General features: G+C 62.8%; 42 protein-coding genes and 1 pseudogene. 24 read left to right on the top strand and 19 right to left on the bottom strand.

The window, feature by feature from the left end:
• The 3 genes and pseudogenes from QAT43_RS01750 to QAT43_RS01740 form a co-directional block, all read right to left on the bottom strand.
• Positions 1 to 997 (bottom strand): annotated as a pseudogene (locus tag QAT43_RS01750) (hypothetical protein); the annotation flags it as partial.
• Between the two features lie 356 nt (positions 998 to 1,353).
• Positions 1,354 to 2,337 carry a serine/threonine protein kinase gene (locus tag QAT43_RS01745; protein WP_442900179.1) on the bottom strand — a complete coding sequence of 328 codons (984 nt, stop codon included), beginning with the start codon at positions 2,335 to 2,337 and terminating at the stop codon, positions 1,354 to 1,356.
• 175 nt (positions 2,338 to 2,512) lie between these two features.
• Complete coding sequence (locus QAT43_RS01740; protein ID WP_305041304.1) at positions 2,513 to 4,090, bottom strand: galactose-binding domain-containing protein; 1,578 nt, start codon at positions 4,088 to 4,090, stop codon at positions 2,513 to 2,515.
• A gap of 402 nt (positions 4,091 to 4,492) precedes the next feature.
• On the opposite strand from QAT43_RS01740, the gene QAT43_RS01735 reads away from it, so the two are divergent.
• The 3 genes from QAT43_RS01735 (at position 4,493) to QAT43_RS01725 (ending at position 8,207) form a co-directional block, all read left to right on the top strand.
• Positions 4,493 to 4,939, top strand: a complete 447-nt coding sequence (locus QAT43_RS01735) for a cache domain-containing protein (protein WP_305041303.1) — start codon at positions 4,493 to 4,495, stop codon at positions 4,937 to 4,939.
• Positions 4,940 to 5,229: 290 nt separating this feature from the next.
• On the top strand, positions 5,230 to 6,642 hold the full coding sequence (locus tag QAT43_RS01730) for a sensor histidine kinase (protein ID WP_305041302.1): 1,413 nt from the start codon (positions 5,230 to 5,232) through the stop codon (positions 6,640 to 6,642).
• A gap of 14 nt (positions 6,643 to 6,656) precedes the next feature.
• Positions 6,657 to 8,207 (top strand): response regulator, encoded by a 1,551-nt coding sequence (locus QAT43_RS01725; protein ID WP_305041301.1) that lies wholly within the window; start codon positions 6,657 to 6,659, stop codon positions 8,205 to 8,207.
• Between the two features lie 54 nt (positions 8,208 to 8,261).
• Here the strand turns inward: QAT43_RS01725 and QAT43_RS01720 are convergent, their stop codons facing one another.
• Positions 8,262 to 9,857, bottom strand: a complete 1,596-nt coding sequence (locus QAT43_RS01720) for an aspartate:alanine exchanger family transporter (protein WP_305041300.1) — start codon at positions 9,855 to 9,857, stop codon at positions 8,262 to 8,264.
• Between the two features lie 146 nt (positions 9,858 to 10,003).
• Between QAT43_RS01720 and miaB the strand changes: the two genes are divergently transcribed.
• The 17 genes from miaB (at position 10,004) to QAT43_RS01635 (ending at position 31,155) form a co-directional block, all read left to right on the top strand.
• Positions 10,004 to 11,347 carry a tRNA (N6-isopentenyl adenosine(37)-C2)-methylthiotransferase MiaB gene (miaB, locus tag QAT43_RS01715; protein ID WP_305041299.1) on the top strand — a complete coding sequence of 448 codons (1,344 nt, stop codon included), beginning with the start codon at positions 10,004 to 10,006 and terminating at the stop codon, positions 11,345 to 11,347.
• Between the two features lie 65 nt (positions 11,348 to 11,412).
• Entirely contained in the window at positions 11,413 to 13,299 is a 1,887-nt protein-coding gene (locus tag QAT43_RS01710) for a GGDEF domain-containing response regulator (RefSeq protein ID WP_305041298.1), read from the top strand.
• Between the two features lie 4 nt (positions 13,300 to 13,303).
• Positions 13,304 to 14,776, top strand: a complete 1,473-nt coding sequence (locus QAT43_RS01705) for a DUF4388 domain-containing protein (RefSeq protein WP_305041297.1) — start codon at positions 13,304 to 13,306, stop codon at positions 14,774 to 14,776.
• Positions 14,773 to 15,423 carry a histidinol phosphate phosphatase domain-containing protein gene (locus tag QAT43_RS01700; protein WP_305041296.1) on the top strand — a complete coding sequence of 217 codons (651 nt, stop codon included), beginning with the start codon at positions 14,773 to 14,775 and terminating at the stop codon, positions 15,421 to 15,423. Before QAT43_RS01705 ends, QAT43_RS01700 begins: the two co-directional genes overlap by 4 nt.
• 85 nt (positions 15,424 to 15,508) lie before the next feature.
• Positions 15,509 to 16,579 (top strand): M42 family metallopeptidase, encoded by a 1,071-nt coding sequence (locus QAT43_RS01695; RefSeq protein WP_305041295.1) that lies wholly within the window; start codon positions 15,509 to 15,511, stop codon positions 16,577 to 16,579.
• Positions 16,580 to 16,714: 135 nt separating this feature from the next.
• Entirely contained in the window at positions 16,715 to 18,190 is a 1,476-nt protein-coding gene (gene guaB / locus QAT43_RS01690) for an IMP dehydrogenase (protein WP_305041294.1), read from the top strand.
• Between the two features lie 84 nt (positions 18,191 to 18,274).
• On the top strand, positions 18,275 to 19,837 hold the full coding sequence (gene guaA / locus QAT43_RS01685; protein WP_305041293.1) for a glutamine-hydrolyzing GMP synthase: 1,563 nt from the start codon (positions 18,275 to 18,277) through the stop codon (positions 19,835 to 19,837).
• A gap of 50 nt (positions 19,838 to 19,887) precedes the next feature.
• Positions 19,888 to 20,610, top strand: a complete 723-nt coding sequence (locus QAT43_RS01680; RefSeq protein ID WP_305041292.1) for a phosphatase PAP2 family protein — start codon at positions 19,888 to 19,890, stop codon at positions 20,608 to 20,610.
• A 26-nt stretch (positions 20,611 to 20,636) separates the two neighbouring features.
• A complete protein-coding gene (gene galE / locus QAT43_RS01675; RefSeq protein ID WP_305041291.1) occupies positions 20,637 to 21,614 on the top strand; it encodes a UDP-glucose 4-epimerase GalE in 978 nt (325 codons plus the stop codon).
• Between the two features lie 103 nt (positions 21,615 to 21,717).
• A complete protein-coding gene (locus QAT43_RS01670; RefSeq protein ID WP_305041290.1) occupies positions 21,718 to 23,061 on the top strand; it encodes a UDP-glucose dehydrogenase family protein in 1,344 nt (447 codons plus the stop codon).
• A gap of 17 nt (positions 23,062 to 23,078) precedes the next feature.
• Entirely contained in the window at positions 23,079 to 23,468 is a 390-nt protein-coding gene (locus tag QAT43_RS01665) for a nucleotide pyrophosphohydrolase (protein ID WP_305041289.1), read from the top strand.
• A 2-nt stretch (positions 23,469 to 23,470) separates the two neighbouring features.
• A complete protein-coding gene (locus QAT43_RS01660; protein WP_305041288.1) occupies positions 23,471 to 24,463 on the top strand; it encodes a helix-turn-helix transcriptional regulator in 993 nt (330 codons plus the stop codon).
• Positions 24,464 to 24,532: 69 nt separating this feature from the next.
• Positions 24,533 to 24,952, top strand: coding sequence for a hypothetical protein (locus QAT43_RS01655; RefSeq protein ID WP_305041287.1), 420 nt, complete (start codon positions 24,533 to 24,535; stop codon positions 24,950 to 24,952).
• 109 nt (positions 24,953 to 25,061) lie between these two features.
• Positions 25,062 to 25,670 (top strand): Maf family protein, encoded by a 609-nt coding sequence (locus QAT43_RS01650; RefSeq protein ID WP_305041286.1) that lies wholly within the window; start codon positions 25,062 to 25,064, stop codon positions 25,668 to 25,670.
• A 186-nt stretch (positions 25,671 to 25,856) separates the two neighbouring features.
• A complete protein-coding gene (dnaE, locus tag QAT43_RS01645; protein WP_305041285.1) occupies positions 25,857 to 29,327 on the top strand; it encodes a DNA polymerase III subunit alpha in 3,471 nt (1,156 codons plus the stop codon).
• Positions 29,328 to 29,359: 32 nt separating this feature from the next.
• Complete coding sequence (accA, locus tag QAT43_RS01640; RefSeq protein ID WP_305041284.1) at positions 29,360 to 30,313, top strand: acetyl-CoA carboxylase carboxyl transferase subunit alpha; 954 nt, start codon at positions 29,360 to 29,362, stop codon at positions 30,311 to 30,313.
• Positions 30,314 to 30,318: 5 nt separating this feature from the next.
• Entirely contained in the window at positions 30,319 to 31,155 is an 837-nt protein-coding gene (locus tag QAT43_RS01635) for a septal ring lytic transglycosylase RlpA family protein (RefSeq protein ID WP_305041283.1), read from the top strand.
• A gap of 27 nt (positions 31,156 to 31,182) precedes the next feature.
• Here the strand turns inward: QAT43_RS01635 and tgt are convergent, their stop codons facing one another.
• Positions 31,183 to 32,304 (bottom strand): tRNA guanosine(34) transglycosylase Tgt, encoded by a 1,122-nt coding sequence (gene tgt, locus QAT43_RS01630; protein WP_305041282.1) that lies wholly within the window; start codon positions 32,302 to 32,304, stop codon positions 31,183 to 31,185.
• 118 nt (positions 32,305 to 32,422) lie between these two features.
• On the opposite strand from tgt, the gene cas6 reads away from it, so the two are divergent.
• From cas6 to ftsH, 4 genes are all read left to right on the top strand, one after another.
• Positions 32,423 to 33,352: a CRISPR system precrRNA processing endoribonuclease RAMP protein Cas6 gene (gene cas6 / locus QAT43_RS01625; RefSeq protein ID WP_305041307.1), complete on the top strand. Its 930-nt coding sequence runs from the start codon at positions 32,423 to 32,425 to the stop codon at positions 33,350 to 33,352.
• Positions 33,353 to 33,442: 90 nt separating this feature from the next.
• Positions 33,443 to 33,754, top strand: a complete 312-nt coding sequence (locus tag QAT43_RS01620) for a zf-TFIIB domain-containing protein (RefSeq protein ID WP_305041281.1) — start codon at positions 33,443 to 33,445, stop codon at positions 33,752 to 33,754.
• A 99-nt stretch (positions 33,755 to 33,853) separates the two neighbouring features.
• A complete protein-coding gene (locus QAT43_RS01615; RefSeq protein ID WP_305041280.1) occupies positions 33,854 to 35,179 on the top strand; it encodes a GGDEF domain-containing protein in 1,326 nt (441 codons plus the stop codon).
• 91 nt (positions 35,180 to 35,270) lie between these two features.
• Positions 35,271 to 37,151 (top strand): ATP-dependent zinc metalloprotease FtsH, encoded by a 1,881-nt coding sequence (ftsH, locus tag QAT43_RS01610; RefSeq protein WP_305041279.1) that lies wholly within the window; start codon positions 35,271 to 35,273, stop codon positions 37,149 to 37,151.
• On the opposite strand, the gene QAT43_RS01605 is transcribed toward ftsH, so the two are convergent.
• The 14 genes from QAT43_RS01605 to QAT43_RS01540 form a co-directional block, all read right to left on the bottom strand.
• Complete coding sequence (locus QAT43_RS01605) at positions 37,102 to 38,364, bottom strand: uracil-xanthine permease family protein (RefSeq protein ID WP_305041278.1); 1,263 nt, start codon at positions 38,362 to 38,364, stop codon at positions 37,102 to 37,104. The two genes, ftsH and QAT43_RS01605, sit on opposite strands and share 50 nt — an antisense overlap.
• A 24-nt stretch (positions 38,365 to 38,388) precedes the next feature.
• Positions 38,389 to 39,012: a uracil phosphoribosyltransferase gene (upp, locus tag QAT43_RS01600; RefSeq protein WP_305041277.1), complete on the bottom strand. Its 624-nt coding sequence runs from the start codon at positions 39,010 to 39,012 to the stop codon at positions 38,389 to 38,391.
• A 45-nt stretch (positions 39,013 to 39,057) separates the two neighbouring features.
• A complete protein-coding gene (locus tag QAT43_RS01595) occupies positions 39,058 to 39,507 on the bottom strand; it encodes a hypothetical protein (RefSeq protein ID WP_305041276.1) in 450 nt (149 codons plus the stop codon).
• A gap of 93 nt (positions 39,508 to 39,600) precedes the next feature.
• Entirely contained in the window at positions 39,601 to 40,761 is a 1,161-nt protein-coding gene (gene nspC, locus QAT43_RS01590; protein WP_442900178.1) for a carboxynorspermidine decarboxylase, read from the bottom strand.
• Between the two features lie 78 nt (positions 40,762 to 40,839).
• On the bottom strand, positions 40,840 to 42,033 hold the full coding sequence (locus QAT43_RS01585) for a saccharopine dehydrogenase family protein (protein ID WP_305041274.1): 1,194 nt from the start codon (positions 42,031 to 42,033) through the stop codon (positions 40,840 to 40,842).
• A 338-nt stretch (positions 42,034 to 42,371) separates the two neighbouring features.
• Positions 42,372 to 42,767, bottom strand: coding sequence for a hypothetical protein (locus QAT43_RS01580; RefSeq protein ID WP_305041273.1), 396 nt, complete (start codon positions 42,765 to 42,767; stop codon positions 42,372 to 42,374).
• Positions 42,768 to 42,835: 68 nt separating this feature from the next.
• Positions 42,836 to 43,819, bottom strand: coding sequence for a beta-ketoacyl-ACP synthase III (locus tag QAT43_RS01575; protein WP_305041272.1), 984 nt, complete (start codon positions 43,817 to 43,819; stop codon positions 42,836 to 42,838).
• A 73-nt stretch (positions 43,820 to 43,892) separates the two neighbouring features.
• Complete coding sequence (locus QAT43_RS01570; RefSeq protein ID WP_305041271.1) at positions 43,893 to 44,741, bottom strand: triphosphoribosyl-dephospho-CoA synthase; 849 nt, start codon at positions 44,739 to 44,741, stop codon at positions 43,893 to 43,895.
• Positions 44,701 to 45,216: a citrate lyase holo-[acyl-carrier protein] synthase gene (locus tag QAT43_RS01565; RefSeq protein ID WP_305041270.1), complete on the bottom strand. Its 516-nt coding sequence runs from the start codon at positions 45,214 to 45,216 to the stop codon at positions 44,701 to 44,703. The genes QAT43_RS01570 and QAT43_RS01565 overlap by 41 nt, the downstream gene beginning before the upstream one ends.
• Positions 45,191 to 46,729, bottom strand: a complete 1,539-nt coding sequence (gene citF / locus QAT43_RS01560; protein WP_305041269.1) for a citrate lyase subunit alpha — start codon at positions 46,727 to 46,729, stop codon at positions 45,191 to 45,193. The genes QAT43_RS01565 and citF overlap by 26 nt, the downstream gene beginning before the upstream one ends.
• Entirely contained in the window at positions 46,716 to 47,636 is a 921-nt protein-coding gene (locus QAT43_RS01555) for an HpcH/HpaI aldolase/citrate lyase family protein (protein WP_260746481.1), read from the bottom strand. The genes citF and QAT43_RS01555 overlap by 14 nt, the downstream gene beginning before the upstream one ends.
• On the bottom strand, positions 47,633 to 48,115 hold the full coding sequence (locus QAT43_RS01550) for a PPC domain-containing DNA-binding protein (protein ID WP_305041268.1): 483 nt from the start codon (positions 48,113 to 48,115) through the stop codon (positions 47,633 to 47,635). The genes QAT43_RS01555 and QAT43_RS01550 overlap by 4 nt, the downstream gene beginning before the upstream one ends.
• Positions 48,116 to 48,382: a citrate lyase acyl carrier protein gene (gene citD, locus QAT43_RS01545; RefSeq protein ID WP_305041267.1), complete on the bottom strand. Its 267-nt coding sequence runs from the start codon at positions 48,380 to 48,382 to the stop codon at positions 48,116 to 48,118.
• A partial coding sequence (locus QAT43_RS01540) for an adenylyltransferase/cytidyltransferase family protein (RefSeq protein ID WP_305041266.1) occupies positions 48,382 to 49,203 on the bottom strand: 822 nt, incomplete at its 5' end. The genes citD and QAT43_RS01540, both read right to left, overlap by 1 nt.

The raw sequence follows: 49,203 nt of genomic DNA, 5'->3' as shown, positions 1-49,203 counted from the left end.
TGGACGTCACCAACTTGCTGGTGCCGTCGGTCAGATTGGCCGTCAGATCCGGGTGGTTGGGGGCCACCCCGTCGAGATCGATGACGCCGATGGTGATGTCGGGCGACCCGCCGCGCAGGGCGACGGCCACGTTGTCCAACAGATCCCAGGCATCATCGGCGTTGATAAGGGGCAGATGGGGCACTTGTCCCCACAAGGGATCGTTGGGGGTGTACTGATCCGCTTCGACCGCGAAGGTCAGGTTGGGTTCGACGTAGATCACGCGACCGCTTCTTGCCAGGGCATCGGCCGCCTTGAGCAGATCGTAGGAAGGGTTTCCCTCGCGCGCCAGCACAAAGGCGTTTCCGGCATGGCGCAATTCGCGCAGGATTTTCAAGCCCACGCCCCCCGCCAGTCGTTCCGCTTCCGGTCGGCGCACCTCATCGACAAAACGCACGATCAATTCGTTGGTAAGGCCCAAGGCCGGTCGCTCGCCGTGCTCGATGGGCCGCGCGATCTCGGCGTCAAGCTTGGCGGCGCTCAGTTCCTTGGCCAGGGCTTGGGCTTTTTCCATGTCGCCCTCGACGTGCGCGAAAACCTCATCGGGGGAACTCGCCGCGCGCGAGGCGACCGGGCGCCATTTAAGCTTGTGCGCCTTGGCCAGTTTGGCAAACACCTCGGCCGCATTCTTACCCAGGGCGCGCAGCAGGAACGCATCGTCCCTCGGCATAAAAGCCAGGCGGTCAAGCCCCTGGCTGTAGGAGAGCTGCCCGGGATGACGCAGGCCGATCACCACCTGGGTCACCTCATCGCGCAATTCGACGGTGTGGTTCTCCGGTTCGAAGCCCTCCGCCGCGACCTCGATCCTCAGCCGCTCGCCGGGTCGGCCGCGGCCCACCCAGCGGTCTTCCTCGAACTGCAATTTGACCGGTCTCTGATCGGCTGTGATCGCCTGGACCCGGGCGTCCTTGATCAGCCGATAGTGGGCATCCACGATTCTGAGCCACAGGGTGTTCATGGTCATTCTCCTTCTGGAATCAACAGGCGGTTTCGAGGGTTCGGGTGCCCTGTGCTGGTCTTGGTTTTCGCAGCTCTTTGTGGGGCTTGCGAGAGGACCAGAGCTGGTGCACGCCGACGCGTTTTTTCATTAACAAAATGTCCTCTGCGGTAACTATGCCGCAGCGCCGCGCGTTGTCAAATCACCGGAAGGTACTGGAAAAATTAATTTTTTCAAGCCTGGCCGTGCTTGGTCCGTGCCTGGCGAGGCTCAATGCAAAGCTTTGGACTTCTTGAGGATTTGAGGTGAGGATTGGGGCGGGAGGCCGAAGGGCGAACCGCGCGAAAAGCCCTGGCCAAGGCTTCGGCGGACAGGACTTAGAGCAGTTGCAGGGGCATCTCTTGTAGGGCGGCGAGTTGCTCGCGCAGTTCGAGGATGTGTTCGCCCCAGTAGCGGGTGGTATTGAACCAAGGGAAGTTGACGGGGAAGGCGGGGTCTTCCCAGCGGCGCGCCAGCCAGGCGCAGTAGTGCAGGATGCGCAGGGAACGCAGGGCTTCGATGAGGCGCAACTCACGGGGCTGAAAATCGTAAAACTCCGCGTAGCCCTCGACGATTTCGCTCAATTGCGCGTTCTGCCGCGCCCGGTCGCCGGAGAGCATCATCCAGATATCCTGCACCGCCGGCGCCAGGCGCGCATCGTCGAGGTCGACCAGGTGCGGCGCGTCGTCGCGCCACAGGACGTTGCCGGCATGGCAGTCGCCGTGGATGCGGATGAGGCGGGGCGCAACCTCCTGAAAAAGCGCTTCGATGGTTTGCAGAAGGTCGCGGCTCAGGGCGTCGTAATTGGCCCTGTATTCGGGCGGGATGAATCGGTCGCTGATCAGCGCCACGCTCTCATGGCCGAAGCTCCGCACGTCGAGGACCGGGCGGTGGCGGAAGGGGCGGGTGGCGCCGATGCGGTGAAGGCGCCCAAGAAGGCGGCCCATGATCAGCAGGTTGTCGCCGTGATCAAATTCCGGGGCGTGGCCTCCCTGGCGCGGATATAGGGCAAAGCGCATGGCGTGATGATGAAACAGGGTCTCGCCCTCGGCGTTGCGCAACGGCGCCACCACCGGCAGTTCATGCTCGGCCAGCTCCAGGGCAAAGCCATGCTCCTCTTGGATCTGCGCATCCGTCCAGCGCCCCGGTCGGTAGAACTTGGCGACCAGCGGCGCCCCCTCCTCGATGCCCACCTGATAGACGCGATTTTCGTAGCTGTTGAGCGCCAGGGTGCGGCAGTCGCAGCGATAGCCCTGGCTCTCCACGGCATCCATGATGAAGTCGGGGGTGAGCTTGTGGAAAGGATGGGGCGAGACGGTCATGGGGGAAATATCTTTCATGGAGGGGCTTGGGATGCTTCGGCCGAGACGCAACCATAGCATCAACCCGCATCAAGGTTCAAACCTTGAACGATGTTGAGGCAGTGGTGAGCCGAGCCCGCTCCATGGACGGGTCTATTGACGGCATTTCCATTCAGGAGCAGCCCGCCCTCGACGATCATGGGTACACTTCCAACTCCTTGATGGAATAGCCGTTCTTGCTGTAGGGCTTGCGGCACTCGACGCGCACATAACGGGCGCTGCGTGAGGAGAAGGACATCTCCTCGCGACCGCCGCGGCCTTCCTTGACCTCCTTGACGGTGGTCCAGTCCTTGCCGTCGCGGGAGAGTTGCAGCCGGTATTCCTTGGCGTAATCGCTGTGCCAGTCGATCACCACCCGGCGTACATCGTGGCTGCCGCCGAGATCGACACTCAGCCAGTGCGTCGATTCGGACTTGGCCCACCAGCGGGTACTGGTGTTGCCGTCCACCGCCCTGGCGGCCTCGTAGCCCGCTTCTTGGCGCGAAGCCTGGGCGGGTTTACCCAGGGCCAGGTTGTCGAACATGGGCGGAGGATCGCCGCCTCCCGCGTTTTCGACCGTCAGGGGAATGACCTGGGTGGTCAACAGACCTTGGTTGTCCTCGGCCTGAATCGTCAAGGTGTGCGGTCCGTTGGGGTTGGCATAATTCTGACCGCGGAAGAGAATGAAACGGGTATCCCAGCGCGAGGTCCAGGTCCCGGAAGGCTTGTCGTCGGGACCGGTCATCGGGATCCGCGAAAAATCATCGATCCAATAGACCACGCGGTGCACCCGGATGTTGTCGCTGGCGGTGACGCGGATGTCGATGGTCCCCGAAACGGTGGCGTTGGCCATCGGCTGCAGCACCTGTACGAGGGGTGGGCCGGGCCCGCTGCTGGGCAAGCCGTCGAAACTCGGCACGCTGTAGAGCCGTCCGCCGCTGGCAATCTGTTTCAGGAAGAACTGCAACGTCGGATTTTTCCAGCGAAAGCCCCCTTCGTCGTTCATGTCCTCGCCGTTGGGTTTGATGTCCTCATAATTGTCCTCCATGAAATCCGCGTCACCGTTGCGGGTATACTGGCGCCAGAAGAGCGCAAAATTCCCCTTGCCGGCCCGATAGACCGGCCCGCCAGGACTGACCTGCCCTTTGGGAATGACGGTGTAACCCACCGCCTTCCCTGGGGCAGCATGAAAGGGTGGTGGGAAACCGGCGGTATTGGCAGTGTTCTGGTGACAGGACACGCAGGCGCCGAAGTCCTGGATCGGTCCTCCGTTGTCATGCATGGTGCGGCCGTGGCATTCGCGGCAGGCCGCCTGCTTGGGGCGATCCTGGGCAAAGGCCGGCACCTTGTGGCAATAGGTGCAATCTCCTGTTCCCGCCGCCATGCCGCGATGATGAGGCGTGCGGGTGGGGCCGGGCTTGAGGAAATGGCAGACCACGCAGTCGCGAAATTCGCTGAAATCATAGAAGGGGGTGTCGGGAGATCCGCTCAAGGCGTGGCAGGTAAAGCAATTGTAGATTTCTCCGGGCTGGGCGAACGGCGCGTCGCTCTGGGGGGGGATGGTCAAGCCGAGCAGTTTGTGATGACGGTCCGGCAGGTACTCGGGGCTGGCGATGGCCGGATTGTCATGACAGGTATTGCAATCGTTCAGGGTCTGGGTTGCGTAAGGCTTGGGGACGCCCTGGAACCCTCCGACCGGAGCGCCCAAGGCCGTGGCACCGAATAAGGGAAACATCGCCCATGAGATGGTCGCGAGCAACATCCGTCCAAATGATCTGCTTGCGCTGCGCATAAGGTTCCTCCCCGATTCAAGAATCCTCGCCCCCGATGAAAATAGATGAGCTGCAACATTTCGCGACTTTATATCCAGTTGTGCTGTTGTCAAGGCGTTGAAATAAAAAATACTGTAATTAAAAAGAGCAGATTAGAGAGGCATTAAAAAACAGGGTTTTATGTATTTGTTGAGAAGAACGGTACGGATAAGCGTTAAAAATTTGTATTTAAATATTCAAAATATTTATGAAGAATTTTTGTTGAAAAAAAATAGAATAGCGTTATATTCGATTTCGCTTGGTTGCCGGGTGGTCCGGCAAACCAATTGCTGTCGAGGGCCATTCAAGAATAATGGGAGGACGGAATGAACCGGATCAAGTTGTGGTGTGCTTTAGCGGTATTGACCCTGGCGCTGGTATCCACGGCGATTGCTGGTGAGTTCGGCACCGCCGAGGAAGCCAAGGCGATGCTCGAGAAGGCCGTCGCCGCGGTCAAGGCCAACAAGGCCGAGGCGCTGGCCAAATTCGCCAAGGGCGAGGATGGTTTCAAGGATCGCGATCTTTACCCCTTCTGCGGCGGGCCCGACGGCAATTTCACCGCCCACCCGAGCCTGACCGGCAAAAGCCTCAAGGATCTCAAGGACAAGGCCGGCAAGGCCCTGGGCGAGGAGATCTACGCCAAGGCGCAGGAAGGCGCCATCAGCGAAGTCTCCTACATGTGGCCGCGTCCGGGTTCCGATGTGCCGGTGGAGAAAGTCACGTTCGTGACCAAGGTCGACGACCAGGTCTGCTGCGTCGGCTACTACAAGTAAGTTTCCGTTGTCGTACCGAATATTACGAGGGCGCTTTCCGCGAGGGAGGCGCCCTCTTGTTATTGGCCCTCGCGGTTTGCCGGTTTCTTGGCAACCCCGTTCTTCTTGGTCAAGCCGGGGTGGGACAGGTGTGGTGCTTGGGAAAAAAACCAGGATTTGACATTAGCGAAAATTCATTGTACATAATCCATGCGCGTGCTGTGCTTTTTTTGTTCTGGGAAGGAGCCGACGACGGTGAATTTTTCAGGAAGGGATTGCCGGCCAAAATTACTTAAAACCGTGGAAGACGAATGACATACACGTGGAAAATAGGCTATCTTCGGGCAATTTTATTGGTTTCCTGCCTGCTTCTCGGCGCCATGCTGACCTACAACAGCCTGGTGGTCTATCCCTCCTTCACGCGCATGCTGACCCTGAATACCGAGGAAGAGGCCGTGCGGGTGGCCAGCTATCTGATGACCGAGGTTCTCGGCGAAGCCGACGACCTGCACGATGTTTCCGGAATCGCCGACAGAATTCAGGATGCCCGCGATCAGTTTCGGCTATGGAAAATAAAAATCTTCTCGGCCACCGGCGAGATTGTTTATTCGACGGAAGCCGCGGATATCGGTACGGTCAACAGCAGCCTGATTTTTACCAATGAACTGCCCGCTGGGCATATTCTTTCCAAGGTGGTCAGAAAGGACGGCAAGTCCACCGAGGGGCAGGTCGTGCCTCTCGATATCACCGAAACCTACGTGCCCATCCTCAAGGAAGGGACATTTCTCGGCGCCTTTGAAATCTACTATGACATCACCCAGCGCAAGGCTCGCCAGGACCAGAACCTGCGCAAGTCGACCCTGGTCTCGGCCGCCATTGCGGTGCTGTTTTTCGGCGCGCTGATTTTCATCCTGGAGCGCACCGGAAAAAGCATCGTCGAACGGCAAATCGCCGAGCAGAAACTCATCGAATATCAGAAACACCTGGTCGAATCGGAGAAAATGGCGTCCCTCGGTGGGCTGGTCGCCGGTGTCGCCCATGAAATCAACACCCCCGTCGGCGCCGCCGTGACCGTTGCCTCCTCCCTGGATGAGCGCACCCGGCAGTGCCGGGAACTTCTGCTGAACAACCAGATCAAGCGTTCCGACTTGCAGAAATATTTTGAGACCGCGACCAGTTCGGCCGCCGTCATTCTCAGCAGCCTGAGGCAGGCCGCCGAGCTGATCAAAAGCTTCAAACAGGTTGCGGTGGATCAGTCCTGCCAGGAAAAGCGGACCTTCAGGATACGCGAGTGTATCGAGGATGTGCTGCTCAGCCTGAAACCGAAATTTCGACAAGGAGCGCACCAGGTGGAGGTCATTTGTCCCGAGGACCTCGAAATCAACCAGTATCCCGGGGTGATGACCCAGATTTTCACCAATTTGGTGATGAATTCCTTGACTCACGGCTTCGCGCAAAGGGACCAGGGGCGCATTCGATTTGACGTGCAAACCACGGACAGCCTGCTGCGGATCCGCTATGAGGACGACGGCGTGGGCATGAGTGCGGAAACCTTGCAGCGCATCTTCGAGCCTTTTTTTACCACCCGGCGCGGGCAAGGCGGCTCGGGGCTCGGCATGCACATCACCTACAACCTGGTCTCCCAGACCCTGGGAGGAACCATTGCGTGTGACAGCTCTCCTGGACAGGGCGCGGTCTTCACCCTTTGCGTCCCCTTGAATTGAGCAGGCAGGCGAGCATGACACCGGAATTTGACGACGATGAAATTTTCTTTGCCGACGAGGACCCCGAGGGGGCGAGCACGCCGGAGCGCGGCACTTGGAAGCTGCTGGTCGTCGACGACGAAGAGCTGATTCACAATGCCACCCGCATCGCCTTGGAGGGCTACCGTTTCGAGGACCGCGGCCTGCTGCTGCTCAGTGCCTATAACGGACGGGAAGCGCGCGACCTGCTCGCCGCCCATCCCGACATCGCCATCGTGCTGCTCGATGTGGTGATGGAGTCCGATGACGCCGGGCTCAAGCTGGCGCGCTACATCCGCGAAACCCTCGACAATCAGCTGATGCAGATCGTCCTGCGGACCGGGCAACCGGGCGCCGCGCCGGAAAAGCAGGTCATCGCCCAGTACGACATCAACGACTACCGGGAAAAAACCGAACTCACCGAGTTGCGCCTGTTCACCACCATCACCACCGCCCTGCGGGCGCACCGCAATCTGCTGCGCATCGAGAAGAATCGCAAGGGGCTGGAGCTGATCATCGCTTCGACGGGCCAACTATTCGCCGATCAGCGCCTGCGCAATTTCACCGCCGGGGTGCTCACCCAACTCCAGTCGGTGCTCAATCTGGAAGAAGGATCGCTGCTTGCGCAGATCTCCGGATTCGCCGCCACCAGTGAGCGCGGCGGGCTCCAGGTTCTGGCGGGCACGGGTGATTTTCAGGCCTATGTCGGCCGGCCTCTGGAACAGGTGGTGTCCCCGGACATTCGTCGCAGCATCGACGAGGCCCTGCGGCTTCAGCGGAGCATATTTACCGAGAATGCCTATATCGGCTATTTTCTTACGGAAAATCGCTCCGTCAACCTGCTTTATCTCCACGGCTGCCGTGAGCTTGACTCTCTGGAAAAGGATCTGATCCGCACCTTTTCGTCCAATATCGCCATCGCCTTCGACAAAGTCTTCCTCACCCAGGAGATTTACGACACCCAGCGCGAGGTGATCGAAACCCTGGGTAGCATCGTGGAATCACGCTCCAACGAAACCGCCAATCATGTACGGCGCGTGGCGGAGTTTTCTAGCTTGCTGGCGCAAAAGGCAGGCATCGGCGAACGGCAGGTGAATTTGCTCAAGCAGGCCGCGTTCATGCACGACGTGGGCAAGATCGGCGTTCCCGACGGGGTGCTCAACAAACCGGGCAAACTCGACGACGAAGAATATGCCCAGGTGAAAAACCACACTTCCCTCGGGCATGCGATCCTCAAGAACTCCAAGCGGGACATTCTGCAAACCGCGGCCATCGTCGCGCAGCAGCATCATGAGCGCTGGGACGGCAACGGATATCCCTTGGGATTGGCGGGGGAGGATATTCACATTTACGGGCGCATCATCGCCCTGGCCGATGTCTTTGACGCCCTGATCAATGAACGGGTCTACCGCGCCGCCCTCCCTCTTCCGGAAGTCATCGCCATCCTGAGGGAAGGCAGGGGCACCCAGTTCGATCCCCACCTGACGGACATCTTCCTGAACCATATCGACGAATTCGTGGAACTCAACGAGATCTGGGCCGATTAGGGCAAGGGGCGGGGCCTCGAAGGCTCCATGCCGGAGATAAGCCTGCCGCGCCTTTCATAAAAGCAAAAACAGCACTTTCACCGCGATGATCTTGCTGATGAGCGCCACGGGATAGACGGTGGCGTAGGCGGACTGGGCGTAGGGCGTGGCGGAGAGGGAACCGGCGGCTTCGAGGCCCGAGGCGCTGGTCATGCCGCCGACCAGCACGCCGAGCAGGCGCAGCAGGCGGATGCGCAGCAGCCACAGGCCGACGGCGGCGCCGACGGCCACGGGCAGCAGGGTGACGAGGACGCCGGAAAAGAGCAGGGGCAGGCCGTAGCTTTGCAAGGTGGCGACGAAGGTGGTGCCGGCCGAGGTACCCACCGCCGCCATGAACAGGGCCAGGCCCAGGTCGCGGATCAGGCGGTTGCCGGTGGTGGGGATTTCCCAGATGAGCCGCCCGGTCTGGTAGCGCGCGCCGAGGAGCAGGCCGGCGAGCAGGGCGCCGCCGGTGGTGCCGAGGCTGAAGGAACCGATCACCGGCAGGGGCAGGGTGATCTGACCGAGCAGGATGCCGAGCAGCAGCCCGAGCAGGATGGGCAGCAGGCTGATGTCGTAGGTGGCCTTGAGGTCGTTGCCGACGATGCGCGCGATGTTGCGCAGGGAGCGCTCGTCGCCCACCGCGTGCAGCACGTCGCCCAGATGCATGCGGGTGTTGGCGTCGGCGGGCAGGTCCACGCCGTTGCGGGTGATGCGCGCCACCTGCACGTTGAACACCTCGCGAAAGTTGAAGAAGCCCAGGGTTGCCCCGGCGAACTCGCGCTTGGAGACGACGATGTCCTTCTTGACCAGGACCCGGTCGAAGGCGATTTCCCCTTCCACGGGACGGCCGATGTAGAGCTGCACCTTTTCCAGGTCGGCGGGGCGCCCCACCACGCGCAGCCGGTCGCCTTCCTCAAGCACCGTTTCGGCGCCGACCAGCACGGGCTCGGAGGCATCCTTGCGCAGCAGGCGGGTGATGGTCACCGGGGCGATGCTCTTGAGAAAGATATCCACCACGCGCTTGCCGAAGAGGTTGGGATTGCTCACTTCGATGTGCTGGAAGGTGATGGGCGGATTGATCTCGGCCAGTTCACGGGCCAGTTTTTCTTCTTCGCGGGCGATGTCGCGGCGCAGGATGGCGGGTAGCAGTCGGATGGCCAGGGCCACGCCGATGATGCCGAAGCCGTAGGTGACGCCATAGGCGGCGGGCGCCTGGTCGTGGCCGAGGAGCTCCACCGCCGCCGCCAGCGACGGCGTGCTGGTCATGGCGCCGGCGAGCAGGCCCGCGCCGATGCCCGCGTCGAAGCCGAACAGGCGGCAGCAGGCATAGGTCACGGCGATGCCCACGGCGGTCATGACGCACACCAGCAGGGCCATGACCAGGCCGTGATTGCGAAAGGAACTGAGAAAGCCGGGGCCGGCCTGCAGGCCCACGGCGTAGATGAACATGGCCAGGCCGATGGTCTGCACCTCGCCGGGCAGGGTGTGGCCGAAATGGCCGAAGGCCAGGGCGACGAAGATGATGGACGAGGAGCCCAGGGACAGGTTCCACAGGCGCGCCTTGCCCAGCAGTTCGCCGAGGACGATGACCAACAGGAGCAGGAAGATGGGATTGTGCAGCAGATTCATGGGGACTGCTTTAGCGCAAGCCTTGGGGAAAGTCCAGTGTAAACATCCGGCGGCGACTCGGAATGCCCGCCAATTCGTTTGACATCCTCGCGGACGATTGATTACCATGGCGGACTGAATTCCAGAAAAGGTGACAATCACGCGAGATGGCAAAGTTTTTTTATCTTGAAACCTTTGGTTGCCAGATGAACGTGGTCGATTCGGAGCAGATCGTCGATCTGCTCGGTCGGGTCGGCTACCAGCAGGTCGACACCCCCGAGGAAGCCGGCCTCATCCTGCTCAACACCTGCTCGGTGCGCGACAAGGCCGAGCGCAAGGTCTACGGCCATCTCGGCCGCTTCAAGCCCCTCAAGGACCAGCGTCCCGAGCTGATCATCGGCGTGGGCGGCTGCGTGGCCCAGCAGGAGGGCGAGAAGCTGCTGGAGAAGCTGCGCTATGTCGATCTGGTGTTCGGCACGCACAACATCCACCGCCTGCCCGAGATGCTGGCCGGCGTCGAGCAGGAAGGCCGGCGCCGCCTCGAAACCGAGTTTCTCGATGCCGACACGCGCCGCGCGCTGTTTCCCGAGCGCAGCGTCAGCGACGCGGTGACGCGTTTCGTGACCATCATGCAGGGCTGCGACAATTTCTGCTCGTATTGCATCGTGCCCCATGTGCGCGGCCGCGAGATCAGCCGGGCGAGCGGTGAAATCCTCGCCGAGATCCGCGATTTGACGGCGCGCGGGGTAAAGGAAGTGACCCTGCTCGGGCAAAACGTCAATTCCTACGGCCTGCGCGAGGCGGGGGAGATGTCCTTCGCGCAACTGCTTCACGCGGTGCACGAGATCGACGGCATCGAGCGCATCCGCTTCACCACCTCCCATCCCAAGGATCTCTCCGCTGAATTGATCGCGTGCTTCGGCGGCCTGCCCAAGCTGGCGAAACACCTGCATCTACCCGTGCAGTGCGGCGCCGACCCGGTGTTGGCGGCCATGAATCGCGGCTACACCCGCGCCCAGTATCTGGAGAAGGTGGCACAACTTAAGGAGGTGTGCCCCGAGATTCGCCTGACCTCGGATGTCATCGTCGGTTTTCCCGGCGAGACGGAGGCGGATTTCGGCGAGACTCTTGCATTGGTCGAGGCGGTGCGCTACGCCGACATCTATTCCTTTCTCTATTCGCCGCGCCAGGGCACGGCGGCGGCGGAGCTGGCCGAGACCCTCGACCCCAAGGACAAGCAGGCGCGTTTCGATCGCCTGCTGGAGGTGCAGCAGCGCATCAGCGGCGAAATCTGGCAGGGCGATGTCGGCCGCGTGCTGCCGGTGCTGGTCGAGGGCGCCAGCCGCCAAGGCGGCGCGCAACTTTTCGGCCGCACCACCTGGAACCGCATCGTCAATTTCGCCGGACCCGCCGAGCTGATCGGCCGGGTCGTGTCGGTGCGCATCACCACCGCGCTGAAGAACAGCCAGATCGGCGAGTTGGAGATGGACGAGGTGCGCGCGGCAAGCTGAGCAACTTTCCCCCCTTTGCTAAAGGGGGAATCGGTCAAACCCCCGATTCTCGAACCGGAATCCTCATGGCCAAAGGGCGCATTCTCGCCATCGACGATGAAAAATTCTTCCGCGAGCTCTACCGCGACATCCTTGCCGCCGAGGGTTATGTGGTGCGCACCGCGGAAAGCGGCGAGGAGGCCCTCGACATCCTGCGCCGCGAGGATTTCGACCTGGTCATCTCCGATCTCGGCCTGACGGGGATGGACGGCGTCGAAACCAGCCGTGCCATCAAGCGTTTCAATCCCGAGCAGGAAATCCTCGTCGTCAGCGCCATGACCGATGTGCCCACGGCGGTGGCCGCCATGAAGGCGGGGGTGGCCGATTACGTGTGCAAGCCCATCAACCCCGAGGAATTCCTGCTGCTGGTCAACAAGACCCTGTTCCGCCGCGCCCTGCACCTCGAACACCGCAAGCTTCTCGACGAAAACCTCGAATACGTCTCCATCGTTTCCACCTACCAGAAATGCCGCGAATTTCTTCACGTTCATGAACTCGACCGCCTCGGCGACCTGATTCTCGACACCCTCATGGAGCTGCTGCGTGCCGAGGGCGCGGTACTGTGGCTGGCCGGTTTCGACGGCAGCTACTTCCGCCGTCGCTGTCGCCGCGGTCTGGCGCAGGTCTTGCCCGACGAGGAAACCCTGCAGCCGGGTGACGAGGAGCGCGGCCTGCCCCAGGGCGAAGAGCCGTTGCTGGTGCCCGGCGGCGTCCGGTTGTGGGTGCCGCTGGCCCATAACCGTGAAACCCTGGCGTTGATTCGCGTCGAGGCGCCGGTGGGCCGCGGGCAATTCAATCGTCGCGACCTCAAGGTGGCGGCGGCGGCGGCGGAATTCGCCGGGAGCGCCCTGCACAATGTCATGCTCCAGCGCGCCCTTGAGCAACGCAGTCTGCGCATGCCCCGCGCCGAGGCCTATAACATGGCCTTTTTCCGCGATCACATGGAGAAAGAGCTGAGCAAGGTGCGGCGCTACGGCCGTCAGTTGTCCCTGATCCGGCTGCGCGTGGAGAACTACGCCGAGCTTCATCACCATTTCCGCAGCCGCGAGCTAGAGGCGGCCATGACCCGGGTCATCGAGGCGATTAACTCGATTTTGCGCGATGCCGACATCATGGCCATGGCCGCCGGGGACGATTTTTACATCCTGTTGCCCGAAACCGACTACTGGGGGTCGCTCATTACCCAGAAGCGCATCCGCAAGGCCCTGCGCGGCAAGCTCACGCTCTGCGACATGAAGAAAAGCTTTCCCTTGCAGGCGCGTATGCGCTCGGCCGCTTTTCCTCTTGACGGAACCAGCTTTGAACAGCTCAGCGCCACCGCCGAGGGGCGCCTGACGCGGCTCAGGAGCAGTTTGTTTCTCAAGGAGGACTGGGAGCGGACCTCCTTTTGGGGGGTTGTCGGACAACTCCTCGGCAAACCCGAGGACTATCGATTCACCGCCAACGACCTGGTGCTATCCGAGCGCTTGCAGCGTTATCAGGATGACAGCAAAAGTCGCTATCTGCGCCTGCCCGGCGCCCAGCTGCCCTTGATCCAAGGCGCTTTTTTTCGTGAGGTCGTCGAGTCGAGCCGGGTGCGCGGCGTGATCTTTCGCGGCTGCGGCAATTTCGAGGAGCTGCGCGGCGAAATGCCCGATCTCGAGGCGCTGGAAAAATCAGCGACCTCCCTGTTCCTGGTGGGCGGCAACGAGCGGGTGCAGTGGGATTATCAGCGCACCGTGCCGATTTTCATCGAGGGCGATGCGTTTCACAAGGTGCCCTTTCTGCTCTATCTCAACGAGGATTCGGCCTATGCCCTGTTTGCCCGCCGACGGGGCGAGGAACTGGTGGGTTTTCATACCTCGGATTTTTATTTCGTCGAGAACATGATCGCCAAGTTGCAGGAGCAGTATCAGCTTCAGGTGCAGATCTAAGCCCATGAGCGACGCCAATACCCGCAAAATCATTCTGGCCAGTGCCCGCGGCGATTTCGCCGAGGTGGCCGCTTCCCTCAAGCGGCGCGGTTTCGAGGTGCAGTCCTGCGCCGACGGCAGCAAGGCCCTGGAGCGCTCCCTGGCCCTGGTGCCCGACCTGATGGTGGTGGATACGGATCTGCCGCTTATCGAGGCGGCGCGTCTGGCGCAGATTCTTCGCGCCAACCCGCGCACCGACAAGCTGGCCTTCATCTTCGTCGGCGGGGAGGGCGAGGAAGTCGAGGGGTTCCGCCGCCATCGCGATCACTACCTGGTGCGGCCCTTCAACGCCGAGCAGATGCTCGCCGTGGTGCTCGGTCATCTGCTGCGCCAGGAGCGCACCGCCCAGGTGACGCGCCAGGGCAAGCAGGTGGAGGGCAATCTGGAGCAGGTCTCGCTCATCGACATGCTGCAGATCTTCGGTCACAGCCGCAAGGACGGCACCCTGGTCCTGGAGCGCGACCAGCAGCAGGGAGAGATTTTTCTCCTCGAGGGCAGCGTGATCAATGCCCGCTGCGGGCGAGCCGAGGGGGAAAAGGCGTTTTTTCGGTTGCTGGGCTGGGAGCGCGGCCGTTTTTCCTTTACCCCCGGCCTGCCCGAGGAAGAGGTGCGCATTACTCAGCCCCTGGAGCACCTGATCATGGAGGGACTGCGCCAGAGCGACGAGCTCAATGCCCTGGCCGACAAGCTGCCGCGCTCCGATTCCCTGCTGTTTCTCAAGGTGCCCCTGGATCGGTTGCCGCGCGGTCTGCGACCGACCACCCAGGAAATCCTGGTGCTGCTGGAATATTATCAGCGGGTGGAGGACATCCTCGATCACTGTCCGCGCAGCGATTACGACATCCTGCAAATCCTGCGCATCCTGTTGGACAAGGGCGTGGTTGAGGAGCGGCGCGAGGAAGCGCTGGTGGCCGAGGAGCGCGAGCCGCTGCTGCATTCCGATGAGATCATCCAGATCCGCGATCAACTGGGCGAGCGCGATGCCCTGCTGGAAGAGGCGACCGTTAAGCTTATCGTGCTGGCGGCGCGGGCCGAGGCGATGCATCAGCTGCTGCCGTATCTGCGCAGCTTTGCCGAATTTGAGCCCGACTCCAGATTGGCGGGCGGCTTCCAGGGGGTGGGGATTCGCGACCTCGGGCTGCTGCGCCTGGGGGAAACTTTCGCCCTGCGCCTTCTGTCCCTGCCCACCCTGGCCGAGGCCGCGCCCTTGTGGTCGCCCTTCTGCCGGCGCCTCTACGGGGTCTTGGCCTTGACGGACGGCGAACCTCCTTCCGCGGCTGAAAGCTATTTTGCCGATCGTGGCGACGTGCCCCTGGCACGGGTGAGTTTCGCCGTCGGCACGGAGCACGTTTTCTTTCTGGAAAAGGGGGACCGCGCAGGCTTGCGGCAGCTGCTCGTCTTTCTGTTGACCCGCCTCTCGCAAAAGGAAGCCTCATGATCGACCTGCATACCCATACCCTGTTCAGTGACGGGGAGTTGTTGCCCGCCGAACTCATCCGTCGCGCCGCGGTGGCCGGTTACACGGCCTTGGCGATTACGGACCATGTGGATCTGTCCAACCTGGATTTCATCGTGCCGCGCATCATCGAGAGTGCCCGGGTCTACGGCGCCGCCTGGGGCATCCAGGTGGTGCCGGGGGTCGAACTGACCCACATTCCCCCGGTGCAGATTGCCGCGGCAGCGCAGCGCGCGCGGCAACTCGGCGCGCGGATTCTGGTGTGCCACGGCGAAACCCTGGTCGAACCGGTGGCTCCCGGGACCAACGCCGCCGCCCTGGCCGCCGACATCGATATTCTCTCCCACCCCGGCCTCATCGGCGAGGACGAAGTGCGCCTTGCGGCCGCACGCGGCATCTGCCTGGAGATCACCACCCGCCGCGGCCATAGCCTGGCCAACGGCCATGTCGCGCAGTTGGCGCGTAAGCACGGCGCCAAGCTGGTGGTCAACAACGACGCCCATGGCCCCGGCGACCTGGTCTCCCCGGACCTGGCGCGCAAGGTGGCCAAGGGCGCGGGGCTGACCGACGAGGATTACGATCAGTGCCTGCGCAATAGCGCGGCGCTGGTGGAAAAGGCATTGAAGTAAATCGTCATTGGTCATTTGTCCTTTGTTGGAAAGCAAAAGCTCTGGATCAAATGACAAAGGACACAGGACAAAGGATAGCCTTTAAATGATTGAATCCAATTTTTCCTTTCTCAAGGAACTCGTCGAAGCACCCAGCCCCTCGGGCTTCGAGCAACCGGCGCAGCGGGTGATCCGGCGCCGGCTCGACGGGGTGGTGGATGAACTCAAGACCGATGTCATGGGCAATGTCATTGGCCTGGTGAAGGGGCGGGGCGAGAACCTGCCCCGGGTCATGCTTGCCGGGCACTGCGACGAAATCGGTTTCATGGTCAAGTACATCGACGAGCAGGGCTTCATCTACTTCGCCGCCATCGGCGGGGTCGATGCCCACCTGGTGCCCGGCCAGCGGGTTTATATCCATGGCCGGCAGCGTCCGGTGCTGGGCGTGGTGGGCAAGAAACCCATCCATCTCATGGAGCAGAAGGACCGCGAGACGGTGGTCAAGCTCAAGAGCCAGTTCATCGACATCGGCTGCCGCGGTCGCGAGGAAGTGCAGGCGCTGGTGGCGGTGGGCGATCCGGTAACCTTCGCCGTGGGTCTGGAGCGGCTGGAAAACGATCGGGTGATCTCGCGCGCCTTCGACGACAAGATGGGTGCCTTCATCGTCGCGCGGGTCTTGCAGGAGGTGCGCGCCCGGGGCCTGGCACCGGTGGATCTGTTCGGCGTTTCCACGGTGCAGGAGGAGATCGGCCTGCGCGGCGGCGCCACCAGCGTCTACGGCATCAATCCCGATGTGGGCATTGCCGTCGAGGTGGGTTTCGCCACGGACGTGCCGGAAATCGACAAAAAGGAAAACGGCGAGACCAAGGTCGGCGGCGGGCCGATCATTTCTCGTGGGCCCAACATCAATCCGGCGCTGTTCGAGCTGCTCATCGCCACCGCCCGCGACGAGAACATCCCCTGCCAGATCATCGGCCAGCCGCGCGCCACCGGCACCGACGCCAACGTCATGCAGTTGTCACGCGGCGGCGTGGCCACCGCTTTGGTCAGCGTGCCTCTGCGCTACATGCACACCCCGGTGGAGCTGTTGTCCCTGGAGGATCTGGAGAATACGGTGCGCCTGCTCTCCAGCCTGATCTACCGCATCGGCAACCGCGAGATGTTCATCCCCAATTGATGAAAACGCCATACGCCGTAAACAGTCGCAGCTTTAAATCTTGACCCTGGCGAAGATCCCGGGATAAATTTACCAATTATTTTTTTTCGCCGCCCTCTTTTTTTCTCGTCCCGCTTTTGCTTCGAGGAGTTTCTCATGCTGGATCGCGACCGTCTTCGCGAAGGTCTAACGTTCGACGATGTGCTGCTGGTTCCCGCCCACTCCACCGTTCTGCCCAAGGAAGTCGACCTCACCACCCAGCTCACCGCGCGTGTTCGCCTCAACATCCCGCTGCTGTCGGCCGCAATGGACACGGTGACCGAATCGCGCACCGCCATCTGCATGGCGCGCGAGGGCGGATTGGGGATCATCCACAAGAACATGAGTCCCGTCGCCCAGGCCACGGAGGTCGATCAGGTCAAGAAGTCGGAAAGCGGCATGATCGTCGATCCCATCACCATGGATCCCGACCAGAAAATCTACGAGGCGCTGGAATTGATGGAACGCTACCGCATCTCGGGGGTGCCCATCACCAAGGAAGGCAAGCTGGTGGGGATTCTCACCAACCGCGACCTGCGCTTCGAGACCAAGCTGGATCAGCCGATCCGCAACGTCATGACCAAGGACAAGCTCGTCACCGTGCCGCCGGGCACCACCCTGGAAGAGGCCAAGCACCATCTGCACCAGCACCGCATCGAAAAGCTCCTGGTGGTGGACGACAGGGGCGCCCTCAAGGGCCTGATCACCATCAAGGACATCGAGAAGGTGCGCAAATATCCCAACGCCTGCAAGGATGACCTGGGCCGCCTGCGCACCGGCGCCGCCATCGGCGTGGGCGCCGACCGCGAGGAGCGCCTGGAGTTGCTGGTGCGCGCCGGCGTCGATGTGGTGATCATCGATACCGCCCACGGCCATTCCCAGGGCGTGCTCGACGCGGTCATCGACACGCGTCGCCAGTATCCCGACCTGCAACTGGTGGCGGGCAATATCGCCACCGCCGCCGCCGCCGAGGCGCTGATCAAGGCCGGGGTGGATGCCGTCAAGGTCGGCATCGGCCCCGGCTCCATCTGCACCACGCGCGTCGTGGCCGGGGTCGGCGTGCCGCAGATCACCGCCATCGCCGATGTTGCCCAGATGACGCGCAAGGCGGGCATTCCGCTCATCGCCGACGGCGGCATCAAGTTTTCCGGCGATCTGCCCAAGGCCGTCGCCGCCGGCGCCGACATCATCATGATCGGTTCGTTGTTCGCCGGCACCGACGAAGCGCCCGGCGAAACCATCCTCTACCAGGGTCGCACCTACAAGTCCTATCGCGGCATGGGCAGCCTTGGCGCCATGAAACAGGGCAGCAAGGACCGCTACTTCCAGAGCGACGTGGAAAGCGACATCAAGCTGGTGCCCGAGGGTATCGAGGGGCGCGTGCCCTATCGCGGCAGCCTCTCGGCCAACATCCATCAGTTGATGGGCGGGCTGCGCTCGGGGATGGGCTACACGGGCTGTCGCACCATCAAGGAGCTGCAGGAGCGCGGCGAGTTCATGCGCATCACCAACGCCGGGCTGCGCGAATCCCACGTGCACGACGTCACCATCAGTCAGGAAGCGCCCAATTATCGGCTCGAACGCTTCAATTAAACGCTAACATTTCTCGGATATAAGGCACGCGAGGGGCGGGATTCTGGCATCCGCCCCTTGTTGTTTGGCCCACGGAGCATTTTCATGACCCAAGACATTCATCAGGAAAAAATCCTCATCCTCGATTTCGGTTCCCAGTACACCCAACTCATCGCGCGCCGGGTGCGCGAGGCCCACGTCTACTGCGAACTCCATCCCTACGACATGCCCCTGGCGGAGATCCGCGCCTTCGCGCCCAAGGGCATCATTCTCTCCGGCGGCCCCAAGTCGGTGTACGACGAGGGCGCGCCGGCGGTGGCCGAAGAGCTCTTCGAGCTGGGCGTGCCGGTGCTCGGCATCTGCTACGGCATGCAGCTCATGAGCAGGCATTTCGGCGGCGCGGTGGTGCCGGCCGGCAAGCGCGAATACGGCCACGCCGAACTTCTCGCCCAGGGGCGGCCGGGTCCGCTGTTCGACGGGTTCTTCGCCGAGGGCAGAAGTCCCGTGTGGATGAGCCACGGTGACCACGTGGAGAAAATCCCCCAAGGCTTCGAGGTGGTGGCGGGGACGGACAACGCGCCGGTGTGCGCCATCCAGGATGTGGCGAGAAACCTCTATGGCGTGCAGTTTCACCCGGAGGTCAACCACACGCCGCGTGGCGAGACGCTGCTCAACACCTTCGTGCGCCAGATCTGCGGCTGCCACGGGCGCTGGACGCCGGGGCAGATCATCGAGGACGCGGTGGCACGCATCCGCGCCCAGGTCGGTGCCGAGCGGGTCATTCTGGGGCTTTCCGGCGGGGTCGATTCCTCGGTGGCCGCGGCTCTCATCCATCGCGCCATCGGCGAACAGCTCACCTGCGTGTTCGTCGACAACGGCCTGCTGCGCCTCAACGAGGGCGATCAGGTGATGGCCACCTTCGCCGAGAACATGGGGGTGCGGGTGATCCGCGTCGATGCCGAGGCGCGGTTTCTCGACGCCCTGGCCGGGGTGAGCGATCCCGAGCGCAAGCGCAAGATCATCGGCAATCTCTTCGTCGAGATTTTCGAGGAAGAGGCCGCCAAGGTGAAAGATGCCCAGTGGCTCGCCCAGGGCACCATCTATCCCGATGTCATCGAATCGGCGGGCGCCAAGACCGGCAAGGCGCACAACATCAAGAGCCATCACAATGTGGGCGGGCTGCCCGAGCACATGAAGCTCAAGCTGCTCGAACCCCTGCGCGAGCTGTTCAAGGACGAGGTGCGCGCCATCGGCGAGGAACTCGGCTTGCCCCACGCCATGGTGTGGCGTCATCCCTTCCCCGGTCCGGGCCTGGGGGTGCGCATCCTCGGCGCGGTCAACAAGGAGTACGCCGACATCCTGCGCCGCGCCGACGCCATCTACATGGAAGAACTCTACAGCAGCGGCCACTACCACAAGATCAGCCAGGCCTTCGCCGTGTTCCTGCCGGTGAAGAGCGTCGGCGTCATGGGCGACGGCCGCACCTACGAGTATGTCATCGCCCTGCGCGCCGTGGAGACCCGCGATTTCATGACCGCCGGCTGGTATCCCATGCCCTACGCCGATCTGGCACGCATCAGCAACCGCATCATCAACGAGGTCAAGGGCGTCAATCGCGTGGTGTACGACATCTCGTCGAAACCCCCGGCGACCATTGAATGGGAATAATTTAATTCGGGGCTGTGATGAAGATTTTTTGGAGGGGAATTGCTGGGCTGGTGCTGGTGCTCCTGGTGCCGGCCCTGGTTTTGGGCGACCAGGCTCCTGATGCCGAAAAGCGGCTATGGACGCGCGCTGAAACGGCGCTTGCCTTGGGGCTGCTAGGCGGGGCCGGGGTGGTGTCGTTGTTTGACGAGGACATCCGGCGCGAGGTTCAGCGCCGCGAGCGCAACACCCTGGACGAAGCGGCTGACGGCTTGAATCTGCTGGGACATCCCGCCATGGGCTTGGGTCTGTCCGCGATTCTCTGGGGAGCGGGCGTCTGGCGCGAGGATCGTCCCCTTGCCGAGACCGGGCAGCTGGCCTTCGAAGCGGTCTTTCTTGGGCAACTGGCGACGGCGGCGCTTAAAGTTGGAGCAGGACGCAAGCGCCCTGATGAACGGGAAGATGCCTGGTCTTTTCGCCCCTTTTCCTTGGATAAGGATTACGACGCCCTGCCCTCGGGCCACACTGCCAATGCCTTTGCCCTTGCCGGGGTGCTGAGCCGCCGCGGTGAGCAGCCCTGGCTCCCCTGGGTCTGCTACGGGTTCGCCGGGCTGGTGGGCGCGGCCCGGCTCCAAGCCGATGATCATTGGGCGTCCGATGTGCTGGTTGGCGCATTGGCGGGCGAGATCGCCGCGCGTCTGGTGCTGCGCTTTCACGAGCGCCATCCCGAATATTTCCTGGGGATTGGCGCCATGGGCGATGGCGGTACCGGCGTTCAGTTCAGCTGGCGCTGGTAAAATATTCAAATTAGGGAGGGTGGGCGTTGAAAAAAATCTTCGTCACCGGCGGCGCCGGCTATATCGGCAGCCACGTGGTCAAGGCTTTGGGTGAGCGCGGTTTTGACGTGCTGACCTACGACAACCTTTCGACGGGCCACGCCGAGGCGGTGCTCCATGGGCAACTGGTGGTCGGCGATCTGTCCGATAGCGAATTGCTGCGCCGCACCCTGAACCACTATCGTCCCGATGGGGTGATTCATTTCGCCGCGCACATCGAGGTGGCGGAAAGCGTTGACAATCCCCTCAAGTACTACCGCAACAACACCCTCAATGCGCTGAACCTCTGGGAGATCCTGCGGGAACTGAATCTCTCCAACGTGATTTTTTCCTCGACGGCGGCGGTCTACGGCATTCCCGAGCACAATCCCGTCACCGAGGAGACGCCGCCGGCGCCCATCAACCCCTATGGCGCCTCGAAGATGATGAGCGAGCGGGTGCTGGCCGACCTGGCCGCCGCCACCCGGGACTTCAAATACGTGGCCCTGCGCTACTTCAACGTCGCCGGTGCCGATCCCCAAGGACGCATCGGGCAGAAATACCGCAACGCCACGCACCTCATCACTCGTGCTCTCAAGACCGCCAAGGGCGAATACGACGGATTGCAGGTGTTCGGCACCGATTATCCCACCCCCGACGGCACCTGCATCCGTGACTACATTCATGTGGATGATCTGGCCGCCGCCCACCTGGCCGCCCTCGATCATCTGGCGGCCGGTCATGGCAGCGGCGTCTTCAATTGCGGCTATGGCCACGGTTATTCGGTCAAGGAGGTGGTGGCCGTGGCGCGCCAGGTCACCGGCATCGACTTTCGCGTCGAGGAAGCGCCGCGCCGCGCCGGCGATCCGCCGGCCCTGGTGGCCGACAGCCGACGCCTGCGCCAGGCCACCGGCTGGCAGCCGCGCCACGATGACCTGGACTTCATCGTGCGCACCGCCTGGGAGTGGGAAAAACGGTTGGGGTAGATGCGACCCGCTGGGTCGCCCTGGGCGAGGCAGCGCCTCGCCCCTACGAAAGAATGGCAATTCAATATCGAGGGGTATTTCCCCCGCCAGGAGGTTGTGAATCATGAATCTGACCGTGATCGGCACCGGCTACGTGGGTCTCGTCACCGGCGCCTGTTTCGCCGAGATGGGCAATACCGTCTATTGCGTCGATATCGACGCCAACAAAATTGCCCGCCTCAAGGAAGGCGTCATCCCCATCCATGAGCCCGATCTGGAGCGCATCGTGCAGAGCAATGCCAAGGAGGGGCGGCTGCGCTTCACCACCTCCCTGCCGGAGGCCATGGCCGACAGCAGCGTGTATTTCATTGCCGTCGGCACTCCGCCCGGCGAGGACGGCTCCGCTGATTTGCAGCATGTGCTGGGAGTCGCGCGGGACATCGGCCAGAACCTCAAGGACTACGCGGTGGTGGTCAACAAGTCGACAGTCCCCGTCGGCACCGCCGATCGGGTTCGCGCGGCGATTGCCGAGGAATTGGCCAAGCGCGGCGCGGAGGTCTCCTTCGATGTGGTGAGCAATCCGGAATTTCTCAAGGAAGGGGCGGCGGTGGATGATTTCATGCGCCCCGACCGCATCATCATCGGCTCGTCCAGCGAGCGCGCCAGTGAAATCCTGCGCCTGCTCTACACCGATTTCTCGCGCAACCACGACAAGATCATGGTCATGGGCGAACGCGACGCGGAGATGACCAAATACGCCGCCAACGCCATGCTCGCCACCAAGATCTCCTTCATGAACGAGGTCGCCAATCTGTGCGACAAACTCGGTGTGGATGTGGAAAAGGTGCGCCTCGGCATCGGTTCCGACGCGCGCATCGGCTATTCCTTCATCTATCCGGGCTGCGGCTACGGCGGCTCCTGCTTCCCCAAGGACGTCAGCGCCCTGATCCACATGGCCGAGCAGAACTATCTTTTTCCCCTGGTGCTGCAATCGGTGCATCAGCGCAACATGTTCCAGAAGATGATCCTCGGCGAGAAGATCGTGGCGCGCTTCGGCCAGGATCTTTCCGGCAAGGTCCTGGCCCTCTGGGGCCTGGCCTTCAAGCCCGGTACCGACGATATGCGCGAGGCGCCCTCCATCATCCTGCTGCAACAGCTCATCAGTTGCGGCGCCCGCGTGCAGGCCTATGATCCCGTCGCCATGGACGCGGCGCGCCAGGTGCTGCCCAAGGCCTGGTTCGACAACGGCAGCCTGACCCTGGCCGAGCATCAGTACGATGCCCTCAAGGGGGCCGACGCCCTGGCCTTGGTCACCGAATGGAAGCCCTTCCGCCATCCCGATTTCGGCGCCATGAAGCGTCTGATGAACGCTCCGGTGGTGTTCGACGGGCGCAATCAGTACGACCCGGCGCGCATGGCCGCCGAAGGTTTCGAGTATTTCGGCATCGGTCGCGGCCGCAAACTCTAGCCCACGAGGAACGAATCATGAGTCAGCCGCCCGACGACCGGCACACCACCCTGCAGGAGCTCAAGGGGCGCGTCGCCGCCTTTGTCGCCGAGCGCGACTGGCAGCAGTTCCACACGCCCAAGAACCTGAGCATGTCCATCGCCATCGAGGCGGCGGAACTCATGGAGCATTTCCAGTGGCTGACCGTCGAGGCCTCGCGCAACCTCGCCCCCGAGGCGCTGGCGCAAATCGGCGAGGAACTGGCGGATATCGTTATTTATTCCCTGTCCCTCGCCAACACGCTCAACCTGGATCTCGCGCAAACGGTCCAGGCGAAAATGGCCAAGAACATCCGCAAGTACCCCGCCGAGAAGGTCAAGGGCAAGTCGCACAAGTACACCTGGTATGAAGGCAAGGAAGAAAGCTGAGGGTGGGCAAGCCGGCGAAGAAATACAGTCAGGCGGCGCGATTGCATGACGTGATCCGCATTCTGGAAGCGCGCTACGGGGCGACGGTGGACGAACTGGCCGAGGAATGCCAGGTGAACCGCCGCACCATTTACCGCGACCTGCGCGCCATCGCCGATGCCGGTTACCCGCTGACCCGCGAGGAGACCGCCGAGGGCACTCTCTACCGTTTCCTCACCGGCTTCAAGAACCTGCCGCCCATCACCTTTTCCCTCGAAGAGCTGATGACCCTCTATCTGTGCCGGGGGCAACTCGGCTTTTTGCAGGGCACGCCGTTTCAGGACGATCTCGACGCCATTTTCGGACGCATCCGCTCGTCCTTGCCGCCGCGCAGCGTCGCGCATCTGGAACGCATTGCCTCGGCGGCGGCGCCGCGCTTTCAAGGGGTGCGCGACTACCGCGACAAAAAGGAAATCCTTGCCGCCCTGCGCCGCGCGCTGCTCTATCAGTACCGCTGCCGTCTGCGCTATGCGCCGGCGCGCCGCGCGGCGGAAAGTTACGAGTTCGATCCCTACCTGCTGCTGTTCTACCAGGACTCCCTGTATCTCGGCGGCTACGCCCACAATCGCAAGAGCCTGCGCCTGTTTCTCATGGATCGCGTGCAAAAGGTCGAGGTGCTGGAGGATCGCTTCGAGGTGCCGGAGGATTTTCGCGCCGAGGCGCTCACCGGCCAGGCCTTTGGACTCATCGACGACGCGCCCCTGGATCTGGATCTGCGTTTCGGACCGGCGGTGGCCCATTTGATCCGTGAACGGTCGTGGCATCCTCGGCAATGCCTCGACGAGGAGAGCGATGGTTCCCTGCGCCTGCGTTTCACCGCCGCCGGGCGGGCCGAGATCCTCGCCTGGCTGTATTCCTTTCTTCCCCATGTCGAGGTTCTGGGCCCCGCCAGCCTGCGCGACGAATTCCTGGACGGACTGCGACAAACCCTGGAGCAGCACGAATCAACTCTTTGACATATTCTGTCGCATGAGTCGTTCAGTCTTGGGATATCGGCAACCCACCCCAGGACAAGGAGATGACCCATGGTACCCCTTCGCATCGACAGCGGCAGCGCGCAGAGTCTCTATCTCGACATCCATCACGTGCACTTCGCCCCGAGCTGCGGCACGGGCCATCTGGTGATTTCCGCAATCCTCGGCGATGGCTGCTACGAGGGGGAGATCGCGGTGGAACTGGGCTCCAGGATCGGCGTGACCTTTGCCGATCAGTATCTCGCCGAACGGCGTATCGCGGCGTTTTTCGCGCGCGTCGACCGCGACCGGTTGGAGGCGGCGATTCTTGACGCCGTCGGCACCCTGATCTTTTCCGTCGGCCGGCCGGGAACCCGGCAAAAAGTGCTTGCCTACCGCCACGGCACCCGCGTACTTTCCTTGCCCGGAGCCATTCGCCCTCGCAGGGTCGCGCCAAGGACAGGCTCCCGTCGCCAGGCCGTCAACGCCTGAGCGCGACCACCATCCAGGAACCTTTCAGGCAAGACCAGCGACTAGGGACAAAGGACAAAGGACAAGCGCCCACTTGCCCCTTGGCCACTTATGGAGTACAAATTACACCATGTCGAGCGACCCCACTCCCACCACGACCCGCGACCTCGTGCTCGCCTCCACCAGCCCCTACCGGCTGCAGCTGCTGCGGCAGCTCGGCCTGGCCTTTCACGTGGCGGCGCCCCAGGTCAACGAAACCATCGACCAGCAGGTGGCGCCGGAACTGCAGGTCAAGTATCTTGCCTCGCAAAAAGCCCTGAGCCTCGGCGCCAAGTATCCCGACGCGCTCATCATCGGCGCCGACCAGGTGTTTGTCGACGCGCGCGGCCGCATTCTCGGCAAGCCGGGTAATTTCGAGCGGGCCGAGGAACAGTTGCGGCTGATGGTCGGCAAGTCGCATGTTTTCTATACGGGGCTGTGTGTCTATGACAGCGCCGGCGGTCAGCTGCTCACGGATTACACCACTTTTCGCGTCACCCTGCGCACCCTGAGCCGCGAGCAGATTCATCGCTACGTGCGACGCGAGAATCCGGTGGACTGCGCCGGCTCCTTCAAGATCGAGGGGCTGGGCATCGCCCTCATGGAAAAAATGGAGGGCGAGGACTACACCGCCCTCATCGGCCTGCCCCTTATCCGCTTGACCGCCATGCTCGAGCATTTCGGGGTGCGGATCCTTTGAGTCGGGGCAAAAGTGCGTTGACCCCCCCGAAGCGCCTGTGCCATAATGCCCCCTTGGATTTTTACCCAAACTGTTGATTTTTTCTCCAACTGAAAAACCGTTTCGCCCCGATTGCTGAGTCCAAGCAGGCAATAACAGGCGCCTTTTCCGGTTTCGACTGTCTCTATCTCACCAGGCCGCAAGGACATGAGCGCAAGTCCCTTCGTCCATTTGCATCTGCATTCCCAATATTCCCTGCTCGATGGCGCCATCAAGATCGGCGATCTGGTCAAGCATGCCGCCGCCCAAGGCATGCCGGCCCTGGCCATCACCGACCACGGCAACATGTTCGGCGCCCTCGAATTCTATCTGGCGGCCAAGGGCGCGGGCATCAAGCCGATTCTGGGCTGCGAGGTGTACGTCGCCACCGGTTCGCGCTTCGACAAAGGCAACGCGCGCTCTTCTTCCGACGCGTCCCACCATCTGGTGCTGCTGGCGGAAAACCTCGAGGGTTACCGCAACCTGTGTCGCCTGGTGTCCGCGGCCTACCGCGAGGGTTTTTACTACAAGCCGCGGGTCGACTGGGAGCTGCTCCGCCAGTGCAACCAGGGGCTGATCGCCTTGACCGCCTGCCTGGGCGGGGAAATCCCCACCCTCATCGAACTGGGCAAGATGGACGAGGCCCGGCGCCGTAGCCGCGAGATGGCGCAAATTTTCGACAACGAGCGCTTCTATCTCGAACTCCAGGAAAATTTCATTCCCGAGCAGACCCGCGTCAATCGCGGCCTCAAGGAGATCGCCCGGGATCTGGGCCTGCCCCTGGTGGCGACCAATGACTGCCATTACCTGACTCGCGAGCAGGCACAGGCCCACGAGGTGCTGCTGTGCATTCAGACCGGCAAGAACCTCGATGATCCGTCGCGCATGCGTTTTCCCAACGACGAGTTCTACGTCAAGACGCCCGAGGAAATGGCGGCGCTGTTTCAGGATGTCCCCGAGGCCATCGGAAACACGGTGCGCATCGCCGAACGCTGTCAGGTGGACCTCGATCTCAAGACCTACCACTTTCCCCAGTACGAAAAGCCCGCCGAAAAATCCCTGGAGGAAGTGCTGCGGGAAGATGCCCGCGCGGGCCTTGAGGAGCGCCTGGCGGATATCCGCAAGGTGCGCAGCCTGCCCCCCGAGGAGGAGCAGCAGTACCGGGTGCGCCTCGAGCGCGAGCTCGACTGCATCAACTCCATGGGCTTTCCCGGCTATTTTCTCATCGTCGCCGACTTCATCAACTGGGCCAAGGATCACCATATTCCCGTGGGACCCGGGCGCGGCTCGGCCGCCGGGTCGCTGGTCGCCTACGCCATCCGCATCACCGACATCGATCCCATTCCCTACCATCTGCTGTTCGAGCGCTTCCTCAATCCCGAGCGCGTGTCCATGCCCGATATCGATGTGGATTTCTGCATCAACGGGCGCGAGGCGGTGATTGATTATGTGCGGCAAAAATACGGCGCCGCCAACGTGGCGCAGATCATCACCTTCGGCACCATGGCGGCCAAGGGGGTGATCCGCGATGTGGGCCGGGCCATGGGCCTGCCCTACGGCGAGGTGGACAAGATCGCCAAGCTGGTGCCGGGGGTGCTCAACATCACCCTCGACGAGGCCCTCAAGCAGGAACCCAAGCTGCGCGAGCTGCTCGACAAGGACGCCAAGGTCAAGCAGCTGTTCAACACCGCCCTGGCCCTGGAAGGGCTGACTCGCCACGCCTCCACCCATGCCGCCGGGGTGGTGGTGACGCCCCGGGATCTGACCGAATACCTGCCCCTCTACGTTGATCCCAAATCCGGCGGCCAGGTCACGCAGTTTTCCATGAGCTACGTGGAAAAGATCGGCCTGGTGAAATTCGATTTCCTGGGGTTGAAAACCCTCACCGTCATCGACAATGCCGTGCGCCTGGTGCGCGAGGGGCAAAAGGCCGACTTCGACCTGCGGCTGATCGGCGACGACGACCAGGCCACCTACGAGCTGCTGAGCCGCGGCGAGACCACCGGCGTGTTCCAGCTCGAATCCTCGGGCATGAAGGAGTTGCTGGTCAAACTCAAGCCCTCCTGCTTCGAGGACATCATCGCGGTGTGCGCCCTCTATCGTCCCGGCCCCCTGGGCTCCGGGATGGTCGACGACTTCATCCAGCGCAAGCACGGCAAGAAGAAAATCACCTACGATTTTCCCCAGCTCGAGCCCATCCTCAAGGACACCTACGGCGTCATCGTCTACCAAGAGCAGGTGATGCTCATCGCCCAGGTGCTGGCCAACTACAGCCTGGGCGGCGCCGACCTGCTGCGCCGCGCCATGGGCAAGAAAAAGCCCGAGGAGATGGCCAAGGAACGCGAGAAATTTCTCAAGGGGGCGGCGCAAAACCAGCTCGACGCGAAAAAGGCCGGGGCGGTTTTCGACCTCATGGAAAAGTTCGCCGCCTACGGCTTCAACAAGTCGCACTCGGCGGCCTACGCCCTGGTGGCTTACCACACCGCCTACCTCAAGGCCCACTATCCGGTGGAATTCATGGCGGCGCTGCTCACCGAGGACATGGAGAATACCGACAAGGTGGTGAAGAACATCGCCGAGGTGCGCTCCATGGGCATCGAGGTGCTGCCGCCCGACATCAACGCCTCGGATCGCAGCTTCACGGTGCACGCCAACGCCATCCGCTTCGGCCTGGGGGCCGTCAAGGGCGTGGGGGCCGCTGCTCTTGAGGTGATCATCGAGGTGCGCCGCGAGGCGTCTTTTACCTCCCTGCACGACTTCTGCGAGCGCCTCAATCTGCAGAAAGTCAACAAGAAGGTCATCGAGGCGCTCGTCAAATGCGGGGCCTTCGATTCCCTGGGCGGACGGCGGGCTCAGTACCTGGCGGTATTGGAAGAGGCGATGGAGGCGGGCCAGCGCCTGCAGCGCGAGCGCGCCATGGGGCAGGAATCCCTGTTCGGCATGGACGAGGTGGTCAGCGTCGCGGGCAACGGTCACGGCAAGCTGCCCGAGGTGGAGGAGTGGCCGGAGAAGCTGCTGCTCAGTTATGAAAAGGAAGCCTTGGGTTTTTTCATCACCGGGCATCCTCTGGCGCGCTACCGAGACACGATCAAGCGCTTCGCCACCTGCGACGCCGCAACGCTCAGCGAGCGCGCCGACAAGGAAGAGGTGCGGGTGTGCGGCATCGTTTCGGCGGTCAAGGAACTTACCACCAAAAAAGGCGACCGCATGGCCTTCGCCACCCTCGAGGACTTGAGCGGACTGGTGGAGATGGTGCTCTTTCCCGAGGTCTATCAGGCCGGCGCCGAGTTGATCAAGGGCGAGGAGCCGATTCTGGTGAGCGGCACGCTTGACGTCGGCGAGGAAACCTGCAAGCTGATGGTGAGCGAGGTTACCGCCCTGCGCGACATGCAGGAGCGCCAGACGAAAAAGGTGCATTTCCGCCTGAGCTCACCCGGACTCGACGAGGAGCACCTGCGCGGCCTGAAAAACATCATGCGCCAGTATCCCGGGCGCTGCGAGTCCTTGATTCATGTGGTGATACCCAGCCAGTGCGAAGCGGTGGTCGGCCTGCCCGATACGCTCAGCGTGGCGGCCAGCGATGAGCTGATGGACGCGACGGAGAAACTCTTCGGTTACCAGGTCGTGACCTTCGAGTAAGGCAAACGATTTCTTCCTCATGGAGATAGACCATGCAATTTCACCTCGATTTTGAAAAACCGATCATCGATCTGGAACGCAAGATTCGCGAACTGCGTGATTTTTCCACCGAGAACGTGGATTTCACCAGCGACATCAAAAAGCTGGAGAAAAAGGCCGCCAAGCTGCGCGAGGACATTTTCTCCAATCTGAACCGCTGGCAGCGCACCCAACTGGCGCGCCACATGAACCGTCCCTACACCCTGGACTATGTCAACCACATCTTCACCGACTGGTTCGAGGTGCACGGCGACCGCAATTTCCGCGATGATCCGGCCCTGGTGTGCGGCTTTGCCCGCCTTGACGGCGAGCCCTGCGCGGTGATCGGTCACCAAAAAGGGCGCGACACCAAGGAAAAGGTATACCGCAACTTCGGCATGCCCAATCCCGAAGGCTACCGCAAGGCGCTGCGCGTCATGCAGATGGCTGAGCAGTTCGGTCTGCCGATTTTCTGCTTCGTCGATACCCCCGGCGCCTTCCCCGGCATCGGCGCCGAGGAGCGCGGCCAGGCCGAGGCCATTGCCCGCAACCTGCGCGAGATGGCGGCCCTGAGCGTGCCGGTGATCGTCACCGTGACCGGCGAGGGCGGTTCCGGTGGCGCCCTGGCGATTGCCGTGGGCAATCGGGTGCTGATGATGGAGTATTCGGTCTACGCGGTCATCTCTCCCGAGGGCTGCGCCGCCATCTTGTGGAGCGACGGCACCAAGGGGCCCATCGCCGCTGAGGCCCTCAAGCTGACCGCCGCGGACATCGACGCGCTGGGCTGCGTCATCGACGAGGTAATTCCCGAACCCCTCGGCGGCGCGCACAATGATCCCGCCGCCGCCGCGGCCCAGGTCAAAAAGGTTCTGAAGAAGCATCTGGCCGAATTGCAGGAACTCTCCGGCGAGGAACTGGTGGAGCAGCGTTACCAAAAATTCCGCGCCATGACCATGGTGGCCGAGTAGCCGCGATGTCCCAACCGGCTGTCGTTGCCCTGGCTCGTCTGGGCGGGATGCTGCTCATCGCGTTGCTGACCGCCTGCGCCGCACCCGCTCCGCCGCCGTCTCGTCCGGCGCCCCCGCCGGCGCCGCCATCCGTGTCGACGCCGGCCGCGCCGCAACCGGGCGTTCCCGCCGCACCCGCGCCCCAGCCGAAACTGCGGGGTTGGGAGCGGCCCTACGAGGTGTTCGGCGAGCGCTATCATCCCTTGCAGGACCATGAGGGTTTCGTCGAGGAGGGCGTGGCAAGCTGGTACGGCCCGGATTTTCACGGCAAGAAGACCAGCAACGGCGAGATTTATGACATGCATGCCATGACCGCGGCGCACCGGATCCTGCCCCTGGGAATCCACGTCAAGGTCACCAACCTGCGCAACGGCCGCGAAGTCGTTTTGCGCCTCAATGACCGCGGACCCTTCGCCAAGGGGCGTATCATCGATTTGTCCTACGCGGCGGCCAGGGAACTCGAAGTCGTGGGGCCGGGCACGGCGCCGGTGCGGGTCGAGGCCTTGGGCTATCGGCAGACCGATGCGGCGGGACGGGTCAGCTATCAGGCGCCGCGCACCTGGGAAGTCGAAAACTACTCGGTGCAGATCGGCGCCTTTACCGTGCTGGAAAATGCCCAGCGGCTGGCCGACCAGATGCGCCGCCAGGAAGGCTATTCGGTGATTCAGCAGGGCTACGTGGGAGGGCAGCTCTTTTATCGGGTGCGCGCCGGCAAGTTTTCCAGCCTCGCCGCGGCCGATGCCGCCACCCTGAGATTTGAGTCCCAGGGCTTTGGCGGCAGCTTCGTGGTGGCGATGGATTGATCTTTGGGATCGGGGAGGTCGGGCGCCTTACTCGTCGCCCTTGCCCTGGCTCTGGTAGCGGCCGAGAAAATCCTTTTTGAAGGCGATAAAATCGCCCTGCTCGATGGCCTGACGGGCGGCGGCGGTGAGATTCAGATAGAACTGCACGTTGTGAATCGCCGCCAGGGTGGCCGAGAGAATCTCGTTGGCGTTGTATAGATGGTGCAGATAGGCGCGGCTGAAGTTCTTGCAGCAATAGCAGTCGCAGGCCGGATCGACGGGAAAGAAATCGCGGCGATAGCGGCGGTGGGTGAGGCGCAGGCGGCCGTGGCTGGTGAACAGGGTGGCGCTGCGGGCGTAGCGGGTCGGGATCACGCAGTCGAACATGTCCATGCCCCGCTCGATGCTCTCCAGGATGTCCTCGGGCAACCCCACCCCCATGAGATAGCGCGGCTTGTGTTCCGGAAGAAAGGGCGCCGTATATTCCACCACCTTCTTGAGCAGCTCCAGACCCTCGCCGACACTCACCCCTCCCACTGCATAGCCGGGAAAATCCATCGCCACCAGCGCCTTGGCGCAGTCGCGGCGCAGATCCTCATAGGTGCTGCCCTGGACGATGGCGAATAGGGCCTGATCGGGGCGCGCGTGGGCTTTTTGGCAGAGTTCGGCCCAACGCAGGGTTTTTTTTACCGATTGGGCGGCATAGGCATGGGTCGACGGGTAGGGGATGCACTCGTCGAAGGCCATGATGATGTCGGCGCCCAGGGCGTTCTGGATGAGGGTGGCTTCCCGCGGGCCAAGGAAGATTTCGCTGCCCGTGACCTCGTGGCGGAAAAACACGCCGTCGTCGGTGATTTTTTTCTTGGGCAGGGAAAAGACCTGAAAACCGCCGCTGTCCGTGAGGATGGGCTTGTTCCAGTTCATGAAGCGGTGCAGGCCGCCGGCTTTCTCCACCAGCCCCTCGCCGGGCCGCAGGTGCAGATGGTAGGTGTTGCTGAGAATGATCTGCGCGCCGGTCTCCTCGACCTGGGCGGTGGTCATGGCCTTCAGGGCGCCGTGGGTGCCTACCGGCATGAAAATCGGTGTTTCGATGACCCCGTGCGGGGTGGTCAGGCGGCCGCGCCGGGCCTTGCTGGCGGGATCGACGGCTAGTAGTTCAAAGGGAAACATGGGTCGGTTCAACTCCGAGCAGGGCTGGGCGTCCTCGGGCTAGGCCGGACGGCCACGGGGGTTTCTTACGGCCCGGTACCATAACAGAAAGCCGCGTTAAAGGCAATTTCACTTGGACATGACCCTTGCGGCGCCCCGCGCCCTGGCCGATGTGGATTTCGTGCTGGTCGATTTCACCCTGGAATTCCAGGAGGCCTTCGATTTCGACCTGCCGCGCCTGTTGCGCGTGCGGCGCGATCTGCGTGCGGCGGGGCTTCTCACCCTGGGAGACGGCGAGGCCTTCGCGGCGCTCTTCGATCCGCCCCTGAGCACCGACCCCGCTGCGGTAAAGCGTTTTCAGCGGCCCGGCCCGTCCTTCGTCATCCATCCCGATCTTGCCTTGTGCGATGCTTATGAGGAAGGCGACCAGATGTCCCTGAGTGTCCTGTTCTGGGGGCGGGGCATTCAGTTTCTCGGTGCTTTTGCCGAAACCCTCAGGGCCCTGGGCGGCAGCGGCCTCAATCGCGGCGAGGGGCGCTTCGAGTTGACGGCCATGGCCGCGCGCAAACCCGGTGGGGATCAACAATGGCTCTGGAAACGCGGCCGCTCCGCCGGTCCCCTGGTGCCGCCCATCCTCTCCGCCGCCTGGTGGCTTGAGTCCCTGCCCGTCCTCGGCGAGCAGGCCTGCCTGGAATTCGTCACCCCGGCGCGGCTTCTGTCCCAAGGCCGTCCCCTGTTTCGTCCGACCTTCGCGAGCCTCTTTCCCTTCATCCTGCGCCGGGTCACCTCCATGATCCATGCGCACTGCGGCCTGGAGATCATTGCCGATCCTCGCCCCTGGCAGAGGGCCGCTGGTGAGGTGCTGATCCTGGGCAATGAGTTGCACTGGCAGGACTGGCGCACCCTCGACGGCCAGGCCGGCCCCCAGGAACTCGGCGGCCTTGTCGGGCGCCTGAGGGTGGAGGGCGAGTCCCTGCCCTGCCTGGGCTGGTTGTTGCATCTGGGATCCCTGTTGCAATTGGGCAAGGGCGCTTCCTTCGGCGCCGGTTGCTACCGGGTGGATGCCTGACCCTCGCACCAGGAGCGCGGCGGCCTTGCCAGAGTTTCCGGATCCGCTATAATTAGAAATAAAATCAACCCCTTGCCTTGGGTGATGCTTATGACCGATCTCTGGGAAGAAAGAAAAAAAGCGCTGGAAAATCAATATTTCCGCAAGCTGGAAGCGGAAAAAATCGCCCGCTTGCGCGAGGACTCCAAGGAACGACTGATCCGGGAATGCTGCCAGGACCGCTGTCCCAAGTGTGGCGAACCCCTGGAAAAGATGGTGTTTCGCGAGGTGCCTCTCGACAAGTGCCCGGATTGCGGCGGCGTGTGGCTTGGTCCTAAAGATTTGCAGATCCTTGCCGAAAAGGATCATCGGACCTGGTTCCAGCGCTGGTTCCAGGCGGAGGAAGATCGCAAGGCCGGTTAGGGCCACTTCCAGCTTGTTCCCGGCGCTGTCCGAGCCCCTGCGGGCCTCCCGTCGCCCGGCAGGGGCTTTGGATTCTCCTCAGGCAAGGAATCGTCGTCGGTGCGTTTGTCCATCTCGCTGAAAATCCTCTCCGGCTACCTAATTCTCGCCGTCTTTCTGGTGGGGGCATCCTGGCACGCCCTGCTCTACCTGCACCGGGTATCCGAAACGTCGCAGCTCATCCTCAACCAGTCCGTCCAGGCAACCACCGCCATCCGCGGCCTGCAGACCGCCATGAGTTCCCTGGAGCAATGCGCCGAGATCTATCCTGAATCGCCCTCGCCGGGGGTTCTCAACCTGTTTCAGTACTATCGGCGTCAGTTCGACCAGGGGTTGCTGCGTGCCTCCGTGCATCTGCCGGGTTCCACGCGCTTGGACGAACTGCGGTCCGGCTACGCTCTCTACCTCGACCAGTTCGAGCAGCAGATCGAACTGGTCGCCGGCGGCCGGGCCGGGGAGGCGAAAAAGCGCGCCGCGACGGTGCTGGGGCCCCAGGCCGGACACCTTCATGGGCTGCTCGATACCTTGCACCTGGCGGCGCAGCGCACCCTGGACGCCGAGCTCATTTCCCTGCGCGGTTTTTCCTCAGGAGTATCGACGGCGGTGTTCTTCACCTCACTCTTCGGCGTGCTCTGCGGTCTGGTGGCGGTGATTCTCACCGCGCTGCAACTCAACGGGGGCATCCGCAAACTCAAGGAAGCCACCTTCATGGTCGGCAAGGGCAATTTCGATCTCAATCTCGGGCTGCGCACCGGCGACGCCCTGGAAGATCTGGCCAAAAGCTTTGAAGCCATGGCGCAGAAACTCAAAATGTCCGAGCAGCTCTGCCTCGACGCCAGTCCCCTGACTTATCTGCCGGGCAATATCGCCATCGAACGGGCGCTCACCGACCGCATCAAACGCGATGTGCGTTTTGCCCTGTGCTACATCGACCTGGATGATTTCAAGGCCTTCAACGATCACTATGGCTATGCCCGCGGCAGCGAGGTGATCAAGGCGGTGGCCGATCTGCTGGCCGCCGTGCGGGGCGAGGTCGGTGGAGAAAACGATTTCATCGGCCACATCGGCGGTGACGATTTTGTGTTCATCACCGAAGACGAGCGGGCCGAAGCCATCTGCCGGCATGTCATCCAGCGCTTCGACGCAATGATCCCGGAGTTTTACAGCGAGGAGGACCGCCGGCAGGGTTTTATTACCGGCATCGATCGTTATGGCCAGACGCGCCAGTTTCCTCTGATGACCATCTCCATCGCCGTGGTCAGCGACGCGCGCCGCGATATCCATTCACCCGCCGAGATCGCGCGGGTCGCCGCGGAAATCAAGGACTTCGTCAAGACCCGCCCGGGCAGCAATTATCACCTCGACCGGCGCGAGCGCGCCCGCTGAAAATGCCCCGCCGAATTTGACAATCCGCCCCGCCGCTTCCATCCTTTAGGTAAATCATCCATCAACTTCGCTGTCCCTTCAGGAAGACGTGATGAACAAAGGGCCCTGGAAACAGCTCACTATTCTTTTTCTGCTGCTGATCGCCTTCAATCTGCTTTACGTCGCAACCGTTCCTCCCCCGTCGGCACCCTTGGAAATCAGCTACAGCCAGTTCAAGCAGGAACTGCGCGCGGGTAATGTGGCGGAGGTGTGGATGCAGGGCGCGGCGGTCAGTGGTCGCTTCCGCGCCGCCCTGACCACCACCGATGCCGCGTCCCCGGGCCCGGACGCTAAACCGGTGCTCTCCGAGGAGTTTCGCACCACCTTGCCGCCTTTCCAGGATCCGCGACTGATGGAGGAACTGGAAGAGGGCGGCGTGGTGGTGCACGTCAAGCCCGAGGCCAGTCCGTCGCCCTGGTCCACGGCCTTTCTTTACCTGCTGCCCTGGCTGCTGATTTTCGGGGTTTGGTGGTTCGTCCTGCGCAGCATGCGCGGCAAGGGCGGGCCGGGCGGATTCATGAGCAGTTTCTCCAAGTCGGGAGCCAAACTCTACACCCAGGAAACCTCCAAGGTGACCTTCGACAACGTGGCCGGCCTGGTCGAAGCCAAGCAGGAACTCAAGGAAGTGGTGGATTTTCTGCGCGAGCCCGCAAAATTCAAGCGCATCGGCGGCAAGGTGCCGCGCGGGGTGTTGCTGGTGGGACCGCCCGGCACCGGAAAAACGCTGCTGGCCCGGGCCGTGGCCGGCGAGGCGGGGGTGCCGTTTTTTTCCATTTCCGCCTCGCAATTCATCGAAATGTTCGTCGGGGTGGGCGCCAGCCGGGTGCGCGACCTGTTCACCAGCGCCAAGAAAAACGCGCCGAGCATCATCTTCATCGACGAACTCGATGCCGTCGGCCGTTCCCGCGGCACCGGCCTGGGCGGGGGCAGCGACGAACGCGAACAGACCCTCAATCAGTTGCTCTCGGAACTCGACGGCTTCGAGCCCCATTCCGAGGTGATCGTCATGGCCGCCACCAACCGCCCCGATGTTCTTGATACAGCCCTCCTGCGTCCGGGGCGTTTCGATCGTCAGGTGGTGGTGGATCGGCCCGACTGGCGGGCGCGCGAGGAAATCCTCAAGGTCCACAGCCGCCATGTGCCCCTGGCGGCGGATGTGGATCTGCGGGTGCTGGCGCGCGGCACGCCGGGCATGTGCGGCGCCGACCTGGAAAGCCTGATCAACGAGGCGGCGCTGATCGCCGCTCGCGAGAATGCTTCGGAAGTGAGCATGCGCCACCTGGAAAAGGCCAAGGACCGCATCCTCATGGGTGCCGAGCGCAAGCTGATGTTGACCGAGAAGGAAAAGCGCATCACCGCCTATCATGAAGCGGGACATGCCCTGGTGGCCAAATTCACCTCCGGCGCGGACCCCGTGCACAAGGTGTCCATCATCCCGCGCGGGCAGGCCCTGGGTGTGACCCAGCAATTGCCGCAGGATGATCGCTACCACTATCCGCGCTCCTATCTGGAAGCGCGCATCGCGGTTTGCCTGGGCGGCAGGGCGGCGGAGAAGGCTGAGTTCGGCGAAGTGTCCACCGGCGCGCAGAACGATCTCAAGCAGGCGACGGAACTGGCGGAGAAGATGGTTTGCCAATGGGGCATGAGTGAGCGAATCGGGCCGGTGGCCTTGAGTCGCGGTGAGGAGCACCCCTTCCTCGGGCGAAAACTGGCGACGGAAAAGACCTTCAGCGAAGAGATGGCGTGGCGGATCGATCAGGAAATCGAGAATTTTCTCAAGGCCGGCGAGACGGCCGCCGAAGGGATCATCGCGGAGAAAGCCGATCTGCTGAACAAGCTGGCCAAGGCCCTGCTCGAGGAAGAAACCCTTGACGGCGAGAGGGTCAACGAGCTTCTCGGGCTGAGCGGGAAGGGCGCGGCAGCAGCAGGTTGAGCAGCACGCCGAGCAAGCCGGCCAGGCCGATGCCCTCGATGACGAACTGACCGGCGGAGAAGGTCATGCCGCCCACCCCGAACACCACGATCAGGGAAATGATGGCCAGGTTGCGCGGCTCCATCAGATCCTCGCCGCAGCGCGCCAGGGAGCTGAGCCCCACCACCAGGATTGCACCGAAGAGCAGCAGCATGATGCCGCCCATGACCGGGGTGGGGATGGTGCGCAGCAGGGCGCCCAGCTTGTCGACGAACGAGAGGCAGATGGCCGAGAGCGCCGCCCAGGTCATGATGGCCGGATTGGTCAGCCGCGTGAGGGCCACGGCGCCGGTGACCTCCGAGTAGGTGGTGTTGGGCGGCCCGCCCAGGGATGAGGCAAGGATCGTGGCCAGGCCGTCGCCCATGAGGGTGCGGTGGACACCGGGGTTCTTCAGGTAGTTGCGCTCGGTCACGGAACTGATGGCGAGGATGTCGCCGAAATGCTCGATGGCCGGGGCGATGGCGACGGGAACGATGAACAGCACCGCGCGCCAGTTCCACTCCGGCAAAACGAAGGCCGGCAGGGCCAACCAGGCCGCGTCCCGTACCCCGGAAAAATCCACCAGGCCAAAGGGCAGGGCCAGCACATACCCCACCCCGATCCCCAGCAAAATCGGCACCAGCCGCACGAATCCGCGTCCCAGCAGCGAGGCCAGTACCACGGTTGTCAGCGCGCCCATGGAGACCAGCAGGGCCGGGCCGCGCGCGACCAGTTCAACGGCACCGTCGCCGCTGCGGCCCAAGGCCAGATTGACGGCCACCGGCGCCAACACCAGGCCGATGACCATGATCACCGGGCCGGTCACCACCGGCGGCAGCAGGCGCTGCAAGGTGCCGACGCCGCGCCAGCGAATGAACAAGCTGAGAATTACATAGAAAAATCCCGCCGCGACCAGTCCGCACAGGGTGGCGGGAACGCCCCAAGTCTGTACGCCGTAGAGAATGGGCGCGATGAAGGCGAAGGATGAAGCGAGAAATACCGGCACCATGCGCCGGGTCAGAACCTGAAAAACCAGGGTGCCGGCGCCGGCGGTGAACAGCGCGACGTTGGCGTCGAGTCCGGTGAGCAGGGGCACGAGCACCAGGGCGCCGAAGGCGACGAAGAGCATCTGCGCGCCGATCAGGCTATCGCGCAGGCGGAACTGGTAATCGCTGGGCGAGGGGTCTTGAAGCATGGCGGGTTTCTCGCGGATATCGGTTTACTTGGTGCCGAAGATCTTGTCGCCGGCGTCGCCGAGGCCGGGCAAAATATAGCCCTGCTCGTTGAGCCGCTCATCGACGGCGGCGATGTAGATATCCACGTCGGGGTGAGCGCTGGTGATGCGGGCGATGCCCTCGGGCGCGGCGACCAGGAACAATCCCATGATTCTGCGGCAGCCGGCGGCCTTGAGCAGGTCAACGGTGGCCACCAGGGTGCCCCCGGTGGCGAGCATGGGATCAAGAATCAGGGCCATGCGTTCCTCGACGCAACTGGTCATTTTTTCAAAGTAGCGCACCGGCTCCAGGGTGTGCTCATCGCGATAAAGGCCGACGACGCTGACCTTCGCGCTGGGAATCAGGCTCAGCACGCCCTCCATCATCCCCAGACCGGCGCGCAGGATCGGCACCACGGTGATCTTCTTGCCCTTGATGCGCCGCACCTCCACGGGGCCGGCCCAGCCCTCCTCGACGACGGTCTCCATTTCCAGGCCCTTGGTCGCTTCGTAGGTGAGCAGCATGGCAACCTCGGCGGCCAGTTCGCGAAAGGCTTTGGTGCTGATGTCCTGGCGGCGCATCAGGCCAAGCTTGTGCTGGACCAGCGGGTGGCTGATTTCATGAACCACGTTGGAACTCCTCAAGAAAGCATGTCGGCTGGCGCGAAAATGGAATCAGGAAATGCCGGGTCGCGATTCCTCGGCCAGGCCGGCCGGGGCTGTGAAGCTGTAGCGGTTGTAATGGCCCGCGACCTGATCGTTGATGTCGCGGGTTTCGCGGATCTGGCGCACCAACTCCTGAAAGGCGTAATTCTCCCAGTCGGGGCGGGCATCCAGATTGAGATACTGGGGATATTTGCGCGTGGCGAGGGCGCGGTTGGGGCCTTCGAGACGCAACAGCAGCCAGGCGTCGGCCACATCCTGCTCGACAATGCGCTCGGGGTCGATCAGGGCCGATTCGGCCATCAGCAGCTGCGCGGAAAAACGCGCCGTCAGCCGCTCGATGGCTTCGCCATGTTCGCGCAGCAGGCGGGCCGCTTTCTTGCCGTCGCTCACATCCACGAAGATGAGGACGCGAGCCGTGCGAAACCTGCGGTAATCCACCAGCATCCGAGACTTGAGCATGAGCGCCTCCCTGAGCGGCTGAAAACGGGTCCAAGGCAAAATCTTACCCGCCCATTTGTATCCGGCAAGCGCGCGTGGCGAAAAAAAAAGAACTCAGGACAAGCGATTCTTGAAATCCTCGTAGCCGAATTCCCGCACCAGTTCCACCGTCCCATCCCAGCGCCCGTAATAAATGGACGGCAGCTTCATGCCGTTGAAGGTGTTGGTCTTGACCATGGAGTAGATGGCCATGTCGAGGAACATCAGGCGATCGCCGACGTTGAGGGGTTGATCGAAGGAATAGTCGCCGATGACGTCGCCGGCCAGGCAGGACAGCCCGCCCAACCGATAGGTATGGGCCTTTTCGCCCGGCAGGCCGGCGCCGATGATGTGCGGGCGGTAGGGCATCTCCAGCACGTCGGGCATGTGGCAGGTGGCCGAGGTGTCGAGAATGGCGTTGGCGACCTCGTGATTGCGGGTGAGGTCGAGGACCGAGGCCACCAGGATGCCGGCATTGAGAGCCACGGCTTCGCCGGGTTCGAGATAGACCTCGAGGTGGGGATGGCGCGCTTTGAAATCCTTGAGAAGGCCGATGAGGTGATCGACATTGTAGTCGGCGCGGCTTATGTGGTGCCCGCCGCCGAAATTGACCCAGCGGATCCGCGGGAAAAATTCGCCGAACTTCGCCTCGAAGGCGGCCAGGGTGCGCTCCAGGGCGTCGGCGCCCATCTGGCACAGGGTATGGAAATGCAGGCCGCTGATCCCCTCCAGGGCGCTCGCGTCGAACTCCGCGCGGATGATGCCCAGCCGTGAACCGGGACCGCAGGGGTCGTAGATGGCCACTTCCGTTTCAATGTGCTCGGGATTGCAGCGCAGACCGAACTCGAGGTTGGGGTTGAGTTCCCGCGCCAACTTGCCGAAACGGCGCCACTGGGCGATGGAATTAAACACCAGATGGTCGCACAGTGGGGCGATCTCGCGGATGTCGGCCTCGCTGAAGGCTGCGGCGAAGCCGTGCACCTCGCCGCCGAACAGTTCGCGGCCGAGGCGCGCTTCGTGCGGGCCGCTGGCGCAGGTGCCCTTGAGGGTGCGGCGCAGCAGGGGAAAACAGTGGTGCATGGCGAAGCCCTTGAGGGCGAGCAGGATACGCACGCCGCTCTGGTCCATGACCCGTTGCAGGATCGCCAGGTTATGCTCCAGGGCTTCCTCGAAGACGACAAAGGCCGGGGTCTTGATCCCGCTCAGGTCGGTTTTCCGGGCACAGATCTGGTCCATCATCAACTTATTTTCCTGGCGAATGAAGGCGGCACAGCCCGGATCGGTCGCTTCCGGGCTGTGCCGTGCAGTGGCGAATCAGTCTTCCAGGCCCCGGTCGAAGACTTCCTTCCAGGGCAGGCCGAAGCGATTGAGGTCGGCCATGAAGGGATCGGGATCGAACTGCTCGATATTGAACACGCCCTGGCCGCGCCAGGCGCCGGTGAGCATGAGCTTGGCGCCGATCATGGCCGGTACGCCCGTGGTGTAGGAGATGGCCTGGGACTTGACCTCGGCGTAGCAGGCCTGGTGGTCGCAGATATTGTAGATGTAATACTTGCGCCGCTTGCCGTCCTTGATGCCGTCGACCATCACGCCGATGCAGGTGTAGCCCTTGGTCAGGGGGCCGAGGGAGGCCGGGTCGGGCAATAGCGCCTTGAGAAATTGCAGGGGGATGATCTGCTGGCCCTGGAATTCGACGGGCTCGATGCCCGTCATTCCGACATTCTGCAGAACTTCCAGGTGCTTGAGGTAGTTGTCGGAAAAGCTCATCCAGAAGCGGGCACGCTTGAGCCCAGGAACGAACTTGGCGAGGGATTCAAGCTCCTCGTGGTACATCAGATAGATGTTGAGGGTGCCCAGTCCCTCTGGCATTTCGAAGGGCCGCTTGACCGAAAGCGGATCGGTTTCGATCCATTGGCCGTTTTCATAAAAGCGCCCCTTGGCCGTGACCTCGCGGATGTTGATTTCCGGATTGAAGTTGGTGGCGAAGGGCATGCCGTGGCTGCCGGCGTTGCAGTCGATGATGTCGAGGGTATGGATCTCGTCGAAATGGTGCTTGAGGGCGTGCATGGTCATGACGCTGGTCACGCCGGGATCAAAACCGCTGCCGAGCAGCGCCATGATGCCCTTGTCCTTGAAACGGTCATGGTAGGCCCACTGCCAGCTATACTCGAACTTGGCCGTGTCCGGCGGTTCGTAATTGGCGGTGTCGAGGTAGTCGACGCCCGTCGCCAGGCAGGCATCCATGATGGCGAGATCCTGGTAGGGCAGCGCCAGGTTGACCACCAGATCGGGTTGGAAGTCCTTGATCAGGGCGATGGTTTCTTCAGGGTTGTCAGCGTCGAGCTGCGCGGTTCGGATGGGGCGCGGCAGCATGGCGGCAATCTTGTCGCATTTGGACTTGGTGCGGCTGGCAAGGCAGATTTCCTCGAAAACCTCAGGCAGCATGGCACACTTCCAGGTCGTCACCTGGCTGACGCCGCCGGCGCCGATAATCAGTACTTTTCCCATGGGTCAACCTCCCGGAGTTGAAAAATCCCAACAATTTAACCAATTCTCTCCCGGAGTGCAAACAGCAAAAAAATCTTGGAAAAATTTTAGGCCTTGACAGGGAGCGAGCTTATATATAACATCGTTATAAAACAGAGGGAGGTAGGCTCATGGAAAATCAAAAACATTCGGGTTATTTTCTTGTTCAGATTGTCCTCGTTGCCCTAAGTTGCGCAGTTTTTGGCGCTGCCCTGGTCCACTTCCTGGGCTGAGGTCGGCGGCAAAAAAAAGAAACAACGTTCCTCTCTTCCTGGTATTGGCCCGCTTCGCGGGCCTTTTTTTTGCGTCTCGCACAGAGGTCAGTTGTTCATCTCAAGCAGGGAATAGTCCTGCAGGATGCCGTTCTGGTCGAAAAACAGGCGCAGGGTGGTGTGTTGGTGAGAGACGGGGCGTGGGTCGAGGGCATAGGCGTTGGCGATGCGGCGGCTGCTGTAGGTCCAGACTTCGGCATCGGGGAATAGCGGGTGGCGGCCGGCGTCGGGCAGCAAAAACGAGCGCGAGCTCTCGCCGGGCCGGATGATGGACTGAGGGGGGCCGAGCAGGTTGTAGGCCTCCTGGCGGGTGGTTTGACCGTGGACCAGATTGTCGCCGAGGGTGGTGGCATTGAGGTTGCGCGCGCCCGATTCGAGGGAAGGGCTGCAGGCCGAGAGAAGAACGAGAGTCGCAAGGATCAGCAACCAGCGGTGAAGACGCATAAGCCAGGCTCCTGGGGATCTTGAATTTTGTTTCTTATCGGCGCGCGGCCCGCGAAAATTTATCCTTTTCAGAAGCGTATCAGCCCCGCGGCCCAGGTGAAGCCGGCGCCGAAGGTGACCGCCGCCACCAGATGGCCCGGCGCGATGCGGCCCGAGCGGCGCGCCTCGTCGATGGCCATGGGAATCGAGGCGGCGGAGGTGTTGCCGAAACGATCCACGTTGACGTAGACCCGGTCCTCGGGCATCCCCACCTTTTTGCCCACTGCCTGAATGATGCGCAGATTGGCCTGGTGAGGAATAAGCAGGTCGATATCCTCCAGTCGCAGTCCCGTTTTCCCAAGAACCCGGTCCAGACCATCGCTCATGGCGGCCACCGCATGGCGAAACACTTCGCGCCCCTCCATGCGGATGGCGTGCAGATGCAGGTTGTCGGGACGCGGCGGATTGGCGCTGCCGCAGCCGGGATTGATGAGTAAGCCGGCGTGGCGGCCGTCGCTTTGCAGATGCAGGGCGAGGATGCCGCTCTCGTCCTGGCTGGGACCGATGATCGCCGCGCCGGCGCCGTCGCCGAACAGGGTGCAGGTGTTGCGGTCGCTCCAGTCGACCTGGGAGCTCAACACCTCGCCGCCGATAATCAGTGCGCGCCGGAAATCGCCGGAGCGCAAGAGGCTTTCGCCGAGGCGCAGGCTGTAGAGAAAACCCGAGCAGGCGGCCGAGACATCAAATGCCGCGGCCTGCTCGATGCCGAGCTGCTGCTGCACCAGGCAGGCGGTGGCGGGAAATTTATAATCGCCGCTCACCGTGCCGACGATGATCAGATCGATGTCCTGGGGCCCGAGCCCGGCGTCGTCCAGGGCGTTGCGGGCGGCCGCCGCGGCCAACTGCGCCACGCCGGTGCCGGGTTCGGCGATGTGACGGGTACGGATGCCCGTGCGCTCGATGATCCACTGGTCCGAGGTGTCGACCATTTTCTCCAGATCGGCGTTGCTCAGGATTTTTTCGGGAACGGCACGGCCGGTTCCGAGAATTTTTGCATGAGGCTTGGCTTGCATGCTTAGGTAACCTCCCTGGGGGCGATTTTTCAGGCGAGGGGAAAAAATATCACAGGGGGGCCAAAAAAGAAAATCAGGCGTGCAGGGGTACAACATTCAGGGTGGCGAAGGTCAAGGACGGGGCAAATTCGCTCAGCCCAAAAGCCATCGCCAGCAGATCGGCAACGCCGCCCATGGTCAGACGCATGGCGATATACTCGCGGTTGGCGGCAAGCAGAAACGGCCAAGGATCGACACCTTGTGTCAGCAGCCATTCAAGCTGGGCGCCATCGCGGCGCAGGCGCTCCAGCCCCATCGGCCCGCAACGATGCAGGGCCGTGGTGTCCTCGACGTGCTGCATCAGGGCCGCCAAGGCGGCAAGACCCTCTCGGGTTTCATTCCCGCCGGCGGTGCGTGTCGCGGCGATGGCCGGCAAAGCCGCTTCAAAAAGTGCCGGCAGGCCGCGGCGGGCTTCGTCAAGGATTCCACCGGACTTCCGCGCCAGACGCAGACGCGCGCCGTGCGTCTCGCCGGTGTCATGAGCGGGCAGCATTTGCGCCGCGACGGCCATGACGGCTGGTCGCAGATCCTCACACCGGCCCGCGCAGCCCGACAGGGCACAGAGCAGCAAGCCACCCAGGAAAATCGCGCCCTTGTGGGTGTTGGTGGCGAACCGCTCGAACATAAGAGCTTCATATCGGCGGCCGATGGGAACCAGATCCGCGGCGCTGCCGCCCTGGGCAAGGACCTCGGCAAAGGTGCGGTAGCCTTGCCCGACCAGGCCGATGGAGTCCATCATCAGGGGCAGGGACAGATCGGGATGGGCGCCGGAATCGAGAAGATCCACCAGGCCGGGCTTGGGCGTGAGGAAGAGTTCTCGGCGCAGGCCTTCGGTCAGGCAGTCAGCCAGGCGATGCAGGGCTAAAGCAAGCGATGAGTGCATGGGCGGCTCGCATGATGGTTTCAGGTTCATGGCGTTTCAAGCGAATGCAGGTGCGCGCCGGCCGCCGGCACAGCAGGCAAGGCCGCTCTTCCAAGCCCAGGGAGGCGCGGCCGAGGGGCTCGCCGGCAGCGAGATAGACATCCACATCCAGCAGGCGCGCGGCGGGATGAAGGTTTTCCACGGCAACGCCGGCGCGTTTGGCGCTCACCGGATCCTCGGAGCCGTCCAGAACCAACCAGGGACCCAGGGCATCGTCCCAGGCCGCCAGGAGGGTAAAACCGGGGATTTCTCCCTGCAAGCGGGCGCGCCCCCAGGAAAACAGCGCGTCAGCGCCGGGCGGGTTTTTATCCGCCCCGGGCAGCGCCAGGCTCAGGCAGGCGACCCAGGGCCGACCAGCGGCCAGGGCCTGATCGATGCTGCCTTGGCGCGTCTCGCGTGCCTCCAGCAGGCTAGTCCGCAATGCGGCGCACGACATCGATGATGCTCCCGTCCCGGTATTCGATGAGCCCCACCACATCGTCGGAAAATTCCAAGGGTCGGGGTCGCCCGGTGATCCGGGTGATCTCCGCCTGAATCTGGCCGATGTCCTTGACCGGCAGGTTGCAGCGCAGCAGTTCGCGCTTGAGATCGGCGTGGCGCTCGTTGACGGCGATGCCGCGCTCGGTGACCACCACGTCCACGGTGTCGCCGGGGGTGGTGATGGTGGTCAGTTCGTCGCGGATGATGGGCAGGCGCCCGCGCATGGAGGGAGCGACGATGATTGCCAGCTTGGCCCCGGCGGCGGTGTCGCTGTGGCCGCCGGTGTTGTGCAGCAGGTAGCCGTTGGATTCGGTGTTGACGTTGACGTTGAAGCGCGTGTCGATTTCCGTGGCGCCGAGAATCACCGCGTCGAGACGGTTGACCACGGCACCGGCATTGAAGGGGTTGGCGTACATGTCGGCGCTGATTTCCACGTGATTCAGATTGCGGCCGATGGATTCCACCGCCTTGAGATCAAAGCACTGCACGTCGAAGAGCGTCTGGAACAGGCCTTCTTCAAGCATGTCGACGAAATAGCCGGTGATGCCGCCGCAGCCGAAGCTGCCCTGAATCCGGTTGGCGCGCATCAGGGTGCGCACATGGTTGGCCACGGCCAGGGAAATGCCGCCCGAGCCGGTCTGAAAGGAAAATCCCGCGCGCAACAGGCCCGAGACCTCGATGACCCGCGCCGCGTACTGAGCGATCTGCAGACCCACGGGGTCGGTGGTGATGCGGGTGGTGGTGGAAACGATTTTTTTCGGGTCGCCCAGGGTGGGCACGCACACCACATAATCCACCAGCGTTTGGGGAACGGACAGGGGCGCGACAGGGTAGGGGCGCAGGTTGTCGGTGACCGCCACAACCACCCGCGCGTGCTCGGCATCCACCTGGGCGTAGCCAAGACTGCCGCAGGCCGCGGGGCCGCTGCTGCCGCTCAGGTTGCCGTATTCGTCGCAGGCCGGCGCGGCGATAAAGGCCACGTCCACGGGCACCTGGCCGGACACCAGGGCACGGGCGCGGCCGCCGTGGGTGCGCACCACCACCGGGCATTTGAGCAGGCCGCGGGAGATTTGTTCACCGATGAGGCCGTTGACGCCGCATTCAAGGCCGGCGATCACGCCTTTTTCGATGTAGGGGATGAGTTCAGCATGCACCGGATGGATGGAGCTCGAAGCGATGGTGATGCCGCGGATACCCAAGGCATCAATCTCGCGCACCAGCTGGCCGAGGAGCACATCGCCGTTGCGTAGGCTGTGGTGGGTGCTGATGCACATGCCGTCGCGCAGTCCGCTGGCCTCGATGGCCTCGCGCAGGCTGCCCAACACCTTGGAGGCGCCGGGATTGACGCGGGTCAGAGGACGGCTGGCGCGCATTCCCTGGGGTTGCAGGGCAAAGGGATCTCGGTAGGGGATGAGCGCTTTTCCGTTGAACGTTTCAGGGATCCAGCGGCCGAGGCTATTCCTGACCATAAATCACCTCATCGTCGATATCCATGTCGATCAGATGATGGGCGCGCGCCGTCTTGAGCACCCGCAGGGCGCGTTTGACCACCGGCGCATCGACCATCTTGCCGCCCAGGGAAATGACCCCGGTGCCCATGGCGCGCGCTTTCTGGATGGCCTCCACCACCTGCAGGGCGTAGTCGATTTCCTCGCGCTTGGGGGCGAAGACTTCGTGTACAACCTCGATCTGGCGCGGATTCACCAGGGATTTACCGGTAAAGCCGAGGCGCTTGATCAACTCGGTTTCGCGGCGCAGCCCCTCCATGTCCCCGACATCGGCGAAGATACTGTCGATGGCCTGAATGCCGGCAGCGCGCGCCGCCCAGATGACGCGGGTGCGGGCGTGGAACAGTTCCTCGCCGGTCTTGGTGCGCTCGATCTCCAGGCTGGCCGTGTAGTCCTCGGCACCGAAGGCCAGGGCGAAGACCCGCTGGGAGCAGCGCGCGATCTTGATGGAGTTGATGACTCCGGCGGCGCTTTCGATGGAGGGCAGAATCTTGAAGCGGCCGATCTCAATGCCCAGCTCCTCCTCGAATTCGGTGAGCAGGGTATCCAGCCGTTCCACGATCTCCGGGGTGTCGGCCTTGGGCAGGCGGATGCCGTCGGGCAGAGCGGGCAGCACGGCGCGCAGATCCTCGATGCCCCACTTGCTGTCGAGGGGGTTGATACGGATCAGGATTTCCTTGTTGCGCTGCGCATAGGCGTCGAGAAAGCGGCGCACCAGAATGCGGCCGGCGTCCTTTTCCGAAAGCGGCACGGCATCCTCGAGATCGATGATCACCCCGTCACTCTGGAAGATGGGGATGTTTTGCAGCATGGACGGCATGTTGCCCGGCACGTAGAGCAGCGTGCGGCGCAGTTGCAGAGCGCTCATGGTCGATCTTCCCCTTCCTGAATGAAGATGGTCGGTACCCCGCCGCTTTTCGAGGGGTGACGCTCGATGCCCGCGACCAGGGCTTCACTGAGGATGATTTCACAGCTGGCGAACACCTCGGCGTCGAACAGGTGGCCGCCGAGGACCTCGCCCGAGGACTTGGCCACCAGAATGTGCAGGTGGCAGTCGATTTGGCCGCTTTCGTCGGGCACCAGGTTGCCTTCGAGACCGACCAATTCCAGGGGGCCTTCGATGCGGTGCTGGTTCATGCGCGCCTCGGTGATGGGCAGCCGCGCACCGGCCTTGATGCCGCGCAGGTGCACCTGGCTGACCGAGCCCACCGCCGAGGTGATGACCGCGTATGTGATGCCGCGCTCGGCCACGAACTGGCTGAGACTTTCCTTGAGGCGCCGCCCCGGCTTGATCTTGAGGATGAAGCGCCGACCCTGCTCCCATTCCTTATACCAGTAGCCTTTCATCTAACCCTCCAGGGCCGCCCGTCGCAGGGCCGCCTCCACGCGCGCCTCGATGGCATAATCCAGGGCGCCGCGATCACTCAGGCGAATATGGCCGCGGGTGACCTGCAAGCGCTCAAGCACCACCTCGATACGCGCGTGAATCAAATGCTCGAACTGCTTTTTCACCGTCGATTCGATCTCGATGCTCAGGGTCTCGGCCGGTTCCACGAAAACCATGAGATCGCTCGACTGCAGGGTGCCGGCCTGAACCTTCTTGCGGATCTCCATCAGTGTCTCCTCTGGTAGGTTTTGAGCTTGTCGCGTAGGGGCTGGGCCTCATCGGACATCAGAAACCGAAAGGTGGCGTCGGGAACCAGCAGCCGCACCGCTTCATGGGCCTCAAGGCGCAGCGCCTCACGCACCCGGTAGGCGCTGATGGCATCCGCCGCCGCCGTGACCCTCTCGATTTCCTCCACCGCGATGCCCAAGGGCGGCAACCGGCGCTTGAGCGTCTCATTGTAGAGGCGCGTGGTGCGGCAATAGGGCTCGCTGCCGACAAAGCGCCGGCGGATGTGGAAGAAGGGGGCGATTTTGCCGGCGAAGAGCAGAGCGTCGACCTCCATCTGCACCTGCGCGGCCTCTTCGGCATCCTTTAAGAAATAGGCCGGGAAGGTGAGGCTGCTCACCGCGTAGTGCGAGCTGTCGAGCACCCGCACGTTGGGCAGATGGGCCGTGCCCTCCTCGACTAGGCGCTTGCGCACCGCGAAGGGAAACACCGAGCGGTCCTCGCGCACCACGAAAATGTAGAGAATGTCCACCTGCCGCGCGGCCTGCTCGATGAGGTACTGATGACCGCGGGTGAAGGGATTGCAGTTCATCACCAGGGCGCCGTTGTTGCCGGGCGCGACCCAGGCGGCGTACCCGGTGAGATAGCGGCGCAAGCCGCCGCCGAATTCCAGCAGAGTGGTTTGCGGATGGTGGACCAGGGGTTCGAAATTGAGTGCCTGAAAGGAATAAGCAGATTGCGGGCGGGTCAGGATGAAAAAAACCTCGTGCCCGGCATGGCCGCCGGCGCGCATGAGCTCGGTCACCAGGGCGCCCAGGGTCGG

Source organism: Geoalkalibacter sp., from assembly GCF_030604225.1.
GTDB lineage: Bacteria > Desulfobacterota > Desulfuromonadia > Desulfuromonadales > Geoalkalibacteraceae > Geoalkalibacter.
This window is presented reverse-complemented; position numbering and strand designations above follow the sequence as displayed.

Coding starts and splice junctions, on each gene's coding strand:
- QAT43_RS01745 (WP_442900179.1), bottom strand. CDS start 2,337: ATGACCGTCTCGCCCCATCCTTTCCACAAGCTCACCCCCGACTTCATC.
- QAT43_RS01740 (WP_305041304.1), bottom strand. CDS start 4,090: ATGTTTCCCTTATTCGGTGCCACGGCCTTGGGCGCTCCGGTCGGAGGG.
- QAT43_RS01735 (WP_305041303.1), top strand. CDS start 4,493: ATGAACCGGATCAAGTTGTGGTGTGCTTTAGCGGTATTGACCCTGGCG.
- QAT43_RS01730 (WP_305041302.1), top strand. CDS start 5,230: ATGACATACACGTGGAAAATAGGCTATCTTCGGGCAATTTTATTGGTT.
- QAT43_RS01725 (WP_305041301.1), top strand. CDS start 6,657: ATGACACCGGAATTTGACGACGATGAAATTTTCTTTGCCGACGAGGAC.
- QAT43_RS01720 (WP_305041300.1), bottom strand. CDS start 9,857: ATGAATCTGCTGCACAATCCCATCTTCCTGCTCCTGTTGGTCATCGTC.
- miaB (WP_305041299.1), top strand. CDS start 10,004: ATGGCAAAGTTTTTTTATCTTGAAACCTTTGGTTGCCAGATGAACGTG.
- QAT43_RS01710 (WP_305041298.1), top strand. CDS start 11,413: ATGGCCAAAGGGCGCATTCTCGCCATCGACGATGAAAAATTCTTCCGC.
- QAT43_RS01705 (WP_305041297.1), top strand. CDS start 13,304: ATGAGCGACGCCAATACCCGCAAAATCATTCTGGCCAGTGCCCGCGGC.
- QAT43_RS01700 (WP_305041296.1), top strand. CDS start 14,773: ATGATCGACCTGCATACCCATACCCTGTTCAGTGACGGGGAGTTGTTG.
- QAT43_RS01695 (WP_305041295.1), top strand. CDS start 15,509: ATGATTGAATCCAATTTTTCCTTTCTCAAGGAACTCGTCGAAGCACCC.
- guaB (WP_305041294.1), top strand. CDS start 16,715: ATGCTGGATCGCGACCGTCTTCGCGAAGGTCTAACGTTCGACGATGTG.
- guaA (WP_305041293.1), top strand. CDS start 18,275: ATGACCCAAGACATTCATCAGGAAAAAATCCTCATCCTCGATTTCGGT.
- QAT43_RS01670 (WP_305041290.1), top strand. CDS start 21,718: ATGAATCTGACCGTGATCGGCACCGGCTACGTGGGTCTCGTCACCGGC.
- QAT43_RS01665 (WP_305041289.1), top strand. CDS start 23,079: ATGAGTCAGCCGCCCGACGACCGGCACACCACCCTGCAGGAGCTCAAG.
- QAT43_RS01655 (WP_305041287.1), top strand. CDS start 24,533: ATGGTACCCCTTCGCATCGACAGCGGCAGCGCGCAGAGTCTCTATCTC.
- QAT43_RS01650 (WP_305041286.1), top strand. CDS start 25,062: ATGTCGAGCGACCCCACTCCCACCACGACCCGCGACCTCGTGCTCGCC.
- dnaE (WP_305041285.1), top strand. CDS start 25,857: ATGAGCGCAAGTCCCTTCGTCCATTTGCATCTGCATTCCCAATATTCC.
- accA (WP_305041284.1), top strand. CDS start 29,360: ATGCAATTTCACCTCGATTTTGAAAAACCGATCATCGATCTGGAACGC.
- QAT43_RS01635 (WP_305041283.1), top strand. CDS start 30,319: ATGTCCCAACCGGCTGTCGTTGCCCTGGCTCGTCTGGGCGGGATGCTG.
- tgt (WP_305041282.1), bottom strand. CDS start 32,304: ATGTTTCCCTTTGAACTACTAGCCGTCGATCCCGCCAGCAAGGCCCGG.
- cas6 (WP_305041307.1), top strand. CDS start 32,423: ATGACCCTTGCGGCGCCCCGCGCCCTGGCCGATGTGGATTTCGTGCTG.
- QAT43_RS01620 (WP_305041281.1), top strand. CDS start 33,443: ATGACCGATCTCTGGGAAGAAAGAAAAAAAGCGCTGGAAAATCAATAT.
- ftsH (WP_305041279.1), top strand. CDS start 35,271: ATGAACAAAGGGCCCTGGAAACAGCTCACTATTCTTTTTCTGCTGCTG.
- QAT43_RS01605 (WP_305041278.1), bottom strand. CDS start 38,364: ATGCTTCAAGACCCCTCGCCCAGCGATTACCAGTTCCGCCTGCGCGAT.
- QAT43_RS01595 (WP_305041276.1), bottom strand. CDS start 39,507: ATGCTCAAGTCTCGGATGCTGGTGGATTACCGCAGGTTTCGCACGGCT.
- nspC (WP_442900178.1), bottom strand. CDS start 40,761: ATGGACCAGATCTGTGCCCGGAAAACCGACCTGAGCGGGATCAAGACC.
- QAT43_RS01585 (WP_305041274.1), bottom strand. CDS start 42,033: ATGGGAAAAGTACTGATTATCGGCGCCGGCGGCGTCAGCCAGGTGACG.
- QAT43_RS01580 (WP_305041273.1), bottom strand. CDS start 42,767: ATGCGTCTTCACCGCTGGTTGCTGATCCTTGCGACTCTCGTTCTTCTC.
- QAT43_RS01575 (WP_305041272.1), bottom strand. CDS start 43,819: ATGCAAGCCAAGCCTCATGCAAAAATTCTCGGAACCGGCCGTGCCGTT.
- QAT43_RS01570 (WP_305041271.1), bottom strand. CDS start 44,741: ATGCACTCATCGCTTGCTTTAGCCCTGCATCGCCTGGCTGACTGCCTG.
- QAT43_RS01565 (WP_305041270.1), bottom strand. CDS start 45,216: ATGTCGTGCGCCGCATTGCGGACTAGCCTGCTGGAGGCACGCGAGACG.
- citF (WP_305041269.1), bottom strand. CDS start 46,729: ATGGTCAGGAATAGCCTCGGCCGCTGGATCCCTGAAACGTTCAACGGA.
- QAT43_RS01555 (WP_260746481.1), bottom strand. CDS start 47,636: ATGAGCGCTCTGCAACTGCGCCGCACGCTGCTCTACGTGCCGGGCAAC.
- QAT43_RS01550 (WP_305041268.1), bottom strand. CDS start 48,115: ATGAAAGGCTACTGGTATAAGGAATGGGAGCAGGGTCGGCGCTTCATC.
- citD (WP_305041267.1), bottom strand. CDS start 48,382: ATGGAGATCCGCAAGAAGGTTCAGGCCGGCACCCTGCAGTCGAGCGAT.